This is a genomic window from Micromonospora desertarenae (genome assembly GCF_056150265.1).
Genome location: NZ_JAXCFQ010000010.1, coordinates 1 through 54552 on the forward strand (window position 1 = coordinate 1; position 54552 = coordinate 54552).

Sequence of the window (54552 nt, forward strand, 5' to 3'; positions counted from 1 at the left end):
AATCGACCGCTGGTGCCGCCTACTCGCCTGGTACGACATCCCCACCGACCGCACCGACCTGCACCTGCACCGCCCCCCACCCGACGGCATCCCGACCGGCGTCACCGTGCTGCACCCGGGCTCCAAGGTGGTGGCGAAGCGGTGGCCGCCCGAGCGGTTCGCCGCGCTGGCCCGCGCGCTGGCCGACCGCGGGCACCGGGTGGTGGTGACCGGCAGCGCCGGCGAGCGGAGCGTCGCCGAGCGGGTCGCGCGGCTCGCCGGGTTGCCCGCCGACGCGGTGCTGGCCGGCGAGACCGACCTCGGCGACCTCGCCGCGCTGGTCGCGTACGCCCGGCTGGTGGTCAGCGGTGACACCGGCGTGGCGCACCTCGCCACCGGCTACCGCACCGCGTCGGTGGTGCTCTTCGGCCCGGTGTCCCCGGCCCGGTGGGGGCCGCCGCCGGGCCGGCCGTGGCACCGGGTGATCTGGGCCGCGAGCAGGGATAACCCGGGCTGGGACGGGGTAGGAAGCCACCCGACGTTGGCGGCCATCGGCGTCGATGAGGTGCTGGCCGCCGTGGCCGAGGTGGAACGGGCGGTGCGGGTCTCCGGTGCGGTTGCGGCGTAGTGATCCGGGCAGGCCGGGGTACGGGCGTCGCCGGCGCGGCAAGGGCTGGCTCTTCGTCGACCCGGCCGGCGAGCCGGTCCGTGACCCCGACCAGCTGGCCCGGCTGCGTGAGCTGGTCATCCCGCCGGCCTGGCAGGACGTCTGGATCTCGCCGTACCCCAACGGGCACATCCAGGCCACCGGCATCGACGCGGCCGGGCGCAAGCAGTACCTCTACCACCCGGTCTGGCGGCAGAAGCGGGACGAGGCGAAGTTCGACCACGTGCTGGAGGTGGCCCGCCGGCTGCCGGTGCTGCGCAAGCGGGTGACGGAGGACCTTCACTGCCGGGGCCTGTGCCGGGACCGGGTGCTGGCCACCGTCACCCGGCTGCTGGACATGGGCATGTTCCGGGTCGGCAGCGACCAGTACGCGGCCGGTGACGACCCCACCTTCGGGGTGGCCACCCTGCGCCCGGAGCACGCCCGGTCCCGGGGTGGCTGCGTGGTCTTCGAGTTCCCGGCCAAGGGCGGCATCGAGCAGGTCCGCCGCATCGAGGACCCGGAGCTGTGCCGGGTGCTGACCAACCTGCGCCGCCGGCGGCGGCGGGCGGACCGGCTCTTCGGCTACTGGGACGGCCGGGACTGGCGCGACGTACGCAGCGACGAGGTCAACGACTACCTGCGCGACGCCAGTGGCGGGGAGATGACCGCGAAGGACTTCCGGACCTGGCACGCCACCGTGCTGGCGGCGACCCAGCTCGCCACGGCCGGGGCGCAGCGGTCCGCGACCGCCCGCAGGCGGGCGGTGGCCGGGGTGATGCGGGAGGTCGCCGAGCTGCTCGGCAACACCCCGACGGTGGCCCGCACCTCCTACGTCGACCCGCGGGTGGTCGACCTCTACCACGACGGCGTGATGGCGCCGGTGGACCCGGACGCCCCACGCGAGGAGGCCGAGCGGGTGGTGCTGGAGCTGCTCGAGGAGGCCTGACCGGCTCCGCCGGCGGTCCTGGGGGAGGCGCGGCGGAGCCGGGGTCAGGACGTCCTTCCGGACGGACACCGGGCGGCCGCCCGCCGCCGCCACGGACGGCGGGCGCCTCGCCACGGCCCCCGTTCGCGGGCGACCGCGCCCGGCGGCAGCGCCGGTGGGTCGACCGCGTCGGGGCTCAGTCTGCCGGGTCCGAGTTGACCGCGGACGCCGAGCGGTTGACGATCCGTGCCGGCTCGGTCCGCGAGCTGCGCCAGGTCTGCGGCGACATCCCGTGGGCGGCCCGGAACACCCGGCTGAAGTGGGCCTTGTCGGGGAACCCCCAGCGCGCCGCGATGGCCTGGATCGGGTGCTGGCGCAGGGCCGGGTCGAGCAGGTCGTGTCGGCAGCGGGCCAGCCGCAGGTCGCGCACGTACCCGGCGACCGTGGACTCCTCGGCCTCGAAGAGCCGGTGCAGCGTCCGCAGCGAGATGTGGTGGGCGTCCGCGATCACCTGGGGGCTCAGCGTCGCGTCGCCGAGGTGCCGCTGGACGTACGCCTGGATCTGGGTGAGCAGCGCCCGGCGGCGCGCCTCGGCGGGGATGGCATCCTCGGCCACCAGGTGCCGGCCGAGCATGGTGGACGCCAGGTCGAGCCCGATCGTGCCGAGCCGGGCGGCGTCGCTGGCGTGGTACTGCTCCGGGTGGGTGGCCACCTGGAGCAGGTACTGGGCCAGCAGCGCGCCGATCCCGTCGGTGCCGGACATCCGGCCCCCGAGCAGCGGGGTCAGCCGCTGCGGGGTCAGCGGCAGCGCGCTGTGCGGGATGATCGCCACCGTCGAACTCGCCGGCCGCAGGCCGTCGTCGGCGCCGTGGTGGCTGACGTCGTGCGGGCGTGAGCCGTCGTAGAAGGTGAACTCGCCCGGGCGCAGGGCGCTGCGCCGGCCGGCCTGGCCGGCCGCGCTCTCGCCGTCGACGGTCAGCGCCAGCAGGTAGCACTCCGGATCGGACTGGCGGACCAGCTTGCGGGTGCGGGTGGCCTCCAGCGAGGGGTACCGGTACGTGGCCAGCTGGATCGGCCCCAGCTCGATGAACTCGGCCCGGGCCGGGAAGTCGTGGGCGTGCTCGGTGCGGATCCGCAGCGGTGCGGTGGAGCGTGCGATCAGGTCGAGCCACACGCCGAACCGGTCGGCCGGCGGCACGTGCGTGGTGTCGACAGTGCTCTGGTGCAGCATCCGCACTCCCTCCCCGTCGCGGCACCTCATTGTCCACGCCCGGTCCGTCCGCTCCCGGCCGGCCGGCGCCGCTGTTGACCATCCGTGCCGTCGGGGGTCAGCCCGGAGGCGGGGACCCGCCTCCGTGCGCCTCCCGGTAGGCCCGCGGGCTCAGCCCGTACGCGGCCCGGAAGCTCCGGCTGAAGTGCGCCTTGTCGGCGAAGCCCCAGCGCCGGGCGATGAGGTGGACCGGCTGCTGGCGCAGCAGCGGATCGGTCAGTTCGCGCCGGCACCGGTGCAGCCGGCGGCTGCGGATCAGGCCGGCCACCGTCTCGTCCTCGGCCTGGAAGAGCCGGTGCAGCGTGCGGAGCGAGACGTGGTGGGCGTCGGCGACCAGTTGCGGACCGAGCGCGGGGTCGTCGAGGTGCCGCTCGATGAAGTCGCGGACCTGGCTCAGCAGCGCCCGCTGGCGGACCTCCACCGGCAGCCGGTCCTCGACGTCGAGGTGGCGGGCCAGCAGGGCGGAGACCAGGCTCACGGTGACCTCGGCCAGGTAGGGCGCGTCGCCGGGCCGGAACTGCTCGGGATGCCCGGTGACGTGGTGCAGGTGCCGGGCCAGGAGCAGGCCGGGGCCGTCCGAGCCGGACATCCGGGCCGCGGTGAGGTGGGCCACCCGGTCCGGGTCGAGCGGCAGCAGCGTACGCGGGACGACGGCGGTGACCGCGCCGGCCGGGGCGTCCCCGCCGGCCGCTCCGGCGTGTTCCAGCGTGTGCGGCCGGCCCCAGTCGATCAGGGTGAAGTCGCCGACCGGTATCGCCGCCCCGCGCCGGTCGGCGCTGATCGACGACCGCCCACTGGTGGTCAGGGCGACCTGGAAGACCTCCGGGTCCGCCTGGCGGATGAGCCGGGGGGTCCGGCGGCCCACCAGCGACTGGTACCGGAACCGGGTGATCGCGACACCGCCCAGGCCGACCGTCCGGGCCCGGCCGCGGAAGTCGTCGGCGTGGTCGCTGGTGAGGGCGACCGGCGCGGAGGCCCGACCGGCGAGCTCCACGAACAGCGGGAAGCGGTCGGCGGGTGGCACCACGGTGGTGTCCACCATCTCCACCTGAAGCGCCGCCATGCCGATCTCCTCGCCTGGTCCCGGCACATTCTCGTGCAACCCGTCGGGCCGGGCCAGCCGGGCGGCCGGGACTCAGCCGGCGGCCCGGCCCGCGACGAGGACCTCGACGCCGTCGAGCAGCCGGTCCAGGCCGAACCGCCACTCGGCGTCGAACTCCTCGGCGTTCTCGACCACCGACTCGGTGAGCAGTTGCCGGATCTCCGGGTAGGAGCCGCCCCGGGTGAGCCGCTCCAGCCGCTGCCAGTAGCGCACCCCCAACTCCTCGGCGCTCTGCCCGGCCCGGGCCGCCGCCTCGGTGATGTCGGCGGTGAGGCTCGCCCAGTTGCGGGCGTACCCGCTGACCAGCATGACGGTGGAGACGCGCTCGTCGGCGCGCAGTCCGGTGCCGCGCAGCGCGGCCAGCCCGTGCTCCAGCCAGCGCACCCCGTTCGGGCCCATCGGCGGGCCGCCGACCGGCACGTGCCGGATCCACGGGTGGCGGTGGATGGCGGCGATGTTGCCGGCGGCCCACCGGGCCAGCGCCGGCCGCCAGCCCTCGTCCGGCCGGCGGACCTCCGGCGGTGGCCCGTACGCGGCGTCGGCCATCAGTTCGAGCAGGTCGTGCTTGGCCGGCACGTAGCGGTAGAGCGACATGGTCGCCACACCCAGTTCGCCCGCCACCCGGCTCATCGACACCGCGGCGAGGCCGTCGGCCTCGGCGACCCGGATGCCGGCGGCCAGCACCTGCTCCAGGGTGAGGCTCCGCTTCGGCCCCTTGCCGGGGCGTTCCCGCAGGCCCCAGGCGAGCTCGATGCTCTCGGGCAGGTCGACGTCGGAGTCGCTCATCCTCACCTCTCGGTCCGGGGTTGACCGTCATCCTAGCTTCTGCGTATGGTCTACGCATTAAAGCGTATGCCATACGCAGAACACGGAGGGTGAGACATGACAGCGCCTCCGGCGGTGGAGACCGTCGACCTGTGCAAGTCGTACGGCGGCGTCGCCGTACTCGACCGGCTGACCATGCGGGTCGCCCGGGGCACCGTCCACGCGCTGCTCGGCCCGAACGGCGCGGGCAAGACCACGACCGTGCGGATCCTGGCCACCCTGATCGCGCCCGACGGCGGCACCGCCCGGGTGGACGGGCACGACGTGGTCCGTGACCAGCGGCGGGTACGGCGGGTGATCAGCCTCGCCGGCCAGCACGCGGCCGTCGACGACGGCCAGACCGGCCGGGAGAACCTGGAGATGATGGCCCGGCTGACCGGGTGCAGCCGGGCCGCCGCCCGCCGCCGCGCGGGCGAACTGCTGGAGCGGTTCGACCTGGTCGACGCGGCCGGCCGCCGGGTGGCCACCTACTCCGGCGGGATGCGCCGCCGGCTCGACCTGGCCGCCAGCCTGGTCGGCGAACCCTCGGTGATCTTCCTCGACGAGCCGACCATCGGGCTGGACCTGCGCAGCCGGCAGGCGCTCTGGGAGGTGGTCGGCGAACTCGCCGGGGCCGGGGTGACCGTGCTGCTGACCACCCAGTACCTGGAGGAGGCCGACCGGCTCGCCGACCGGGTCGCGGTGCTGCACGGCGGCCGGCTCGCCGCCGAGGGCACCGCCGCCGAGCTGAAGCGCCGGTACGGGGCGCAGCGCCTGCACCTGACCCTGCGCGACGCGGCCGGCTACGCCGCGGTCGACCGGGGACTCGGCGACCGGGTGACGCACCGGGACCCGGCCCGGCGGGAACTGGAGGTGGCCACCGACGGCGGCGCGCCGGGTATCCGCGACCTGCTCGACGAGGTGGACCCGGACCGGCGGGCGGTGGCCGCGTTCACCGTCCGCAGCGCCACCCTCGACGACGTCTTCCTCACCCTCACCGGGCGACCGGTGACCGCCGACCGGGAGGTCACCCATGTCTGAGCTGACCGCGCGGCGCGCCGGCACCCCCGTGATGATCGGGCGCTGCGTACGGCTGTCCCGGCGCAACGTCGACGCGCTGCTCACGTCGCTGCTGCTGCCGGTGATCCTGATGGTGCTCTTCGTCTACCTGTTCGGCGGCGCGATCGACACCGGCACCGCGTACGTCACCTACGTGGTCCCCGGCGTGCTGCTGCTCTGCGCCGGCTTCGGCGCGGCCGGCACGGCGGTGAGCGTGACCACCGACCTCACCAACGGCGTGGTGGAGCGGTTCCGCACCATGGACGTCAGCGCCACCGCGATCCTCGCCGGCCACGTGGTGGCCAGCGTGGCGCGCAACCTGGTCTCCACCGTGCTGGTGCTCGCGGTCGCGGTCGCCATCGGCTTCCGGCCGGCCCGCGACCCGCTGAACTGGCTGGCCGCCCTCGGCGTGCTGGTGCTGTTCCTGCTCGCCGTCTCCTGGCTGTCGGCGGCGTTCGGGCTGCTGGCCCGCACGCCCGAGGCGGCCAGCGGGTTCACCTTCCTGGTGATGTTCCTGCCGTATCCGAGCAGCGCGTTCGTCCCGGTGGAGACGATGCCGGGCTGGCTGCGCGGGTTCGCCGACCACCAGCCGGTCACCCCGGTCATCGAGACGCTGCGGGCGCTGCTGCTGGACACCCCGGCCGGCGCCGCGCCGGCTCGGGCGGTGGCCTGGTACCTCGGCATCCTGCTGGTCTCGATGGCACTCGCCGCGGCGCTGTTCCGGCGGCGGGTCGGCTGAGGCACGGCACGACGGCGGCGCCGGACCCACGGTCCGGCGCCGCCGTCGTACGTCCGGTCAGTCGTTGAGGACCTGCGCGAGCCGGTCCCGGAACCGGCGCTCGGAGTCGCTGACCACGTCCCCGCCGAGGCCGAGGATGCCGCCGGTGGACGCCGCGCCCACCACCTGGTCGGCGATCTCCACCAGCCAGTGCTTGTACGCCCCGGCCTGCCCCTCGTCCACCCGCTGGGCCAGCAGCGCGGCGGCCGCCTTGGCCCGGGCCAGCACGTCGTCGATCATCGCCTGCGGGTCGGCCGGCTCGATCACCGGCAGCTCCTCGCCGGCCTCCGGGTCGCCGACCCGGGTGACGATCTCCCCGGCCACCGCCGCGACCAGCGGGCTGGCCGACTCCCGGCCGGCCGAGACGGTCTCCAGCCCGGCCGCGTTCTCGGCCCTGGTGCGCCGGGTGCCGTCCGACTCGGCGGCGCTCGCCGCGGTCAGCACCGACTGCGGCAGGCCGACCAGCAGCCCCCACTCCTCGTCGGAGAAACCGAAACCGGTGTACGCCGGCTGCTCGATCACGGCAACGCCCCTTCCGCCTGTCCTGCTCGTCGTTCACGTCCGTGGGCCCGGCGACGGGCCCGGCTCAGGCTAGTCCAGGGTCAGCAGGCCCTGTTCGGACACCACGCTGACGGACAGCGTCTTGTACCCCACCTCGTCGAAGAGAACCGTCATCCGGTCGTCGTCGTAGCTGAGCACCAGCCCGGGCCCCCACTCCGGGTGGCGTACCTGGCTGTGCACCGGGAACGGCCCGACCGCGCCGTTGTCCGGCGTGCTGGTGCCGGCGTGGCAGTTGTCGCAGTGCCCGCACACCTGGGTCATCTGCTCGCCGAAGTAGGCGAGCAGGGTCTGTCCCCGGCACGCCGTGGTCTCGGCGAAGGCCCGCATCATGTCGGTCCGGGACCGGGTCACGCTCTGCTGCCGTTCCGCCTCGGCCAGCGCGGCCGCCGCCGCGTCCACCGGGGTGGGTGAGTAGCGGGGTGCGCCGATCCGCTGCCGGCCCCGCGGCTCGGCCGCGCCGACCTGCTCCAGCAGGGCCAGGTACTGGCCGAGCTTGCGCGGTCCGAGGCCGGTCAGCTCGCGCAGCTCCTTCTTGCTGGTGGGTTTGCGCCGCAGCAGCGCGGCGAGGTCCCGCAGCTCGGTGGTGTCGGGCAGGCCGCCGGTGAAGAACCGTTGCAGCCCGACGTCCTCGGCCTGCCAGAGCAGCAGCACCCGGGCCGGTTCGCCGTCCCGGCCGGCCCGGCCGATCTCCTGGAAGTAGCTGTCCGGCGAGTCGGGCAGTGCCATGTGGACCACCCAGGCGATGTTCGGCTTGTCGATGCCCATGCCGAACGCCGAGGTGGCCACCATGATCGGCACCCGGTCGGCGAGGAACGCCTCGTGCAGCTCGGCGCGGGCGCCGGCCGGCATGCCGCCGTGGTAGTACTGCGACGGGAAGCCGGCGTCGGTGAGCCGGCCGGCCAGCTCCTCGGCGGCCCGCCGGGTGGGCACGTAGATGATCCCGGGCCGCTCGTCGTCGCGGAGCAGGGCGAGCAGCCGCCGCCACCGGTAGTCCTCGGTGGGGCAGTGGGCGACCTCCAGGAACAGGTTGGGCCGGTCCAGCCCGGAGACCACCACCTCCGGGTCGCGCAGCCGCAGCCGGGTGACGATGTCGTCGCGTACCGGCGGGGAGGCGGTGGCGGTCAGCGCGACCACCGGCGGCCGGCCGATGCCCTCGACGAGGTGGCCGAGCGCCAGGTAGTCGGGGCGGAAGTCGTGGCCCCAGGCGGAGATGCAGTGTGCCTCGTCGATCGCCACCAGGCCCGGGCCCAGCGACCGCACCTCGGCCATCCGATCCGGGTTGGCGAGCTGCTCCGGGGTGATGAAGAGGAACTCCGCCCGGCCCGCGCGGATCTCGGTGATCGCCTCCGCCTGCTGGGCGGGCGTCTCGTCCGAGCTGATCCGCACCGCGCGCAGCTCCGGCCGCTGCCGTTCGTTGAGCGCCGCGATCTGGTCCTGTTGCAGGGCCAGCAGCGGGGAGATCACCACCGTCGGGCCGGGGATCAGGCTGGCCGGGATCTGGTAGATCGCCGACTTGCCGGCGCCGGTGGGCAGCACCACCAGGGCGTCGCGTCGCTTCATCACCGCGCGCATCGCGGCCAGCTGGTTGGGCCGCAGCGTGGTCCAGCCGAACAGGTTGCGCGCCGCGCGGCGCAACGTCATCGAGTGCGTGGTCAGCTTCATCGAGGGCCGGAGGTACCCGGGCTGATCACCGGCGAAACGCCGGCCCGGTGTGGCGTGCGCGGCAGGCCGGAACCGGGGGCACGGACGCCGGACGGCCCGCCGGCGCGGCGTCGGCGGCAGGCGGTCACGCAGCCCGGAAAGCGCGCGGTCCCGGAACCCCGCCGGCGGGGTTCCGGGACCGGGTGGCGGCGGGTCAGCGCAGCCGGGGGAGCACCTCGCGCTGGTAGAGGTCGAACAGGCCGGCCGAGTTCGGGCCGGTGTTGGCCACGTAGACCTCGTCGAAGCCGGCCTTGGCGTACCGGTCGATCATCTCCAGGTGCGCCTCGGCGCTGTTGCCGCAGACGAAGGACTCCTTCATCATCTCCGGCTGGACCAGTTGGGCGGCCTGCTCGAAGTGCCGAGGCGAGGGCAGCACCTGGGACAGCTCGCCCGGCACCCCGGCGTTCGGCCACCGCTCGTACGCGATGCGCATCCCCTCCTCCTCGCTGTCCGCGTACGCCGCCTTGAAGCCGGCCTGGCACGGCTTGTCGCCCCCGCCGCCGTCGCGGAACCGCCGGACCAGCTCGGCGTCGGGCATGGTGCTGACGTAGCCGTCGCCGATCCGGGCCGCCAGGTCGACCGCCTTCGGGCCGAAGCCGGAGACGTAGACCTTCGGCGGCGCCTCCGGCAGCGTGTAGATCCGGGCGTGCTCGACGGTGTAGTGCCGGCCGTGGTGGTTGACGAAGCCGCCCCGCCACAGCTCCCGCATCACCGCGACCGCCTCCTCCAGCATCTCCAGCCGCACGTCGGCCTGCGGCCAGGCGTCGCCGAAGATGTGCTCGTTGAGCGCCTCGCCGGAGCCGACGCCGAGCACGAACCGCCCGGAGTGCAGCACCGCGCTGGTCGCCGCCGCCTGGGCGAGCACCGCCGGGTGGACGCGCACGGTCGGGCAGGTGACAGCGGTGGTCACCGGCAGCCGGCAGACCTGGCTGAGCGCGCCGATCATCGACCAGACGAAGGGGCTCTGCCCCTGCGCGTCCACCCACGGGTGGTAGTGGTCGGAGATCCACAAAGCCTCGAAGCCGGCCCGTTCGGCGCCGCGCGCCTGCTCCAGCAGCTCGGCCGGCGTGAACTCCTCACAGGACAGGAAGTATCCGATCTTCATGGTTCCCCCTCGCCGCGTCGCGGTCGCGCCACGCACTGGTCAACGAGGGAACCGGTACCCCGGCGACCGCCGGCCACACCCGGCGGCGCCGCGGCGGCGGTCAGCGCCGGAACATGGCCCGGATCGCGGCCAGCAGCAGCAGGCCGCCCACCACCACGCCGAGCAGGCGTACGCCGGGGACGTCGGCCGGGCTCGTCGCGTCGGCCAGCAGCGCGGGATCCATCCCCGCACTCTCCCCAGCCGACGGCCGGAGGGCAACTGTAAGGTTTATTGACTATTTGACCGACCGATGTGACCATGGCAGCACCGCCGCCGGTGGCGGGGCCGCCACGGGCGGTGCGACGGGGGTACGGGGGGCTGCATGATCGAGCGAACGGGCAACCTGGCGGCACTGGCCTCCGCCGTCCTGCAGCCCGGATTCGTCGGCACCACCCCGCCCGCCTGGATCTGCCGCTGGCTCGGCGAGGGCCTCGGCTCGGTGGTGCTCTTCGCCCGCAACGTGGTCGACCCGGCGCAGGTCGCCGCGCTCACCGCCACCCTGCGCGCCGAGCGGCCGGACGTCATCGTCGCGATCGACGAGGAGGCCGGCGACGTCACCCGGATCGAGTCAAGGCTGGGCAGCTCCCGTCCGGGCAACCACGCCCTCGGCGCGGTCGACGACCCGGCGCTGACCGAGGAGGTCGCCCGCGACCTGGGCGGGGAACTCGCCGGGCTCGGCATCACCCTGGACTACGCCCCGGACGCCGACGTCAACTCCAACCCGGCGAACCCGGTGATCGGCGTCCGGTCGTTCGGCGCCGAGCCGGACCTGGTCGCCCGGCACACCGCCGCCTGGGTCCGGGGGTTGCAGGCCGGCGGGGTGGCCGCCTGCGCCAAGCACTTCCCCGGGCACGGCGACACCCGCGTCGACTCCCACCACGACCTGCCCCGGATCACCGGCGACCGGGCCCGGCTGGACGCCGTGGAACTGGCCCCGTTCCGGGCCGCCGTGGCCGCCGGGGTGCAGGCGGTGATGACCGGTCACCTGCTCGTCCCCGCGCTGGACCCGGAGCTGCCGGCCACCCTCAGCGACCGGATCCTCAGCGGCCTGCTCCGCGACGAGCTGGGCTTCAGCGGCGTGGTGGTCACCGACGCGGTCGAGATGCGCGCGGTCGCCGACCGGTACGGCTTCGCCGGCGCGACGGTCCGCGCACTCGCCGCCGGCGCCGACGCGATCTGCATCGGCGGCGAACGGGCCGACGAGGGCGCCGCCCGGGAACTGCGCGACGCCATCGTCGCCGCGGTGGTCTCCGGCGAGCTGCCCGAGGAGCGCCTCGCCGAGGCGGCCAAGCGGGTCGGCCAGCTCGCCGCCTGGACGGTCGCCGCCCGCGCCGACCGGCCGCTCCGGACCGCCACCGGCGCCGAGGGCTCGGCGGTCGGGCTGGCCGCCGCCCGCCGGGCCCTGCGGGTCACCACCACCCCCGCCGGTCGCGACGCGCTGCCGCTGGCCGCCGCCGCGTACGTGGTGGAGTTCGAGCCACCGCGCAACATCGCCATCGGCGCGGAGACCCCCTGGGGCGTGGGCGCCCCGCTGGCCGACCTGCTGCCGGGCACCACCACCGTCCGCTACGCCGAGGCCACCGTGCCCGCCGACCCGACCGCCGCCGCCAGCGACCGGCCGGTCGTGCTGGTGGTGCGCGACCTGCACCGGCACGACTGGATGCGGGCCGCGGTGGACCGCGCGCTGGCCGCCCGGCCGGACGCGGTGGTGGTGGAACTGGGGGTGCCCGCGCTGGTCACCGGCGCGGTGCACGTCGCCACGCACGGGGCCACCCGGGCCGGCGCCCGCGCCGCCGCCGACCTGCTCGCCGGCCGCTGACCAGCCGCCGGACCGGGCTGGCCCCGCCGACCGGGGTCGACGTGCCGGGGTGGCGACGGCCGTACTGGGAACGAGTGTGAAACCTCAGCGTCATCAAGATGACCCTGCGGCTGTCGGGCGACCTGCCGGTCGGCGACGACCCGGCCCGGCGCGCCGCCGCGGCGGGGCCGAGCCGGTCAGGGGGCCTCGGTGACCAGGTCGGCGTACTCCGGGTGGCGGTCGATGAAGGCGGCCATGAACGGGCACCGGGGCACCACCCGGCCACCGCGTTCGCGCACCTGGTCCAGGGTGGTCCGGACCAGCGCCGCGCCCACGCCCATGTTCTGGAACCTCGGCTCCACCTCGGTGTGGGTGAAGACCAGCGCCTCGCCGCGCGGGACGTAGGCGGTGAACCCGGCCAGCGCGTCGTCGACCAGGATCTCGAAGCGGTGCTCGGCGGGATTGTCCTCGACCAGGGTGCTCACCCGGCCATTCTGCCCCCGCCGCCGGCCAGCCGGCCCAGTTCAGTGAGCAACCGGTCCACCTCGTCGGCGGTGTTGTAGTGGTAGATGCTGGCCCGTACCGCCCCGCCGCTGTCGCGCAGCCCGAGCGCCTGGAAGTACTCGTAGGCGTAGTAGTCGCCGGCGGTGAGGCAGCAGCCCGCCTCGCCCAGCGCGGCCTGGGTCTGCGCCGGGGAGAGCCCGTCGACGCGGAACGAGACCGTCGGGCAGCGGCGGGCCGGCGCGGCGAGCACCCGTACCGCCGGCAGCGCGGCCAGGCCGGCCAGCAGCCGGTCCAGCAGCGACTCCTCGTACGCCTGCGCGGCGGCGAGGCTGGCCCGCAGCCGCTCCCGCCGGGTGCCGGCGGCGGCCGGGTCCAGGCCGGCCAGGTGGTCCACCGCGGCGGCGACCCCGGCCAGCAACGGGAAGCTCGGGGTGCCGAACTCGAAGCGGTCCGGCACGGCGTCCGAGGAGGGCAGCAGCTTCGCCGGGCGCAGCCGTTCCCACCGGGCCGGGTCGGCGGCCATCGCCGCCAGGTGCGGGCCGGACCACTTGTAGGCGCTGGTGACCAGGAAGTCGGCGCCCAGCGAGGCGATGTCGGTGGGGCCGTGCGGCACCGCGTGCACCCCGTCGACGCAGACCAGGGCGCCCACCGCGTGCGCGGTCTTGGCGATCGCCGCCACGTCGGGGACGGTGCCGACGGCGTTGCTGCCGGCGGTCACCGCGACCAGCCGGGTCCGCTCGCCGACCAGGTCGGCGTACTGGCCGGCGGGCAGGTCGCCGGTGTCCCGGTCGAACTCCGCCCAGCGCACCGTGGCGCCGGCCGCCTCGGCGGCCTGCACCCACGGGCGCACGTTCGCGTCGTGGTCGAGCCGGGAGACCACCACCTCGTCGCCCGGGCGCCAGCCGGCGCCGAGCGTCCGGGCCAGGGTGTAGGTCAGCGCTGTCGCGCTCGGCCCGAGCACCACCCCGTCGGGTTCGGCGCCGAGCAGGTCGGCCACCGCGGCGCGGGCCGCCGCCACCAGTTCCAGCGACCGCCGGCCGGGGGTGAACGCGGCGCTGCGGTTGCCGGTCGCCGCCCGCATCGCCGCGCTCACCGCGTCGATCACCGGGGCGGCGGTCTGGGTGCCCCCGGCGCCGTCGAAGTGGGCGAAGCCCTCGGCCAGGGCGGGGTAGGCGGCCCGGGTCCGGGCGATGTCGAAGGGCATGCCGGGACCCTAACCGACCCGGCACCAGCGCCCGCGTGGGCCGGCGGGAGCGCTCGTCGCCGCCGCCGCCCCCGGCGGTCGTCGAGGGCGGCCGGGCGTCCGTGATCACCGCAGACCGGCCGGGGTCGCCGGCGTCTCGTACCCTTGGCGGGGTGACGAACCGAAGCGTTGACTTCCCGCTGACCCCCACCCGCCGGGCCGCCGGCCTGTTGGCCGGCCTGGCGCTCGGCGTCGCCGTGCTCGCCGGTTGCAGCTCCGAGGGCGCCTCCACCGACTGCGGGCTGGACGCCTGCACTGTCACCTTCGACCGCGGCGTCGACGCCAGCGCCACCATCCTCGGCGTCGAGGCGAAGCTGGTCGGCGCCGAGGGCGACCGGGTGACCGTCGAGGTCGCCGGCGAGCAGTTGACCCTCACCACCGGCCAGCAGGCCACCGAGGTCGCCGGCTTCTCGGTGACCCTGGAGAGCGTCACCGACCAGGAGGTCAAGATCCGGGTGGCGGGCAACTCGGGGAGCTGATCCGGCCGGGCGGCGGTGGCCCGACGTTTGGAAATCTTCGCGTTCGGTGATTGTGGCGCCATGTCACTCACCTGGAACGCGGAAGCCACCGCCGCCCGCACGGCCAACAGCCGGTGGCTCGAACTACTCGCCCGGGTCGGCTTCATCGGCTACGGGGTCGTGCACCTGCTCTTCGCCTGGTTGGCGCTGCAGATCGCGTTCGGCAACTCCGCCGACGACGGCGACCAATCTGGTGCGCTGCGCACCCTCGCCGCCCAGCCGCTGGGCAAGTTCCTGGTCGTCGCGATCGCCGTCGGCCTGCTCGCCATGGCCATCTGGCAGGCCCTGGAGGCGGCCGTCGGGCACCGCGTCGAGCGGGGCAAGGAACGGGTCTGGGAGCGGCTGGCGTCGCTCGGCCGGACCCTCGTCTACCTCTACTTCGCTTGGACCGCCTACAAGGTCTTCTCCGACGCCGGCTCCAACAGCGCCGACCAGCAGGAGGCGCTCACCGGGCGGGCCATGGAGTCCAGCGGCGGTCGCTGGCTGGTCGGCCTGGCCGGGCTGGTGCTCGCCGCGATCGGCGTCGGCCTGGTGATCTACGGCCTGGTCAAGCGCTTCGAGAAGCACCTCAAGCTCGGCGAGATGCGACCCCGCACCCGGCAGCTGGCCCGCCGGCTCGGCATCGCCGGCTACGTCGCCAAGGGCATCGCGTACGGCATCGCCGGGCTGCTGGTGATCGTGGCCGCGGTGAACTACGACCCGGAGAAGGCCCGCGGCCTGGACGCCGCGCTGCGTACGCTGCGCGAGCAGTCGTACGGCCAGGTGCTGCTCACCCTGGTCGCCCTGGGCATCGCCGCCTTCGGCATCTTCTGCTTCCTCCAGTCCCGCTACCGGAAGGTGTGAACTGGTCGACTTCGGGTCAGCCGGGCACCATTGGGCCTTTGCCCGTAGCACCACAGCCCGGTCGGAGGGAGTAGTACCTGTGCAGAGTTACCTCGGGACGATCGTCGCCGCGCTCGCCGCGGCGGCGGTCGCGCTCACCCTGGTCGAGGTGGTGCACCGGGTGATCCGCCGGCTCGGCCGGCGCTCGCTGCTGATGACCGAACTCACCGACCACGCGCACCGACCGTTCCAGGTGGCCGCCACCGTCCTCGCCGTGCAGTTCGCCGTCCGGTTCAGCACCGGGTACGCGGTCGGTGCCGAATGGCGCCAGGTGCTGCTGCACCTGCTCGTGCTCGCGGTCATCGCCAGCGCGGCCTGGCTGGTCGCCGCCCTGCTCGTGGTGGTCGAGGACACCGCGCTCGCCCGGTTCCGGGTCGACGTGCCGGACAACCGGCACGCCCGCCGGGTGCGGACCCAGGTGGTGATGCTGCGCCGGCTGACCATCGCGGTGATCGTCGTACTCACCGTCGGCGTGATGCTGATGACCTTCCCCAGCGTGCGCGGCATCGGCGCCGGCGTGCTGACCTCGGCCGGTGTCGCCGGTGTGGTGGCTGCGCTGGCCGCGCAGAGCCTGCTGGGCAACGTCTTCGCCGGCCTCCAGCTCGCCTTCAGCGACGCGGTACGCCTCGACGACGTGGTCGTCGTCGAGGGGGAGTGGGGCCGGATCGAGGAGCTGACGCTGACCTACGTGGTGGTCCAGATCTGGGACGACCGGCGGCTCATCCTGCCCACCTCGTACTTCACCAGCACCCCGTTCCAGAACTGGACCCGCACCGAGGCGGCGGTGCTGGGCACCGCCGAGTTCGACGTGGACTGGGCGATCCCGGTGCAGGCGATGCGGGAGGAGCTGCGCCGGCTGGTGGAGAGCAGCGACCTGTGGGACGGCCGGGTCTGCGTGCTCCAGGTGACCGACGCCACCGGCGGCACCATCACGGTCCGCGCGCTGGTCAGCGCCGCCGACGCGGGCAGCCTGTGGGACCTGCGCTGCCTGGTGCGCGAGCACCTGGTCGCCTGGGTGCGGGACCAGCGGCCCACCGCCCTGCCCCGGATGCGCGCCGAGGTCGGCGACGCCGGCGGCGGCCTGCCGTGGCAGTGGGTGCAGCCGCGCCGGCCGGTCCGCCGCCGGGTGGAGGGTGACCTGCCCGACGACGCCCGGGTCTTCGGTGGCAGCGACGACGGCGACGCGCGCAGCGAGGCCTTCGTCGGCCCGGAGGAGCCGGTCGACGCCCGCCGCTGACCGGCACCGCTCCCGCCCCACGAGCCCCCGGCCGCCCCGCGGTCGGGGGCTCGCCGTGCCGGCGGTCGTGACCTGACGGGGTGGGGGGCGTTGGGAGGGGTGGGCATGGATGGTGCCGCCTGCGCGGGGCGCGTCCAACCCGCCGGCTCGGGAAGTTTGACCGGGCCATTCGTGGGGACGCTGCGCGACGCCGCTGATCCCGCGCGCCGGCACCGGCCGGTACGCGGACGCGGTGGTCCGGGCCCTCCGGCGGTCGCACCCAGGATTGACGGGCGGCGACTCCGGGCATACAGCGCGGTGATGATGAAAGGAGGACAGCATGGCTGACGTGGCGAACGCCCGCACATCCCGCAACGGGAGCGAGCCGTCCACCGCCGAGCTGGTGCAGCGGGCCACGGAGCAGATCTCCCGGCTGGTCCGCGACGAGCTGGCGCTGGCCCGGGCGGAGCTGGCCCAGAAGGGCAAGCACGCCGGCATCGGCATCGGCCTCTTCGGCGGTGGCGGGGCACTGGCGCTCTACGGTCTCGGTGCCCTGGTCGCCACCGCGATCCTGCTGCTGGACCTGGCCATGCCCGCCTGGCTCGCCGCCCTGATCGTGGCGGTGGTGCTCTTCGTGGTGGCCGGCGTCCTCGCCCTGGTGGGCAAGAAGCAGGTTAGCCGTGCGGTCCCGCCGGTGCCCGCGGCCACGGTGCGCAGCGTCCGGGCGGACGTGGACACGGTCACCGCCGCGGTGAAGGACAGGGGACGCGGATGACCGGCAACGGCAGGGGCCCCGACACCGAGGCGCTCCGCGAGGAGATCCGGCGGACCCGGGTCGAGCTGGGCGAGACGATGGAGGCGCTGGCCGCGAAGGCCGACGTCAAGGCCCGCCTGCGGTCGTCGGCCGACCAGGCGAAGGAACGGATGCGCGAGCAGGCGGCACAGACCATGGCCCGGGTGCGCGGGCAGGCGGCGCAGAAGGCGCAGGTCGCCCGGACGCAGGCGCAGCAGCGGGGCCAGGCGGTGCGGCGCAACCCGGCGCCGCTGGCCGCACTGGCGGCCGGCGCGGTGGCCGCCGCGATCGTGTTGTTGATCATTCGGGGGAGGCGTCGGTGAGCAGGGGTATCAACAGGGCGGCGTACAAGCCGGTCGGCGTGTTGCTGGGCCTCGCCGCCGGTACCGTCGCCGGCGTGATCTTCCGGCAGGTCTGGAAGCTGACCGCGGGCGACGGCGAGGCGCCCAGCGCCACCGACGAGGACCGCGGCTGGGGCGAGGTGCTGGCCGCCGCGGCGTTGCAGGGCGCCATCTTCGCCGTCGTCCGGGCCGCTGTGGACCGTGGCGGCGCGGTCGGCGTACGCCGGCTCACCGGTCAGTGGCCGGACTGAGGCGTTCGCGTGGGGGCCCCGAGCCGGTCGGCGAGGGGGCCTTTCGCATGGTGGTAAGCGCCCACCCAGCGGATCTCCGGCATCCGTCAGGTCACATGTCGGAGAATTTCGTCGGGTAGGCTGTGCAGAGTTTTTGCGTACGTGGTTTGCTGTTCCACGCTGTTGCGAGATGGCGTGGGTTGAGAGAAGTCTCCTTCGTGGGGGCCGCCTCAGGCGCCGCTGCTCGAAAACGGCCAACCGGCCGCACGGCGTGCTCGGCCGCCAGTTTTAGAAGGAGATACACATGGCGCAGGGAACCGTGAAGTGGTTCAACGCTGACAAGGGCTTCGGCTTCATCACCGTCGACGGCGGGGGTGCTGACGTGTTCGTCCACTTCTCGGCCATCCAAACCAGCGGCTACCGCACGCTGGAGGAGAACCAGCGGGTGGAGTTCGAGATCGCCCAGGGCCAGAAGGGCCCGCAGGCTGAGCAGGTCCGCCCGATCTGAGCAGCGCCGGCCGGCGCCCGTCGGCCAGTGGGTGATCCGGCCCCTCGGATCGACGCGAAGCCCCGTATCCCCAGGGATGCGGGGCTTCCCGCGTCTCCGGCCGCGTCGCGTCGGCGGACCGCGCGCCGTCTGACCCGGTCACAGCGGGCCGGTTCGGGCAGGCCCGGCCGGGACGGCCCGGGTGGCGGCCGGGCCGGGTCGCGGGAGGCCGTGGGGCGGGCCGGGGTCGCGGGAGGCCGCGGCGGCGGCCGGGTCAGCGCCGGCGGCGGACCCGCAGGCCCCACCAGAGCACGACCAGTCCAACCAGGACGACCACCGGCCCGACCACGGCCCAGACCCGCTGGTCGGTCATCACGCTGTCGTCGACGTACCCCAGGCCCTGCACGGTCCAGATCGCGCCGACGACCACGGCGAGCAGGCCGAGGGTGAGCCGGAACCAGCCCCTCACCGTCGTACCCCTTCCCGGCGGCGGTCGGCGCCCGCGCTCACCACCGGTCGTGCACCTGCGGCCGGATCAGCTCGTCGTAGACCTCGCGCACGGCGGCCTGCTCGGCCGCCGACAGCGGCGGCAGGCCGGCCACGGCGGCGTTGCGTGTGGCCTGCCCGGCGTCGCGGGCGCCGGGGATGACCACGGTGACCCCGGGCTGGTCGACGACCCAGCGCAGCGCGAACTGCGCCATGGTGCGGCCGGTGCCGACCAGCGGCAGCAGCCGGCGGACGGCTTCCAGGCCCAGTTCGAAGTCGACCCCGGAGAACGTCTCGCCGACGTCGAACGCCTCGCCGTGCCGGTTGTAGCTGCGGTGGTCGTCGGCGGCGAAGGTGGTGTGCTCGTCGTAGCGGCCGGAGAGCAGCCCGCTGGCCAGCGGCACCCGGGCGATGATGCCCACCCCGGCGGCCGTGGCGGCCGGCAGCACCCGCTCCAGCGGCTTGAGCCGCAGCGCGTTGAGGATGATCTGCACGCTCGCCACGCCGGGTCGGGCGATCGCGGTGAGCGCCTGGTCGCAGGTCTCCACGCTGACCCCGTAGCCGGCGATCCGCTTCTCGGCGACCAGGGTGTCCAGCGCGTCGAAGACCGCGTCGTCGGCGAAGACGGCGCTCGGCGGGCAGTGCAGCTGCACCAGGTCGAGGGTGTCCATGCCGAGGTTGGCCCGGGACCGGTCGGTCCACTCGCGGAAGTTCGCCAGGGTGTACGCCTGCGGCGTCTGCGGCACCCGGCGGCCCATCTTGGTGGCCACCGTCAGCCCGGCGTCCGGGCGCTCGCGCAGGAACCGGCCGATCAGTTGCTCGCTGCGCCCGTCGCCGTAGACGTCGGCGGTGTCCAGGAAGGTCACGCCGGCCTCGACGGCGGCGGTGAGCACGCCCGTCGCGTCGTCCTCGCTGACCGTGCCCCAGTCGGCGCCGAGCTGCCAGGCGCCGAGGCCGATCACGCCGACGTCCCGGCCCAGCCGGTGGAAGGTGCGCTGCTCCATGTCGGAGAGCCTAGTGAGGTCCTTGCCGGCCCGCCCAACCGGCCGTACCGTAAACAAGACGGACGTACGGTTTGGGAGGCTGGCATGTGGGATCCGACGACGTACCTGCGCTACGGCGACGAGCGCTCCCGGCCGTTCCACGACCTGCTCGCCCGGGTGGCGGCGGACCGGCCGCGCGCGGTGGTCGACCTCGGCTGCGGCCCCGGCCAGCTGACCGCCACCCTGGCCGCGCGCTGGCCGGCCAGCCGGGTGGTCGGGCTGGACTCGTCGCCCGAGATGGTCGAACGCGCCGCCGCGCTGGCCGCCCCGGTCCGCTTCGCCGTCGCCGATGTACGGGACTGGCGCCCCGACCCGGACGTGGACGTGGTGGTGGCCAACGCGGTGCTCCAGTGGGTCCCCGGTCACCAGGAGCTGCTCGTCCGCTGGGCCCGGGAGCTGCCCGCCGGGGCGTGGCTGGCGGTGCAGGTGCCGGGGAACTTCGACGCCCCCTCGCACCGGGCGCTGCGCGAGGTCGCCGGCCGGCCGGCCTGGCGCACCGAGCTGGCCCCGCTGCTGCGCGAGGCCCCGGTGGACGATCCGGTCGACTACGCCCGGCTGCTGACCGGTGCCGGCTGCGCGGTGGACGCCTGGGAGACTACCTACGTGCACCTGCTGCCGGCCCGCGCCGAGGCGGACCACCCCGTACTGGCCTGGATGGAGGGAACCGCGCTGCGGCCCGTCCGGGCCGCCCTGGACGCCGCCGGCTGGGCGGACTTCCGGGCCGAGCTGGGGGTACGCCTCGCCCAGGCGTACCCGGTACGGCAGGGTCAGGTGTACTTCCCGTTCCGCCGCGTCTTCGTCGTGGCCCGTACCGGCGCCCGTGCCGAGGAGAACCTGTGACCGACCTGCCCACGTTCATCGCCGGACTGCCCAAGGTGGAGCTGCACGTGCACCACGTCGGCTCCGCCTCGCCCCGGATCGTCGCCGAGCTGGCCGCCCGCCACGAGGGGCGCAGCCCGGTGCCGGCCGACCCGGCGGCGCTGGCCGACTACTTCGCGTTCCGCGACTTCGCCCACTTCATCGAGGTCTACCTCAGCGTCGTGGACCTGATCCGGGACCAGGACGACGTCTGGCTGCTCACCCACGAGGTGGCCCGGGAACTGGCCCGCCAGCAGGTCCGCTACGCCGAGCTGACCGTCACGCCCTACTCGCACGTGCACCGCGGGATCCCGGCCCCGGCGTTCTGCGAGGCGATCGAGGACGCCCGCAAGCGGGCCGCGGCGGACTTCGGCATCGAGCTGCGCTGGTGCTTCGACATCCCCGGCGAGGCCGGCCTGCCGGCGGCCGAGGAGACCCTGCGGATCAGCCTGGCGGAGAAGCCGGACGGGTTGATCAGCTTCGGCCTGGGCGGCCCCGAGATCGGCGTGCCCCGGCCGCAGTTCAAGCCGTACTTCGACCAGGCCCGGGCGGCCGGGCTGCGGTCGGTGCCGCACGCCGGGGAGACCACCGGCCCGCAGACCGTCTGGGACGCGCTGCGCGAGCTCGGCGCGGAGCGGATCGGGCACGGCATCTCCGCCGCGCAGGACCCGGAACTGCTCGGCCACCTGGCCGAGCGGCAGATCGCGCTGGAGGTCTGCCCGACCTCCAACGTGCGCACCCGGGCCGTGGCCAGCCTCGACGAGCACCCGCTGCGGCGGCTGGTCGAGGCCGGGGTGCTGGTCACCGTCAACTCCGACGACCCGCCGATGTTCGGCACCACCCTCAACGACGAGTACGCGGTCGCGGCCCGGCTGCTGGACGTCGGCCCGGAGGGGTTGGCGGCGCTGGCCCGCAACGCGGTGACCGCCTCGTTCCTCGACCCGGCCGGCAAGCAGCGGATCGACGCCGAGATCGACGCCTACCTGGCCACCCACCGCGGCTGACCGCCCCGGCCACGCCACCGCCCGGCGGCGCCGCGCCACCGCCCGGCGGCGACCGCGCCCTGGCCGCTCGCCGCGGCCACGATCGCGCAAGAACAGGGATGGAGTGGCCTTCCCGCCGCCGGAGGCCACTCCATCCGTGTTCGAGCGTGACCTTCACCGACACGGCCGGCAGCGGCCCGGGTCAGGGCGGTGCCGGCGGGTGGGCCTGCGCGGTGGACGCCGCCGGGGTGGGGGTGGAAGAGGTGGGCGCGCGGCGGGAGCAGGTGTGGGGGGACCGTTTCTCCCGCCGCGCGCACGGCTCCACCGGCGGTGGGTGCACGGGGCAACATTCCGGTGGAACTGATGGGTTCGTACTGATCGTGACAGTCCCGGGCCGGCGCGGCGGCGCCGTTAACCGAGACCTAAGGAAGACTTGCGCCGCCCCACAGCCGCCGCCCCGCCGGCAGCACCCGGCCGGAGCCGGCGACGGTTCGTCCGGCGGCTGGAACCCGGGCGGCGACGGACGCCGCCGGCCCAGCCGGCCGCGCCTGCGGGCCGGTGCCGCCGGCTGCGCCTGCGGGCCGGTGCCGCCGGTTGTGCCTGCGGGCCGGTGCCGTCGGCTGCGCCTGCGGGCCGGTGCCGTCGGCCGCCGACCTGCCGCCAGCGGCCGGCCGGAGCCGGCGAGCGTTCATCCGACGCCACTCGACGCCGCCTCGCCCGCGTTCGGGTGCATCTGTTGTCGTTCCAGCGACAACAGATGCACCCGAACCCAGCGCGGGTGCGGTCGGTGGCCGGGACGTCAGCCGGCGGAGGGGCGCTGGCGGGGCCAGCGGCGGCCGGCGCTCTTCTGCTCGCGCGCCTCCCGGGCCATCCGGCCGACCAGCCCGAACCGGTTGACCTGGCGCGGCGCCGCCTCCGGGTCGGCGAGCAGCATCACCACGCTGGCCCCGCCCAGCCGGGCCCGGTCGATGCTCACCGAGCCGTTGGCCTGCAACGCCACCCGCTTGGCGATGTCCAGCCCGAGGCCGGTCGAGCCCTGGTCGCTGGCGCCGCGGCGCAGCGCCCGGTCGGGGTTGGCGATCCCGGGTCCGGCGTCGTCGATCCGGATGGCCACGTAGCCGTCCCGCCGGGACACCGCCACCTCGAACGCGGTGCCCTGGGGCGTGTACCGGAACACGTTGCCGATCACCGCGTCCAGCGCGGCGGCCAGCTCGGCCCGGGGCACCGGGGCGGGGATGCGCAGCTGGGCGCCGATCACGCGGTGCGGGCGGTTCTGGTCGCCGGCGAGCGCCGCCCAGAACACCATCCGGTCCCGGACCACCTCGCTGACGTCGCACATGGCCGGCCCGGTCTCGTGGGCGACCGCCTTGCGGGTGGTCTTGATCAGTACGTCGATCTCGCCTTCCAGGGTGACGATCGCCTGGCGGATCCGGCGGATGGTGCGCCGGCGGTCCAGTTCCGCCTCGCTGAACGTGCCCACGCTGGTGTCGTCGGACTCCAGCGCCTCGGCGTCCAGGCGCAGCACGGTCAGCGGGGTGCGCAGCCGGTGCGACAGGTCCGCCACCAGCTCCCGCTCGTCGGTGCGGGAGACCACCAGCCGGTCGGCCATCCGGTTGAAGGCGTGACCCGCCTCGGCCAGCTCGCGCGGCCCGCTCGGCTCGACGCGTACGCCGAGGTCGCCGTCGCCGACCGCGAGCGCCGCCTTGGCCAGGCCCTGGGCCGACTCGACGGCCCGCGCGGCGACCCGGTCGACCACCAGCACCGCCGCGCCGGTCAGCGCGGCGGCCACCCCGAGCAGCAGCAGCCAGCGCCCGGCGAGGCCACCGTCCGACTCCGGCACGAACACCTCGACCACTGCCGTCCGGTCGCCGAGCACCACCGGGTCGAGCCGGACCACGCCCCCGTCCACGTCGGCGACGAGCGAGCGGCGCTCCGACCGGGCCCGGTCCAGGTCCGCCGGGCGGGCCCGGGCGGCCGACTCGTCGAGGCCCAGCCCGTGCACCACCGGCCGGGTGGCCGGGTCGTCGCCGCTGGCCTGCACGGCGCGCAGCACCACGGCCGGGTCGGTGCTGACCGCGAGCGCCCCGGTCACCAGCGCGCCGCGCCGGGCGGCGTCCGCCACCGCCTCGTCCCGGGCCCGGTCGTCGAGGACCGTGCCGAGCGGAATCAGGAAGGCGAACGCGGCCAGGGCCGACATGCCGGCCGTGAGCAGGGCCAGCGTGATCCTCAGTCCGGTGCCACCAGCCGGAAGCCGACCCCCCGCACGGTGCGCAGGTAGCGCGGCTTCGCCGCGGACTCGCCCATTTTGCGGCGCAGCCAGTACAGGTGAACGTCGATGGTCTGATCCTCGCCGACCGATGGCTGCCGCCATACCTCCTCCAAGAGCTCCCGGCGGGACACTACCCGGCCCGGACGTGCGGCGAGATACGCCAGCAGGTCGAATTCCTTGCGGGTCAGCGCCAGGGGCTCACCGTCGAGGTGCGCGCTGCGCTCGCCGACGTCCACCCGGAGCCCGCCGACGACGTGCACGGCCGGCTGGACGGTCCGGCTGGCCCGGCCGGCCCGGCGCAGCACGGTGGTGATCCGGGCGTCCAGGTGGGCGCCGGTGAACGGCTTGACCATGTAGTCGTCGGCGCCGGCGCGCAGCAGGCGGACCACGGACTGCTCGTCGTCGCGGGCGGTGGCGATGATGATCGGCACGTCGGTGATGCCGCGCAGCATCCGCAGCGCGTCCGAGCCGTCCAGGTCGGGCAGGCCGAGGTCGAGGACGACGAGGTCGGGTGTCTCGGCGGCCACCCGGCGCAGCGCGTCCAGCGCCGTGCCGACGGCGTGCACGGCGTGCCCCCGGTCGGCGAGGGACCGCAGCATCGCGCCGCGTACGACGTGATCATCTTCGACCAGGAGCACGGTGGCCACAGCAAGACGGTACTGCCCGTGGCAAGTTGATCGCGTTGCGGCGCTCCTGCCAACCCGGCAAGCTGGTACAACGATGTCCTTCACCCTCTTTTCCGACACCCGCCTGGCCCTCGCCCGGGACAGCCTCGCCGGTCTCTCGGTCGGCGACGCGCTCGGCTCGCAGTTCTTCGTCCCCGGCCGGCGCCCGGCCGACCTGGCCGCCGGGAAGCTCCCCCCGCCGCCCTGGGAGTGGACCGACGACACCGAGATGGCCTGCTCGGTGGTGGCCGCCCTGGCCGACGCCGGCCGGATCGACCGGGACGCGCTCGCCGCCGCGTTCGCCGAGCGCTGCGAGCCCTACCGGGGGTACGGGCCGGGCGCGGTGACCATCCTGCGGCTGATCCGCACCGGCACGCCGTGGCCGGTGGCCGCCGCGTCCGCGTTCGACGGGCAGGGCTCGTGCGGCAACGGCGCGGCGATGCGGGTCGGCCCGCTGGGCGCGTGGTTCGCCGACTCGACGGCCCGGGCGGCGGCGCAGGCCCGCGCCTCGGCCGAGGTGACCCACGCCCACCCGGAGGGGATCGCCGGGGCGGTCGCGGTGGCGGTGGCCGCCGCGCTGGCCACCCGCGCCCGGCTGGACGGGTACCGCCCGGCGCCGGACCGGCTGCTGGCCGCGGTGGCCGCGCTGCTCGACCCGGGCAGCGAGGTGCACCGGGGCGTACGCCGCGCGGTGGACCTGCTCGGCCGGCCGCTGCCGGCGGTGGTCGACGCGCTCGGCAACGGCTCCCGGGTGACCGCCCAGGACACCGTCGCCTTCACCCTCTGGGTGGCCGCGGTGCACCTGGACGACTACCCGGCGGCGATCCGCGCCTGCGTCGAGGCGGGCGGCGACGTCGACACCACGGCGGCGATCGCCGGCGCGGTGGTGGCCGCGCACACCGGGGTGGGCACCCCGGGTGGCGTGCCGACGCAGTGGCTGGCCGCCCGCGAGCCGCTGCCGGACTGGCTCGGCTGACCGCGCGGGCGTGGTGCTGGTCCCGCTGCTGATGATCGGCATGCCGCACCGCCTTTAGCGCGGATCCGTGCGGGGCGCCGGTCGGCCTGGCTCAGATGGGCGCGGAACCGCGCAGGGCGCCGACCGGTGGGCGCGATCCCGCATCCGCGTCGCTTCGCACCGGCTCGGCCGGCCGGGATGCCGGGCCGTCCGCACCGGCGGGTTTCGGGCCGCCCTCGGCCGGTGCCGGGCTCCCGTCGGCGGGTGTCGGTTTGCGGTCGGCCGGGACCCCCGTGGTCGGGTCGGCGCCCAGCGGCGCCGCCGCCCGGGTGTCGGCCGTCGTCCGGCTGCGGGCCGCCGGCTGGCGGCCGGCCGCCGCGGCCTGGCTTTCGGCCGCCTCGATCCGGGGGCCGGCCGCCGCGACCGGAGTGTCGGTCGCCGCGGCTGGTTCCTCGTCGAGCACGGACCGGTCGATCGGGGCGGTCGGCTCCCGGCGGCGCCACCGGCTCGCCAGCCAACCGATCGCCGCTCCGCCGCCCAGCCCGGCGAGCAGCCCGGCGGCGAGTAGGGCGTCGGCGTTCCCGCCGCCGTCCGTCCCCGCCGCCGGCGCGCCCCCGGCGGAACCGGGCGCCGTGACCCCGGCCTCCGCCCCGCCGGGCGGCGGAGCGGCGTGCCCGCCGTGCCCGGCGACCGCCCCGGCGGCCGCGGGGGACAGGGTCAGCACCGGCGCCCGGTGTGCCCCGGCCGGGTCGGCCCAGCGGACCACCGTGCCGTCGGCGTACGTCTGGATCACCTGGAAGGTGAGCCGGTCCACCTGCGGCAGCGGCCCCATGGAGAGGGTGAGCCGGGCCGGCGCGGTGCCCGATCCGGGCATCCGGGTCCAGGTCACGGCGCTGGTGACGGTGTCCAGCCGGACGCCGTGCAGGCCGGTCACCGGCTGGTCCAGCCGGCGGGAGGTGATCCGCGGTGCCCAGCCGTCGACCGACATCGGGTACACCTCGGCGATCGGCGCGTCGGCCGGCAGCCGGACCTCGACCCGGTCGGTCCGGGTGCCGGGCCGTTCCTCGGGCACCACGAACTCCAGCTTCACCGCGTCGCCCTGGCGGGCCTGCGTCGGGTTGGTGGTCACGTCCGCCGCGTCCGCCGTGGCGGGCCAGGTCAGCACGGCGGCCGCGGCCAGGGCGGCCACCGCCCCGGCCCGACGGCCCAGGCCGCGTGTCATCGCCATCTTCGGGTCCCCATCCGTCTCCGCGCGGCCGGCACCGGTTTCCGGCCACACCCGGTAGTTCGGATCGCGCGCCGGAATGGTTCAACGTGCCCGGTGCCCGGTGCCCGGTGCCCGGTGCCCGGTGCCCGGTGCCCGGTGCCCGGTGCCCGGTGCTCGCGGTGTCCGCTGGCGCCGGGCGGATCGACGATTGGCCGCTGGGCGGTGGGCGTCGCCGGCCGGGCCGGCGAGCACGACCGATAGCATCGGCAGGAGCCGCTCGTCGGCGTCCATCCGTTCCGTCTGCTGGAGGAGTCACCGTGTCCGCACCCCGTACCCCCGCCGTGGCCGACCCCGTCGTCGTCGCCGCCGGGACCACGGCGGCCGACGCGGTGGCCGCGGCCGGGCTGCCCGCCGCCGGTCCGAAGGCGATCGTCGTGGTCCGCGACCCGCAGGGCGTGCTGCACGACCTGGACTGGATGCCGGCCGTCGACACCGAGGTCGAGCCGGTCAGCCTGGACTCCCCGGACGGGCTGAACGTGCTGCGCCACTCCACCGCGCACGTGCTCGCCCAGGCCGTGCAGGACGTCTTCCCGGAGGCCAAGCTCGGCATCGGCCCGCCGATCGAGAACGGCTTCTACTACGACTTCGCCGTCGACAAGCCGTTCCAGCCGGACGACCTGGCCCGGCTCGAGAAGCGGATGCAGGAGATCATCAAGTCCGGCCAGCGGTTCCGCCGGCGGCGCTTCCGCAGCCTGGACGAGGCGAAGGCCGAGCTGGCCGCCGAGCCGTTCAAGCTGGAGCTGATCGACGTCAAGGGCGAGGGCCTGGACTCCTCCGAGGTGATGGAGGTCGGCGGCGGCGAGCTGACCATCTACGACAACCTGGCCGCCGGCGAGGACAAGGTCTGCTGGTCCGACCTGTGCCGTGGCCCGCACCTGCCGAACACCCGGCTGATCGGCGCGTTCAAGCTGATGCGCTCGGCCGCCGCGTACTGGCGGGGGTCGGAGAAGAACCCGCAGCTGCAGCGGGTGTACGGCACCGCCTGGCCGACCCGGGACGAGCTGAAGGCGTACCTGAAGCTGCTGGAGGAGGCCGCCCGGCGCGACCACCGCAAGCTCGGCGCGGACCTGGACCTGTTCAGCTTCCCCGACGAGATCGGCTCCGGGCTGGCGGTCTTCCACCCCAAGGGCGGCGTGCTCAAGCGGGAGATGGAGGACTACGTCCGGGCCCGCCACATCGAGGAGGGCTTCCAGTACGTCGGGACCCCGCACATCTCGAAGGAGGGCCTCTTCCACACCTCGGGCCACCTGCCCTACTACAAGGACACGATGTTCCCTCCGATGCAGATGGAGGGCAGCGACTACTACCTCAAGGCGATGAACTGCCCGATGCACAACCTGATCTACAGGTCGCGCGGGCGGTCCTACCGCGAGCTGCCGATGCGGCTGTTCGAGTTCGGGTCGGTCTACCGGTACGAGAAGTCGGGCGTCATCCACGGCCTGACCCGGGTGCGCGGCTTCACCCAGGACGACTCGCACTCCTACTGCACCCGGGAGCAGGCGCCCGCCGAGGTCAAGCACCTGCTGGCGTTCGTGCTCGGCCTGCTCCGCGACTTCGGCATCACCGACTTCTACCTGGAGCTGTCGACCCGGGACGAGTCCCGGCCGGACAAGTTCGTCGGCTCGGAGGAGGACTGGGCGACGGCGACCGCGGTGCTGGAGCAGTGCGCGCAGGAGACCGGGCTCGAACTCGTCCCCGACCCGGGCGGCGCGGCCTTCTACGGCCCGAAGATCTCCGTGCAGGCCAAGGACGCGATCGGCCGCACCTGGCAGATGTCGACCATCCAGTACGACTTCAACCAGCCGAAGGGCTTCGGGCTGGAGTACCAGGCGGCCGACGGCACCCGGCAGCAGCCGGTGATGATCCACTGCGCCAAGTTCGGCTCGATCGAGCGGTTCATCGGGGTGCTCACCGAGCACTACGCCGGCGCCTTCCCGGCCTGGCTGTCCCCGGTGCAGGTGGTCGGCATCCCGATCCGTGACGAGCACGCCGACTACCTGCACGGGTTCGTGGCGGCGCTGCGCGCCGAGGGGATCCGGGCCGAGGTGGACACCGGCGACGACCGGATGCAGAAGAAGATCCGTACCGCCCAGCAGCAGAAGATCCCGTTCATGGTGATCGCCGGCGACGACGACGTGGCGGCCGGCACCGTCTCGTTCCGCTACCGGGACGGCTCGCAGCGCAACGGGGTGCCGATGGCCGAGGCGGTGGCCCACGTGCTGGACGTGGTCACCACGCGGAGCAACATCGGGCCGTCGGCCCAGCAGTGACGCCGCGGGTGCCCCCGCCGCGCCGATGACGCGGCGGGGGCACCGGCGTCAGATGCCGCAGGTCGGCGCGGACCAGGTCCGGGTCGACTTGTGCGCGACGTGGGTGTGGTCGTTGTGCCCCGGGTAGCCGGGGCCGAGGATCTCGTTGAAGCCGTGGTTGCGGGCCTGCTGGGCGAGCCGGCACAGGGAGTGCGGGCCGGCGCCCAGGTCGACGGCGTCGCCGTAGAGGTGCCGGCTGGTCGACGACCCGCCGACCGCGGTGTTGCAGGCGTAGCTGCGGAACGCGCTGGTCACGATGATCTGCTGGTCGCCGAGCGCGTGCCGCATGGCCTGGAGCTTCCACATCGACACCCGGGCGTTGAACCGGGCCGTGCTGGCCGACACCGCGCCGCCGGACCAGTCGCTGTTGCAGTCGTTGAACTCCGCGTAGCTGAAGTTCACCGGCGTGCAGTCGTCGTCCTGCAACGCGTAGATCTTGTTGAACGTCTGCGGGCCGGCGATGCCGTCCGCGGAGAGGCCGTACGCCTGCTGGAAGCGGGTCACCGCCGACTTGGTGGCCGGGCCGTACGCGCCGTCGAGGGTGAGCACCGCGCCGTAGCCGGGGTAGCCGGCGACGCGGATCTGGAGTTGCCGGACGTCCTCGCCGGACATCCCCTGGGACAGCGTCCGTCCCCAGGTGTAGCAGCCGTCGGCGTGCGCCGCCCCGGGGGTGAGGGTGACGCCGACCACCGTGGTGGCGGCGGCCAGCGCGAGCGCCGCGAAGAACCTGCCGAGCCGTCGGAACATGGAGCCCTCCATCGGTAAATGGAAGTACATAGATGTATGGGATTTTCAGACCTGGCCATGCACTCGTCAATAATTTGCAGCCACAGAGTTTCCCGCCGCTAAGTGGTGGCCGCCACCACCGGTGACCCCGAACGGGAAGGCCGGCGGCCGTCGCAGCCGGCCGGGCCGGGTCCGTAGGATCGGCGTGTGACTGGGGCGGAACGGCACACGGACAGCGGCATGGCCGACGGCCTGGAGCGGCTCTGGACGCCGCACCGGATGACCTACATCTCCGGGGAGGACCGGCCCGAGGGCGGCTACGAGAAGCCCACCGGCTGCCCGTTCTGCCTGGCGCCGGGGCGGCCGCCGGAGGAGAGCCTGGTGGTGGCCCGGGGCGAGCACGTCTTCGTGGTGCTGAACCTCTACCCGTACAACCCCGGTCACCTGCTGGTCTGCCCCTACCGGCACGTCGCCGACTACACCGACCTGGACGCGGCCGAGACCGTCGAGCTGGCGACCTGCACGCAGACCGCGATGCGGGTGATCCGCAAGGTCAGCAACGCGCACGGGTTCAACCTCGGCATGAACCAGGGCGGCGTCGCAGGTGCCGGGATCGCCGCGCACCTGCACCAGCACGTGGTGCCGCGGTGGGGCGGGGACGCCAACTTCATGCCGGTGATCGGCCGCACCAAGGTGCTGCCCCAACTGCTCGGCGACACCCGGGAACTGCTGGCTCGCGCCTGGCCGTCCTGAATCGGCCGGCTGCCACCCGTGCGGGCCCGGCGGGTGGCACGATCTGGCGATGGCAGTCAGCACGCGGACGTTGGGTCGCAGCGGCATCGAGGTCAGTGCCCTCGGGATGGGGTGCTGGGCGATCGGTGGCCCGTGGGCCGAGGGCAGCCAGCCGCTGGGCTGGGGCGCGGTCGACGACGAGGAGTCGGTACGGGCCGTGCGGCGCGCGCTGGACCTCGGGGTCACCCTCTTCGACACCGCCGACGCGTACGGGGCGGGGCACAGCGAGCGGATCCTCGGCCGGGCGCTCGCCGGCCGGCGGGACGAGGCGGTGATCGCCACCAAGTGGGGCTACACCTTCGACGAGGCGACCCGGCAGGCGACCGGCGAGGACGCCTCCCCGGCGTACCTGCGACGGGCGGTGCACGACTCGCTGCGCCGGCTGGGCACCGACTGGATCGACCTCTACCAGCTGCACCTGGCCGACCTGCCGGTGCCCCGGGCCGAGGCGCTGGTCGCCACCCTGGAGGACCTGGTCGCCGAGGGCCTGGTCCGGGCGTACGGCTGGAGCACCGACCGCCCCGACCGGGCCGCCGCGTTCGGCCACGGCGCCCCGCGCGCCACCGCCGTGCAGCACGCCCTCTCGGTGCTCCGCGACGCCCCCGAGCTGCTCGCCGTCTGCGACAAGTACGACCTGGCCAGCGTCGTCCGGGGGCCGCTCGGGATGGGCCTGCTCACCGGCAAGTACACCGCCGGCTCCACGCTGCCCCGCGACGACGTGCGCGGCGTCGCGCCGGGCTGGCTGGAGTGGTTCCGCGGCGGCCGGCCGGCGCCGGAGTGGCTGCGCCGGGTCGTCGCGGTGCGGGCGGCGCTGACCGGCGACGGGCGCACCCTGGCCCAGGGCGCGCTGGGCTGGATCTGGACGCGCAGCGGCCGGAGCGTGCCGATCCCCGGCTGCCGTACCGTCGCCCAGGTCGAGGAGAACGCCGCCGCCCTGCGCTGGGGGCCGCTGCCGCCGGACCAGTTCGCCGAGGTGGAGCGCCAGCTGGCGGCCGTCCGGGCGGCGGCGCTGCGATCCGCCGACCGCCCCTACTGGCCCAGCCCCACCCTCCCCGCCACCCACCCGTAACCCCACCTCGCCCGGCGCCCGAGCGCCGGGCCGGCGGTGTGCGGCGCCAGCCCACTCGCACGGAAAGAGGGCCTTCGACCCGGCGCGAGGCCGCACTTCCAGGGAAAGTGCGGCCTCCGGCGGGCGCAGCCCGGGACGGGGCCGGGCCCTCCTCTCGGGGAGTGCGCTCGATCCGGCGCGAGGCCCCTGGTCCGGGGAAAGCGCGAGGGCCCTCGTCCGGGAAAGGGGGCCCTCAGCCCAGCGCGAGGCCGCACTTTCGGGGAAAGTGCGGCCTCTAGGCGGGCGCGGCCCGGGAGAGGGCCGGCAGGAGCGGGGTGGCGGGGGTCAGGCGCGGGTGGCGTGTTCCTTGCGGATCTGGTCGGCCAGGTGGGTGGGCATCGGCTCGTAGCGGGCGAACCGGCGGCGGAAGGTGCCGGTGCCCGAGGTCATCGAGCGCAGCTCGACGGCGTACCGGAGCAGCTCGGTGGCGGGCACCTCGGCGCGCACCAGGGTGCGCCCCTCGCCGTCCGGGTCCGGTTCGGTGCCCAGCACCCGGCCGCGCCGGCCGGACAGGTCGCCCATCACCGAGCCGACCGCCGAGTCGGGCACCCGGATGACCACCTCGTCGACCGGCTCCAGCAGCACCGGCTGGGCCTTCTCGGCCGCGTCCTTCAGTGCCAGCGCGCCGGCGGTCTGGAAGGCCGCGTCGGAGGAGTCGACGCTGTGCGCCTTGCCGTCGAAGAGCGTCACCCGCAGGTCGACCACCGGGTGACCGGCCACCAGGCCGCGCTCCATCTGGGCCCGTACCCCCTTCTCGACGGAGGGGATGTAGTTGTGCGGCACCGCCCCGCCGACCACCCGGTCGACGAACTCGAAGCCGGCGCCGCGCGGCAGCGGCTCCACCTCGATGTCGCAGACGGCGTACTGGCCGTGCCCGCCGGACTGCTTGACGTGCCGGCCGTGCCCCTTGGCCGGGGCGGTCAACGTCTCCCGCAGCGACACCCGGACCGGCTCGGTGTCCAGCTCGACCCCACCGGCGCGCAGCCGCTCCAACACCACGTCGGCGTGCGCCTCGCCCATGCACCAGAGCACCAACTGGTGGGTCTCGGCGTTGCGGTCCAGCCGCATCGTCGGGTCCCCGGCGACCAGCCGGGCCAGGTTGCGGGCCAGCGCGTCCTCGTCGGCCCGGCTCTTCGCGACGATCGCCACCGGCAGCAGCGGTTCGGGCATCTCCCAGGGGGCGATCAGCAGCGGCTCGTCCTTGGCCGAGATGGTGTCGCCGGTCTCCGCGCTGCCCGACTTGGTGATCGCGCAGATGTCGCCGGCCACGCAACTGGCCACCTCGCGCAGGCTCGCGCCCAGCGGGGTGTAGATGTGCCCGACCCGCTCGTCGGCGTCGTGGTCGGGGTGGCCGCGCTCGGCCAGGCCGTGACCGGAGACGTGCACCGTCTGCTCCGGGCGCAGCGTGCCGGAGAAGACCCGGACCAGGGAGACCCGGCCGACGTGCCGGTCGATGGTGGTCTTGACCACCTCGGCCACCAGCGGGCCGTCCGGGTCGCAGGTCAGCGGCGGGCGGGGGGAGCCGTCCACCCCGCTCACCGCCGGCAGCTCGTGCTCCAGCGGCGACGGGAAGCCGGCGGTGAGCACCTCCAGCAGCGCGTCCAGCCCGACCCCGGTCTCCGCGCAGACCGGCACCACCGGGTAGAAGTGGCCGCGGGCGACGGCCTTCTCCAGGTCCTCGATGAGGATCTCCGTGCCGATCTCCTCGCCGCCGAGGTAGCGGTCCATCAGGGACTCGTCCTCGCTCTCGGCGATGATCCCCTCGATCAGCTCGTTGCGGGACTCGGCGATGGCCGGCAGGTGCTCCGGGTCCGGGTCGCGGACCACCGGCGGGTGGCCGGCGGTGTAGTCGAAGACCCGCCGGGTGATCAGGCCCAGCAGGCCGACGGTGGAGACGCCGTCGTCGCCGAGCATCGGCAGGTAGAGCGGGAGCACGTTGTCTCCGAACACCCGCTGGCAGAGCGCCACCGCCTCGTCGAAGTCGGCGCGCGGGTGGTCGAGCCGGGAGACGGCCACCGCCCGGGGCATGTCGACCGCGGCGCACTCCTCCCACAGCGCGGCGGTGGCGGCGTCCATCCCGTCCACCGCGGAGACCACGAAGAGCGCGGCGTCGGCGGCCCGCAGGCCGGCGCGCAGCTCACCGACGAAGTCGGCGTAGCCAGGGGTGTCCAGCAGGTTGACCTTGGTGCCGTCGTGCAGCAGCGGCGCGCAGGCCAGGCTCACCGAGCGCTGCTGGCGTACCGCCGCCGGGTCGTGGTCGCAGACCGTGGTGCCGTCGGTGACCGTGCCGGCCCGGGCGATCGTGCCGCTCGCCGCGAGCAGCGCCTCGACCAGTGTCGTCTTGCCCGCTCCGGAGTGCCCGACGAGCACCACGTTGCGGACCCTGCCGGGTTCGGTCACCACCGGCGCGCCGCCGGTGATCCCCTTCTCCTGATTCTTCTGCGCCATGGGGCGCACCTCCCTCAGCCGGTGGTGGTGGCGACCGCCGCGCGCGACGGGGAAGCGGCCCGGGGCGGGTCCCGCGGCGATATCCTCCGCTGTCTGCTGGATTCCGGGTACGTGACGGGCGGGCGGGTGAGTTGGCTCACCTCCCGGCTCGATCTCACACCCGATGCCCGGCCGGCACAAGGGCGGCTCGCCTGACCGGCCGTAGAGCCGGCGCTGGTCGGACCGTTATCGTGGGACCGCCATGGCGAAGATCTTCCAAGTGTCGGCCCGCGCGGGGATGGCCCGTGTCGTCGAGCCGGTCGCACGCGGCCTGCTCCGAGCGGGCGTAACTCCCAACGCGGTCACCGTGGCGGGCACCCTCGGGGTGCTCGTCGGCGCACTCGGCTTCGGTGCCCGCGGTCATCTGGTCGCCGGGGCCCTGATCGTCACCGTCTTCGCGCTCACCGACCTGCTCGACGGGACGATGGCCCGGATGAGCGGGGGGTCCACCAAGTTCGGCGCGTTCCTCGACTCGAGCATGGACCGGGTCGCCGACAGCGCGGTCTTCGGCGCCGTGGCGTACTGGCTGGCCACCGAGCATCAGTACTCCGGGGTCGCCGCCGCGCTGCTCTGCCTGGCCGCCGGCGCGCTGGTCTCGTACGTCAAGGCGCGCGCCGAGGGCGTCGGGATGACCTGCAACGTGGGCATCGCCGAGCGCACCGAGCGGCTGCTCATCGTCGGCGTCGGCGGGCTGCTCACCGGCCTCGGCCTCGACCCGGCGCTGGAGATCGCGCTCTGGCTGCTCGCCGCCGTGTCGATCTTCACGGTCGGCCAGCGGATGCTGCACGTGTACCGGCAGGCCCAGCGCATCCACACCCCGGACGGAAATCGGTGAATCTCACCGAGCTCGGCTACGTCGCCGGCTGGCGGGTGATCCGCGCGCTGCCGCGGCCCGTCGTGGCCGCGGCGTTCCGGGCGGGCGCGGACCGCGCCCACCGCCGGGGCGGCGGCGCCCGACTGCGGGCCAACCTGCGCCGGGTGGTCGGCCCCGACCTGCCCGAGCCCGAGCTGGACGAGCTGGTCCGGGCCGGGCTGCGGTCGTACGCCCGGTACTGGATGGAGGCGTTCCGGCTGCCCTCGCTGAGCCGCCGGGAGATCCTGGCCGGGTTCCGGCTCGACGGCGAGGAGCTGCTCGCCGCCGACGTGGCGGCCGGCCGCGGCGCGGTGGTGGCGCTGCCGCACGCGGGCAACTGGGACGCCGCCGGCGCCTGGGTCGCGGCCACCGGCTGGCCGATCACCACGGTCGCCGAACGGCTCAAGCCGGAGGGCGTCTACCAGCGGTTCCTCGCTTTCCGCCGGGGCCTGGGCATGGAGATCCTGCCCACCCACGGCGGCGACCGGCCGGCGTTCGACGTGCTGGTGGACCGGCTGCGCGCCGGGGCGGTGGTGCCGCTGCTGGCCGACCGGGACCTCTCCGCCCGGGGCGTGGAGGTCGACTTCTTCGGCGCCCGGACCCGGATGCCGGCCGGGCCGGCGCTGCTCGCGCTGCGCACCGGGGCGCCGCTCTACGTCGCCTCGATGTGGTACGAGCCGGACGCCGCCTGCGCGTCGCTGGTGGGTCCGCTGCCGGTGCCCGGCGCCGAGGAGGGCCCGCTCGACGAGCGCGTCCGGTCGCTGACCCAGCGGATCGCCGACAGTCTGGCGGCGGGTATCGCCCGGCATCCGGAAGACTGGCACATGTTGCAACGGATGTGGCTGGACCAGCGTGGCCCAGTCGACGGCGTGGCGCTGCCCTCGCCGGCCACCGGACAGCTCTGAGGAAGAGGTAGCGGTGAGCGCGAGGAGTGAGCCGGGTTTGCGAGCCCCGCAGTCGCGAACTGAGGTGACACCGTGAGCGCGAGGAGTGAGCCGGGTTTGCGAGCCCCGCAGTCGCGAACTGAGGTGACACCGTGAGCGCGAGGAGTACGGCGGAGCGGATCCGGGCAGTCGCGAACAAAGGGCGTTGACGTGCGGATCGGCATCGTGTGTCCGTACTCGTTCGACGTGCCCGGTGGGGTGCAGAACCACGTCATGGACCTGGCCGAGGCGCTGATCGGGCTGGGCCACCAGGTGAGCGTGCTCGCCCCGGCCGACGAGGACTCCCCGCTGCCGCCGTACGTGGTACCGGCCGGGCGGGCGGTGCCGCTGCCGTACAACGGCTCGGTGGCCCGGATCGCCTTCGGGCCGGTCTCCACGGCCCGGGTGCGGCGCTGGATCACCCGCGGCGACTTCGACGTGCTGCACGTGCACGAGCCGCTCACGCTCAGCCTCTCGCTGCTGGCCGTGCTCTCCGCCCGAGGGCCGGTGGTGGCCACCTTCCACACCGCGATGACCCGGTCCCGGGCGCTGGCCGCCGCGCAGGGCGTGCTCCAGATCGTGCTGGAGCGGATCACCGCCCGGATCGCGGTCAGTGCGCTGGCCCGCAAGGTGCAGGTCGAGCACATGGACGGCGGGGCGGTGGAGATCCCGAACGGGGTGGCCGTCGCGAAGTTCACCGACGCCGAGCCGCTGCCCGGCTGGCCGGGGGAGTGCGCGCCGGGCGAGGGTGGCTCGATCGGCTTCCTGGGCCGGTTCACCGAGGCGCGCAAGGGGTTCCCGGTGCTCCGGGACGCCTTCGTCGAGCTGGCCGCCCAGCGCCCCGGGTTGCGGCTGCTGGTGGCCGGGCCCGGCGACCCGGACGACCTGTACGACCGGTTCCCGGCCGGGCTGCGCGACCGGGTGACCTTCCTCGGGCTGGTCTCCGAGGCGGACAAGGCACGCATGCTGCGCAGCGTGCACCTCTACGTGGCGCCGAACACCGGCGGCGAGTCGTTCGGCATGATCCTCACCGAGGCGCTGGCGGCCGGGACCACCGTGGTGGCCAGCGACCTCGACGCGTTCCGCCGGGTCCTCGACGGCGGCCGGGCGGGGCGGCTCTTCCCGACCGGGGACGCGGTGGCGCTGCGCGCCGCGCTCACCGAGCTGCTCGACGACCCGCGGCAGCGGGCCGAGCTGACCGCCTGCGGCGACCAGGTGGTGGCGAATTTCGACTGGCCCGTGGTTGCCCGCCGGGTTCTGGAGGTATACGCAGCGGCGATCGAGGCCACCGACGGGCGGGTGATCGACACGGAGTGGGTGGGGCTGGGCTGACCCGGGTGGTGCGTGGTGCTCGGGTGACCGGAGCGTCGGCCGGCGACGGGCCGGAGGAGACCGAAACGGAGCAGCACTACGATGCCGGGCATGTGGTGGGTGGTGGGCACGACCCTGGTCGTCGCGCTGGTCGCGGCGTACCTGATCTGGACCGCCGGCCGGGTCGAGCGGCTGCAGGGGCGCGCGGAGCTGGCGGCCCGCGCGCTCGACGCCCATCTGCTGCGCCGGGCCGCCGCCGCCGCGGTGCTGGCCGAACGGCGGTACGGCGTCGAGCTGTACGCGGCCGCGCGGATCGCCCTGGACGCCCACCCCGACGAGCGGGAGGCCGCCGAGAACGACCTCACCCGGCAGTTGCGGGCGGTGCAGCTCGACCCCGCCGATCCGGACTGCGAGGCGGTGATCGCGGCCAGCCGGCGGCTGGCCCTGGCCCGGCAGGTGCACACCGACCTGGTCCGCGACGCCCGGGCCGCCCGGCGGCGACCACTGGTGCGGCTGTTGCGGATGGGGCGCCGGCATCCGTGGCCGCGCTACTTCGACATCGACGACCCCACGCTCACCCTCCCGGCGGACGTCCCGGCCGGCTGAGCCGCGGCCTCTTCGGCCGGCGGGAGGGCGGGTGACGGCGGCCACATCGCAGGCCACCGAGGGTCTGATTGGCTGTCGGAGCGGCGTTGCGCCGGACGTAGCATTTCGCTGCCACCCCCCGAGCACGCCTGAGGAGCGATGTCCCGTGCCCGACTCCACTTCCCAGCACACCAGCGCCCCCGTCGTCGGCACCGCCCGCGTCAAGCGCGGCATGGCCGAGATGCTCAAGGGTGGCGTGATCATGGACGTGGTCAACGCCGAGCAGGCCCGGATCGCCGAGGACGCCGGCGCCGTCGCGGTGATGGCGCTCGAGCGGGTGCCCGCCGACATCCGGGCCCAGGGCGGGGTGTCCCGGATGAGCGACCCGGACATGATCGACGGCATCATCAACGCCGTCTCGATCCCGGTGATGGCCAAGGCCCGCATCGGTCACTTCGTGGAGGCCCGGATCCTCCAGTCGCTCGGCGTCGACTACATCGACGAGTCCGAGGTGCTGACCCCGGCCGACTACGAGAACCACATCGACAAGTGGGCGTTCACCGTCCCGTTCGTCTGCGGCGCGACCAACCTGGGCGAGGCGCTGCGCCGGATCACCGAGGGCGCGGCCATGATCCGCTCCAAGGGCGAGGCCGGCACCGGTGACGTCTCCAACGCCACCACCCACATGCGGAAGATCCGCAAGGAGATCCGCCGGCTCCAGTCGCTGCCGGAGGACGAGCTGTACGTCGCGGCCAAGGAACTCCAGGCCCCGTACGAGCTGGTCAAGGAGGTGGCCCAGACCGGCAAGCTGCCGGTGGTGCTGTTCACCGCCGGTGGGATCGCCACCCCGGCCGACGCCGCCATGATGATGCAGCTCGGCGCCGAGGGCGTCTTCGTCGGCTCGGGCATCTTCAAGTCCGGCAACCCGGCCCAGCGGGCCGCCGCGATCGTGAAGGCCACCACCTTCCACGACGACCCCGACGTGCTGGCCAAGGTCTCCCGTGGTCTCGGCGAGGCGATGGTCGGCATCAACGTCGACGAGATCCCGCAGCCGCACCGGCTGGCCGAGCGGGGCTGGTGACCATGAGCGGGCCCACCATCGGTGTGCTCGCCCTCCAGGGCGACGTGCGCGAGCACGTCGCGGCGCTGACCGGGGCGGGCGCGGACGCCCGCCCGGTCCGCCGGCCCGAGGAACTGGACGCGGTGCACGGGCTGGTCATCCCCGGCGGGGAGTCCACCACGATCAGCAAGCTGGCCGACATCTTCGAGATGCGCGAGCCGATCGACAAGCGGATCGCCGGCGGCCTGCCGGTCTACGGCTCCTGCGCCGGCATGATCATGCTGGCCCGGGAGGTGCTCGACGGCCGCCCGGACCAGCGCGGCTTCGACGGCATCGCGATGACCGTGCGGCGCAACGCGTTCGGCCGGCAGGTGGACTCGTTCGAGGCGCCGGTGGCGGTCAGCGGCGTCGAGGGCGGGCCGTTCCACGCGGTGTTCATCCGGGCGCCCTGGGTGGAGCGGGTCGGCGAGGGCGTCGAGGTGCTCGGCACGGTCACCGAGGGCCCGGCCGCCGGCCGGATCGTGGCGGTGCGGCAGGGCAACCTGCTGGCCACCTCGTTCCACCCCGAACTCACCGGCGACCTGCGGCTGCACCGCTACTTCGTGGGACTGGTCCGGGCCGCCTCCTGAGCGGTCCGCGACTCGTCCGGGCCGCCTCCTGAGCGGTCCGCGAGTCGTCCGCGCCGGTCAGCCGGCGACGGAGCGCAGGCGTCCGGGCCGCCGGCCGAGGAGCCGGTCCAGGTTGGCGGCGGAGGCGGCGTCGGCCGGGAGCTGGACGACGATCCGCTGGTGGGCGGCGTCGGCGAGCTCCAGGGTCTCGTAGGCCAGCCGCAGCGGGCCGACCTCCGGGTGCCGCAGCTCCCGGACGCCGGTCCGTGGGGCGGCCACCGGACGCCGCTCCCACCGCTCGGTGAACGGCGCGCCGACGGTACGGGCCAGCCGGTCGGCGAACGCGTCGGTGGCCGGGTCGCCGCGGCGCAACCGGTGCAGCTCGGCGATCTGCTGGTCGGCCAGCTCCGCCCACTGCGGGAAGTGGTCGCGGGCGCGTTCGTCGGCGAGCGTGAACCACAGCAGGTTCGGCCGGCTGCCGTCGAGCAGGCCCAGCGGGCGGGCCAGCCGGTCGAAGGGGTCGTTCCAGGCCAGCACGTCGCTGAGCTGGTTCACCACGTACGCCGGGGCGTCGCGGAGCCCGTCGAGCACGGCCCGGACCGTCGGGCGGACGGCGCGGGCGGCCGACGGTCGCTCGCCCGGGCACAGTTGCCGGCTGTGGCTGACCATGGCGAGCTGTTGCAGGTGGTCCCGGTCGGCGTCGTCGAGCAGCAGGGCGTCGGCGAGCGCCGCGAGGATCTCCGGCGAGGGTCGGGTGTCCCGCCCCTGCTCCAGCCGGGTCAGGTACTCCACGCTCACCTGGGCCAGCGTCGCCAGCTCCGCCCGGCGCAGACCGGGCGTGCGGCGGCGCGGACCCGGGGCGAGACCCACGTCGGCCGGCCGCCGGGCCTCCCGCCGGCTGCGCAGGAACGCGCCCAACTCTCCGTCCATCACCCGCCCAGTCTGGCACCGGGGCATCGCCGTTGGGTGGCCCCGGCAGGGCCACCCTCGCGCCGGCCTCCCCACCGGCGCTGGCCGCCCCGACGATCGTCGCCATGAGCACTGCACAGACAGCAGGACCGATCCGGATCGGTCTGATCGTGGGAAGCACCCGACCCGGCCGGCGCGGCGGCGCGGTCGCCCAGTGGGCCGCGCAGGTGGCGTCCCGTCACCCGGCGGTACGCTCCGGCGCCGTCGAGGTCGAGGTGATCGACCTGGCGGAGCAGGCGTTGCCGCTGCTCGACGAGCCCGTGCCGGCGATGTTCGGCGACTACCGGCAGCCGCACACCCGTCGGTGGAGCGGGGTGGTGGCCGCCTGCGACGCGTTCGTCTTCGTCACCGCGGAGTACAACCACTCGATCCCCGCCGCGCTGAAGAACGCCGTCGACTACCTGTACGCCGAGTGGAACGACAAGGTGGTCGGGCTGCTCAGCTATGGCGTGCAGGGCGGCAACCGGGCGGCCGACCACCTGCGGCTGATCCTGGCCGAGGTGCGCGCGGCGGTGGTACCCACCCAGGTCTCGATCTCGATCTTCACCGACTTCGACTTCTCCGGATCCGATCCCGGCGATCCCACGGCGCCCGGCGTGCTGGCGCCCGGCGAGGGGCGCCAGGAGTCGTTCTCGACCATGCTGACCGAGATCGTGACCTGGTCCGCCGCCCTGCGAGCCGGGGCCCGCCCCCCGGCCGTCGAGGGCAGCCCCGAGCTGGTGGGGTGAGCGTGGAGACGATCATGATCCGCTACCGGGTCCGTCCCGAGCACCTGTCGGAGCACCTGCTCCTGCTCCGGGCGGTCCACGACGAGGTGGCCCGGGTACGGCCGGCAGGGCTGCGCTACGTGACGTTCCAGCTGGACGACGAACGCAGCTTCGTCGACGTGGCCATGGGCCCGGAGCTGCCGGGGCCGCTGCCGTCGCTGGCGTCGTTCCGGCGCTACCGGGCGGGCCTGGAGGACCGGTGCGAGGAGCGGGCCACGTTCGACTTCACGGTGGTGGGGTCGTACGGCTTCGGGGAATGACCGGCCGGCCCGTCCGTGTTGTGCCTGTTCGGGCGGCATCGGACGGGCCGGCGCCGTGCGGCGCGTGACAGCGACCCGCCGGCCGCCGGTAGGATTGCCGAGATTCGGCAGGGCCATCAGCCCGCCGCGGCTCCCAGCAGAGAGATCACCGGCACCTCGGCGTGCGCCGGCGGGGAGCGGGGCGTGTGCGGTGCGGTCGATGCAGACGGCGGGTAGCAACGGAGGTAACAGATGTCCGGCCACTCAAAGTGGGCGACGACCAAGCACAAGAAGGCGGTCATCGACGCCAAGCGCGGCAAGATGTTCGCCAAGCTGATCAAGAACGTCGAGGTGGCCGCGCGGACCGGTGGCGGCGACCCGGCCGGTAACCCGACGCTCTACGACGCCATCCAGAAGGCGAAGAAGAACTCGGTCCCCAACGACAACATCGACCGCGCGGTCAAGCGCGGCTCCGGCCTGGAGGCCGGCGGCGCCGACTACCAGACGATCATGTACGAGGGCTACGGCCCGAACGGCGTCGCGCTGCTCATCGAGTGCCTGACCGACAACCGCAACCGCGCCGCGACCGAGGTGCGGACCGCGCTGACCCGCAACGGCGGCTCCTTCGCCGACGCCGGCTCGGTGTCGTACATGTTCTCCCGCAAGGGCGTGGTGATCGTGCCCAAGGCCGGCACCAGCGAGGACGACGTGATGATGGCCGTGCTGGACGCGGGCGCCGAGGAGGTCAACGACCTGGGCGAGGCGTTCGAGGTGGTCTCCGAGCCGGGTGACCTGATCGCGGTGCGTACCGCCCTGCAGGACGCCGGCATCGAGTACGAGTCGGCCGAGTCGTCGCTGATCCCGAGCGTCAACGTCCCGCTGGACGAGGAGGGCGCCCGGAAGATCTTCAAGCTGATCGACGTGCTGGAGGACTGCGACGACGTGCAGAACGTCTACGCGAACTTCGACGTCAGCGACGAGATCATGGCCGCGGTCGGCTGAACCGACTGCCCCTGACGATGGTTCGACGGCGAGGCGCGAACGGGATCCCGTGAGACTCCGTTCGCGCCTCGGTCGTTTCTGAGCTGCGTCAGTCGTGCTGGGTACGTTCGGCGACGGCCGGCAGGGCGCGTACGAACGAGGCGAGGCTCTTGTACGGTTCGCCGTCGAGGACTCGCGCGGCCAGCCCGAACGGGAACCCGGTCACGCCGAGCGCCGAGACCGCTGGGACGCCTGCCGACTTCTCGTGCTCGACCCACTCGCCACCGTGGGCCCGGATGACCACCTCCCCGGTGTAGGCGCCGATCAACCGCCACCACAGGTCGAGGTGCTCCTCGGCCAGCGGTCCGTCAGCGAGCAGGTCGCCGCAGACCTCGTCGAGTGTCGACAGGCTCTCCGGTGACCAGTCCAGTCGGTGGCCGAACTGCCGGAGAACCAGATCCGCGCACTCCTCGGCGAGGGCGTGCAGGTACGTGGGGTCGGGCGCACTCATGGTTGGCGATCCTCGCACAGGCGGCGCCCGGACCGGTGACGGCTGGTCAGGCTGCCCGGACGGGCCGAACGCCGGTGGTGTGGGGTGGCCGGGGTCAGCGACGGAAGCCCCGTCGTACCGGCTGACCGGTCAGCGGCCGTCAGGCCGGGGCGGTGACCCGGAACGCGGTCAGGCGGGCGGGCCGACCAGGCTCGGGAACGGGAAGTCGAGGTCGAACTCCTCGTTGTCGCGCGCGTCGCGGTAGACCCACTGCCGGGGGCTCACCTGCTCCGCCGTCGACCCCCGGGTCCAGCCGCGCAGCCCGGCGTAGCCGACCGCCACGCCACCGAAGTTGTCACCGAACCACAGCTCCACCCGGTGCCGGCCGGGCCCGATCTCGCGCTGCTGGATGTCCTGTACGACCATGCCGCCCGGGCCGACGCCGTGGTACGTCTCCTGGAAGTGCTGGTACGGCGCGTGGTCGCCGGCCAGGCGTTCGAACTCGACCTGTTCGAAGACGAACGCGGCGAACTCCCGGATGCTCCCGGGCGACTTCAGCGGGTACTCGGTGACCAGGGTGAACGTCGCGCGCTGCGGGTCGTACACGTAGGAGAAGACGAGGGCCTCCATGATGTGGTTGAGCGCCCCGCGCGGGTCGCGCATCGGTTCCACGGTTTCTCCTTACGGGTACGGGCCTTCGTACATGATGTGCGTCTTCTCGGCGAACAGCGGATCGTTCTTGTCGACGATGTTGCCGTCGGCGTCGAGGAAGAGGTTATCGGCGGGGCTGTCGCCGGACTGGGCGGACTGCCAGCGGAGATAGCCGTTGGCCTGGCGGCTCCACTGGCTCGCACTGGGGTTGTCGCCGGTGGGCCGCATGAAGCGCAGCCGTTCGACGCCGTTCTCGTCCTTCCAGATGAAGCCCTCGTTGTTGCGGGTCGGGGTCTCGGTCCAGTTGCGCGGGCGTTGCGCGCGCAGCGACCGGATGGAGATGCCGCGCAGCGACCGGACCGGGAACGGGGTGGCTTTGGGGTGCCGCAGCCGGTTGTTGGGAAGGCCGAGGTTCCTCAGGTCCTGGCCGGGGCGGAGCAGGTCGCCGACCGGCCCGAAGATGCCCCGGGCGAAGCCGCCACGCCCCTGCCGCCGGAGCCGGCGCAGCTTTCCCTTACCCATTGAGCACCGCGTCGATGGCGAGATTGAGCAGCTGGTCGATGACCAACGACGTGATCATCTTGAAGATCGGGATCTGGGCCAGCGACGCGCCGAAGGTGGGTGCGGCGGTGGCGATCGCCTGCGCGATCTGGATCGCCAGGAGGACCAGCTGCACGATCACGTTGATTTTCAGGACGAGGACCACGCCCGCCGTGAGGAACAGCCCCACCGCGACGCCCTGCGCGGCGCTGACCCCGTCGGTGAGGTTCGCTATCGGCGCCTCCTGGCCGCTCCACCGCTGCTGGAACGCCGCGACCGCCTGACCGGTGTTGGCGGCCCAGACCGACTCGCCGGCCTGCTGCGCCTCGGCGCCGACCGTCTGCACTGTCGCGGCCAGGCTGATCCAGTGCTGGCCCAGCTCGAAGAGCTTCTCCTCGTCGGCCTCCGGCCAGCTGTAGCCGAGCATCCCCAGCAGCGAGACGAGTTCCCCGGGAAGCTGCAACCCCATCGCGTCACCCGCCCAACGCCTGGCCGATCTTGCGCAGGCCGGCCTCGACCTGCTGATCGGCCTCCTCGAACGCGTCGGCCATGGTGTGCAGGCCGGCGGCGAACTGCCCGAGCACCTCGCCGTTGCCCTCGAAGCAGCTCATGGCCAGGTCGTGGATGCCGAGGTACAGCTCGCCGATCAGGGTGCCGAGGTCGTCGCCGCCCCACGGCTCGCCGAGCCCCTGCACCGTGCTCTCGAACTGCTCCAGGACCTCGGCCATCCGGTCGACCGACCGGTCGAGCGACTCCGCGCTGGCGCGCAGCGCCTCGGGATCCACCTGGAAGCCGGACATCGACATGCTCGCCTCCGTACTCGTGGGCGGGCTTGCGGTGCCGATGCTAGCCGTCGGGTCCACTGTGGGGTGTCCCGTGCAGGACTTCTGTCCGACTCGCGACCGCGACCTTGCCCGCCGTCCGGCTCCGTGATCCGGCGGGCAGGCCGCCGAGCGGCGCGCCGTCCCGCCGGCCGCAACCGCCCCGCCCGGTGCCCGGGAGGTCGTCCGGGCGGCGCCGGACCCTGGCTAGGCTGGGCGGATGCAGCTGAGCGGTGGCGCGGGGGACAGCGCAGGTCAGGCGGTCGACGGGCGGCGGTTCGCGCCCGGCGACGTGGTGGTCCGGCGGGAGATCCTGCTCGGCGAGGTGTGGTTCGGCTGCCCGACCATCTGCGTGGAGGACACGCCCGACCTGCTCGCGCTCTACCTGCCGCCGGGCGCCGAGTTCGGCTTTCCCCGGCGCGGCGTCTTCCCGGCCGGTCGGCACCCGTGGGAGGCCGCCGGCCACCGGGCCTGGAGCGGGCACGGCAAGCTGATGCTGCACCGCCCCGGCGAGGCGCACTCGCTGGACGTCTTCTGGACCGGCCCGGACCGCGCCTTCGCCGGGTGGTACTTCAACCTCCAGGACCCGTTCCGGCGGACCCCGATCGGGGTGGACACCCTGGACCACGAGCTGGACCTGTGGTGGCCGGCGGACGCCGAGCGCTACGTCTGGAAGGACGTGGAGATGTTCGCCCAGCGCCTGGCGGAGGGGCGCTACCCCGGGATGGGTGACGCCATCCGGGCCGAGGGCGACCGGATCGCCGCCCTGCTGGACGCGGGGGAGCGCTGGTGGGACGAGAACTGGGCCTCCTGGAAGCCCGACCCGACCTGGCCGGTGCCGAGGCTGCCCGCCGGCTGGGACACCGTCCCCGGCTGACCCCCTCCGGAGGGCGGGGCGGCCCGGGTAGATCGACTCCGGATCGCCGATGTGGCGGTGTCCGGGTGATCGGGACACCGCCACATCGGCGACGTGGTGCCGGATCCGGCGCGCGCCGGTGGCCGGCTCAGGCGACGGTCTCGCGGGAGCGCCAGGCGGCCCGGACCGAGGTGCGGCCGTTGGTGCGCAGCAGCGAGCCCTCGTACACCCGCGCCCCGGCCAGCAGGAACGCGGCGGCCGCGACCAGCAGCAGGGCCAGCGACACCAGCGGCTCCCAGCCGGCCGCGTCGCCGGTGAACAGCCGCAGCGGCATCGCCGTGGGCGAGGAGAACGGCAGGTAGGACAGCACCTGCATGGCTGTCGCGTTGTCGTTCAGGAAGATCACCGCGAAGAACGGCAGCATCACCGCGAGCTGCACCGGCATGGACACGCCGGCGATGTCCTCCTGCCGGTTGACCAGGGCGCCGGCGGCCGCCCACATGGCCGCGATCAGCACGAAGCCGAGCAGGAAGAACGGTACGAACCAGCCGATCGCCGGCCCGAGCAGGGTGAGCAGCCCGCCGCTGTCGGCGAACCGCATGCCGACCACGGTGACCAGGGCGATCAGCGCGATCTGCCCGAGCGCGAGCACCGTGCCGGCGACCAGCTTGCCGGCCAACAGCGCGCGGACCGGCACCGCGGCCACCAGGATCTCCACCACCCGGGTCTGCTTCTCCTCCACCACGCTCTGCGCGATCTGCACGCCGAAGGTCTGCGAGGTGACGAAGAAGACGAACGCGAAGGCGAACGGCACCAGGAACGCCACCACCGGGTCCACCGCGTCCGGGTCGAGCAGCCGGACGTCGGGCTGGCTGCTCAACGCCGTCACCACGTCGTCGGGCGCCTCGTCCATGGCCAGCACCGCCGGCCCGGCGACCACCGCGGCGTCCACGTCGCCGTCGCGGACGGCCTGCTCGGCGGCCCGGTCGTCGGCGACCGTACGCACCTCCAGCCCGGCCTCGCGCAGCGGCCCGGCCGCCGCCTCGGTCACCGCCACGGTCGACGGGCCGCCGGAGAGCAGCGGCGGCAGGATCGTCGCCGCCGCGGCGATGAGCAGGAAGAACAGCGTGCTGATCAGGAACGTGCGGTCGCGCAGCTTGACCCGGATCTCGCGGGCGGCGACCAGGCGGGTGGCCTGCGTGGTGTTCACTGGGCGACCTCTCGGAAGATCTCGGTGAGGGAGGGGCTGACCGGGCGGAACGCCCGCACCGGGCCGCGGGCCAGCGCCGCGTGCAGCACCGGCTGCTCGTCCGCGCCGGGGGCGAGGTCGAACACGGCGCGGGCACCGTCGAGGTCGACCAGGGTCACCCCGGGCTCGTCCCGCAGCCAGCCGGCGTCGGTCGCCACCACCAGCTCGAACCGGGGTGAGGTGTACGTCCGGCGCAACTGCTCCCGGCTACCGGCGGCGCGGATCATCCCGTCCGCGATGATCACCAGGTCGTCGCAGAGCCGCTCGACGACGTCGAGCTGGTGGCTGGAGAAGAGCACCGGCACCCCGGCGGCGGCCCGCTCCCGCAGCACCGCCACGACCGTGTCCACGGCCAGCGGGTCGAGGCCGGAGAACGGCTCGTCGAGCACCAGCACCTCGGGATCGTGCACCAGCGCGGCGGCGATCTGGGCGCGCTGCTGGTTGCCCAGCGACAGGGTCTCCAGCAGGTCGTCGCCGCGTTCGGCGAGCCCGACCCGCTCCAGCAGGGCGTCGGTGTTGCGCCGGGCCGCCGCCGTGGTCATCCCGTGCAGCCGGCCCAGGTAGGCCACCTGCTCCCGGACGCTCATCTTCGGGTAGAGGCCACGTTCCTCCGGCATGTAGCCGAAGCGCCGGCGGACCTCCCGGGTCAGCGGCACGCCCTGCCAGCTGACCTGGCCGGCGTCCGGGGCGAGCACGCCGAGGATGATCCGCATGGAGGTGGTCTTGCCGGCGCCGTTGCCGCCGACGAAGCCGGTCATCCGGCCGGCGGCCACGTCGAACGACACGTTCCTGAGCACCTGACGGTCGCCGAAGCTGCGGTCGACGCCGTCGAGACGGAGCACATTCATCACGATGGTCACGCTAGGTCGCCGGCGGCCGGCTGCCGTCCGTCCACCGGTGGAGCGTCCGGGTCCGCCGCAAGACGGAGCTGATCATCCGCCGGGCCGCACCACCCCGTGCTCGTACGCGAAGACCACCGCCTGCACCCGGTCGCGCAGCCCGAGCTTGGCCAGCACCCGGCTCACGTGGGTCTTCACCGTCGCCTCGCCCAGGTGCAGCTCGGCGGCGATCTCGCCGTTGCTGGCGCCCCGGGCGACCAGCACCAGCACCTCCCGCTCGCGGGGGGTCAGCTCGTCGAGCGCCGCCTGCCCGGAGACCGCCGCCCCGGCCGCGTCGCCGGGCCGGGCGAAGGTGGCGATCACCCGCCGGGTCAGCTCCGGGGCGAGTAGCCCGTCGCCGCGGGCCAGCACCCGGATCGCCTCGACCAGCGCCTCCGGCGTGCCGTTCTTCAGCAGGAAGCCGCTGGCCCCGGCGCGCAGCGCGGCGAACAGGTAGTCGTCCCGGTCGAAGGTGGTGAGGATCAGCACCGCCGACCCGCCCGGCCCCTCCTGCTCCGCGGTGATCCGCCGGGTGGCCGCCAGCCCGTCGACACCGGGCATCTCCACGTCCATCAGTACCACGTCCGGGCGCAGCGCCCGGGTCATGGCCACCGCGCGCTCGCCGTCCGCGGCCTCGCCGACCACCTCGATGTCGTCCTCCACCTCGAGGATGACCCGGAAGCCGGTACGCACCAGGTGCTGGTCGTCGGCGAGCAGCACCCGGATCGGCCGGTCCGCCCCGGTCATCTCGGCGCTCACGCCCGCACTCCGCTTCGCTCGCTCATGACGGACGCTCCGCCGGCACGGGCAGCGGGAACCGCGCCCGGACCCGCCAGCCGCCACCGGCCCGCGGGCCCACCTCCAGCGCGCCGCCGTGCGTGGCGACCCGTTCACGCATGCCGACCAGGCCCAGCCCGTCGGCGTTCGCCGGGCGGGTGGCCCGTCCGTCGTCGGTCACGTCGACCTCCACCTCGTGTGCCAGGTAGCGGATCCGTACGTCCAGCACGGTCGCACCGGTGGCGTGCTTGATCGCGTTCGTCACGGCCTCCTGGGCCACCCGGTACGCGGCCTGGGACACCGAATCGGGCAGCGGCACCGGGTCCCCGAACACCCCCAGCGCGGCCCGCAGCCCGGCCTCGCGGGCCCGGTCCACCACGGCCGCCACCTGGTCGATCCCGGCCGGGCCGGCCGGCTCGGGGCCGTCCGGGCGGGCATCGCGGGCGCGCAGCACGCCGAGCATCCGGCGCAGCTCGTCCACCGCGGTGCGGGCGGTCTCCTCGATCGCGCCCAGCGCCGTGCGGGCCTTGACCGGGTCCTTGTCGAGGACCCGCCGGGCGGCGGACGCCTGCACCCCCATCACCGACACGTGGTGGGCCACCACGTCGTGCAGTTCCCGGGCGATGCGCACCCGCTCACCGACCACCGCGTGCTCGCGGACCTCGGCCTGCGACCGGCGCAGCTGCTCGGCCCGCTCGGCCAGTTCGTACTGGCGGCGGGCGGCCAGCCAGGCGGTCTCCCCGAAGAAGTACGCGAACCCGAAGTACAGCCCGTTGACCAGCACCCCGCTGACGATCGCGGCGAGCACCGGGGGCACCGGCCCGACCGCGCGGGCGAAGGCGTCCGGCGGGATGCTGCCGATGGTGGTCGCGTAGTACACGCCGAGCCAGACGAACATGATGACGATCACGCCCACCCGCAGCCGCTTGGACAGCCGCCGGTCCCGCCCCCAGGCGCCCAGGGTGTAGATCGCGGCGAACAGCGCCCACGACGACAGTTGGGTCTCCGGGGCGGAGCGCGCCTGGGCGGCGATGAACGCGGCCGAGATCACCAGCGTGACGGTGGCGGGGAAGCGGCGCCGCCAGATCAGCGGCAGGGTCACCGCGACGGTCCAGAAGACCTGTTCCGGCCCGGACGGCGGCGGCCCGAGCAGGAACGCCCCGGTGCTGCGGGCCAGGGTGAGGCTGAACAGCGCCAGCACCGTGGCGGCCAGCCCGACGTAGACGTCGAACCGCTGCTGCTCCGGGGTGGGCCCGGGCCGCCGCCAGTCGTCGTCCGTCTCGGTGTTCACCCTGGTGAGGATCTCATCCGGCGGGTCGACGCCGGTCAGGTACCCGGCCCGGACGGCCCGGCCCGGTCCGGCGGGGGGCGCCCGCGGCGGGCCCGGCGGCGGTGACCCGGTCGAGCAGCCGGTCCAGCCGCCCGCGCTCGGCGGCCGCCCCGACCGGCCGGGTCCAGCGGCCGGTGCTGGCCTTCGGCCCGGCGGCCTGGACCGGCTTCCTCGCCGCGGTCACCGCCGGGGCGCTGCGCCCGCGCGACGACCGCCAGCCCTCCTGATCGGGGACCTCGGTCCTCGCGTGACCGGCGGCCGGCTCGCGGGGGCGGTGCGCGGTCGGTGGTGGTTCAGGCGCCTGCCGGGACCCGTTCCAGCCGACGGGTTGTCTCGGCGTCACGCAGGGCCCGGGTGGTGACCCGGGAGGCGAGCGGGAGCGCGGCGAGCACGAGGCCGAGGGCCGCGGCGACGAAGGTGGCGCGGATACCCAGGCTGCGGCCGAGCAGGCCGCCGGCGAGGGCGCCGAGGGGGACGACACCCAGGACGACCAGGCGGTAGGCGGCGGTGACGCGGCCGAGGAGTTCGTCGGGGACCGCTGCCTGGCGCAGGGTGCTGACCACGATCTGGTTCAGCGAGGTGGCGACGGCGGCGCAGAACATGCTGGCGAGGGCGAGGGGCGGGTGGTGACCTAGGCCGAGGATGGCGTAGCTGGCGGCCGGGGCGAGGGCGGCGAGCCAGGTGACGGGGCCGCCGCCGATGCGGGGCACGACGTGTTCGGCGAGCAGCGAGCCGGCGATCGCACCGGCGGCGGGAACGGCGACGAACAGGCCGTAGTGGGCCATGGGCAGGTGGTACGGGCCGGTGATCAGCAGCACGAGCAGTCCACCGGTGGCCGCGCCGAAGAAGTTGATCGCCGCCGAGATGAACGCGACCCGGCGCAGCAGGTCGTGGCGCCAGAAGTGGGCCCATCCCGAGCGGATGTCCTGGGTGATGGTGGTCGGGGTCGAGCGGCGCCGCTCGTGCTCCTCGCCGGTGGGGCGCAGCGCGGGCAGGAGCAGGGCTGCCAGGCCGGCGAGGGCGAAAGCGGCCGCGCCGGTGTAGAAGGCCGCTGATGCCGCCAGCGCGAACAACGCCGCGCCGGCGGGCGGACCGATGAAGGTGTTGATGACGGACTGGGTGGCGAACAACCGGCCGTTGGCGCGCTCGAGCTGCTCGCGCGGCAGCAGACGGGGCGGGATGGTCAGGGAGGCGTTGTCGACCAGCGTCTCGGCGCAACCGGCGAGGAACACCGCGGCGTAGAGCAGTGCGACGTGGCGCCATCCGTTCGCCAGGGCAACGGCGAGCAGCGCGAACCCGGCCGCGCGCAGCCAGTTGCCGGCGGTGAGGATCCGACGTCTGTCCACCCGGTCGGCCAGCGCGCCGGCGGGGAGGGTTGCCACCAGCCAGGGCAGGAACTGCGCCACCGTCATGCCCGCCACCAGGAGCGGGTCACGGGTCAGCGTGGCGACGAGCAGCGGCGCCGCGGCCTGCAGCAGCCCGTCGGCGAGGTTCGAGGACGCTTGGGACGCCCACAGTGCGGCGAACGGTCTGCGTGGGGCGGCGGCAGGCACGAGCGGTCTCCCGACGAGGTTCTCATGGGTGATTGGCTGATTGAGCGTGAGTATGGCAGCGGACCTTCTCACGTGCAACAATGCTTTTACCCATGAGAGGAGCGGATGGTGAGGTTCGGCCACATCGCGGGCGACCCCATGCTCGACCTGGTGAACACCGTTGACTGGCGCCTCGGCGGGCACGAACGCACGGAGCGGCTCAACACCTTCACCGACGTCGTCGACTGGTGCGTCGAGTCGGACCTGGTCAGCGCGGACGAGGCCGTGGCCCTGCGCCACCTCGCCGACCAGGACGACGCGCGGGCCGAGCGGGAACGGCAACAGGTCATCGAGGCGCGCGAGAGGGTCTACACGGCTCTCTTCGAGGACGACCCCGCCGCCGCCGCCGACCTCGCGGGCATGTACCGGGCGGCGATCGCCGCGGCCGACCTGGTCCGCACGGGCGGCCGCTGGCAATGGCAGGACCGGGAAACCGACCTCCGCCTGCCGCGCGACCGCATCGTCCGCGGGCTGGTGGCGCTCACCCAGCGCGCCGACCTCGACCGCCTCCACCAGTGCGAAGACGCCAAGTGCGGCTGGGTCTACCTGGACACGTCGCCGCGCCGGAACCGCCGCTGGTGCAACACGAAGGACTGCGGCGACCGCAACCGGGCCCGCGCCTACTACGCCCGGCAGAAGGCGAAGAGCCGCCAGCCCTGATCCCTGCGACCGGGGGCGTTGATCGAGTCTCGGCGCCGTGCGGTACGGCCGGCCGGCGACCCGGACGCGCCAGGGCCGGCACCCGGTGGGTGCCGGCCGGCGACGCTCGTGGTGGCCGGGTCAACCGGCGCTCGCTACCAGGGCACCGGGCCCTCCGCGCCGAAGAAGCCGCCGGTCGGCCCGTCGGCGCCGAGCGTGGCCAGGCGCACCACGACCGCGGCGCCCTGCGCGGGGGTGAGGAAGCCGGTGTGGTTGTTGCTGTCCGTGGCGCAGAAACCCGGCGCGACGGCGTTGACCAGGATGCCGTCCTTGCGCAGCTCGTTGGCGTACTGCACGGTCAGCGCGCTCACCGCGGTCTTGGACGGCGAGTACGCCGCCGACGGCAGCAGCCCGGCCAGCGGACCGTCCGGGTCGCTGGTCATGGTCAGCGAGGCGGCGTGACTGCTGACGTTGACGATGCGCGGCGCGGGCGACCGCCGCAGCAGCGGGAGCAGGGCGTTGGTCACCGCGATCACCCCGAACACGTTGGTCTCGAACACCGCCCGGACCATGTCCAGGTCGACGGTGCTGGGCACCTGGTCGCGGGCGTCCGCCGGCGAGACCTGCCCGGAGCCGGTGATCCCGGCGTTGTTGACCAGCACGTCGAGGCGGCCGAAACGCTCCTGCGTCCACCTCGCCGCGGCCCGGATGGTGTCCGCGTCGGTGACATCGAGGGCTACCGCGTGCGCCTCGCCGCCGGCGGCCCGGACCGCCGCCGCGGCCTCCTCGCCGCGGCCGGGGTCCCGCGCGCCGATCAGCACCGTCATGCCCGAGGCGGCGAGCTGCTCGGCGGTCGCCCGGCCGATCCCCTTGTTCGCCCCGGTGACCAGCGCGATCGTCCGGTCTGTCCTGTGCTCGTTCACTGGCAGGCTCCTGCTCGTGTGGTCGCCGTGCCGCGCGGGCCGTCCGTGCGGCGTCCTGACGGACATGGAGATGCCGGCGCCCCGGCCCCCGTGACAGCGCGGCGGTGTGGCCCGTGCCACCGATCACGGATGTCACAGGGCGGCGGGGACCGGCGTCTGGTGGGTGGCACAGTCGACGGCGAGGGAGGCAGCCGGCCATGAGCGAGCGACCACTGGACCCCGCCGGACCGCTGCCTTCGGGCGACCGGATGGGCTCCGCGACCGAGGCGTTCGTCGCCCACCGCAACCTGCTGTTCACCGTCGCCTACGAGATGCTCGGCTCGGCCGCCGACGCCGAGGACGTCCTGCAGGAGACCTGGCTGCGCTGGGTGGGCGTCGACCTCGACCCGGTGCGGGACCAGCGCGCGTACCTGGTCCGGATCACCACCCGGCAGGCGCTGAGCCGGCTGCGGACGCTGCGCCGCCGCAAGGAGTCCTACGTCGGCCCGTGGTTGCCCGAGCCGCTGCTGACCGCGCCGGACGTGGCCGAGGACGTCGAGTTGGCCGAGAGTGTCTCGATGGCGATGCTGCTGGTGCTGGAGACGCTCTCGCCGACCGAGCGGGCGGTGTTCGTGCTGCGGGAGGTCTTCGACCTGGACTACGACGAGATCGCCGAGGCGGTCGACAAGAGCCCCGCCGCGGTCCGCCAGATCGCCCACCGGGCGCGGGGCCACGTCGCGGCGCGCCGGCCACGCGGGGTGGCCTCCGCCGCCCAGACCCGGGACGCGCTGGCGGCGTTCCAGCGGGCGGTCGAGACCGGCGACCTGCGGCAGTTGCTCGACCTGCTCGCGCCGGACGTGGTCGTGCTCGGTGACGGTGGGGGAGTGGTGAAGGCGGTGCCGAAGCCCGTCGTGGGCGCCGACCGGGTGGCCCGCCTGCTGACCGCCGGGCTGGGCAGGATCGACGCGGCGTCGCTGCGACCGGCCCAGGTCAACGGCTACCCGGCGCTGATCCTCCGGGTCGACGGCGTGATCGACACGGTCATGGCGCTGCGCATCGACGACGGCCTCATCAGCGGGCTCTACGCCGTCCGCAATCCGGAGAAGTTGTCCCGGGTCGAGCGGGAGATCGCGGTCAGCCGCTGACCCCGCCGGAGCGACGGCCGCGGCCCGGCACCCCACTGGGTGCCGGGCCGCGATGTTCGTGTGGTCAGTGCTGGGCGCGGTACGCCTTGATGGCGCTGTCGATGGTGTCCCAGAGCGCGATCAGTGCTGTGCTGGCGATGACCAGGGTGGCCACGGTGTTCAGGTTGTCGCCCTCGCCGAGCCACTCGAAGCGGTTCACGAGGTCGGGGTTGAGCAGCCGGTCGGTCGCCATCAGCCAGATCACCGGCACCGCGAAGGCCAGGTTGAGCGCGGCGTTGACCGTGACCAGCGGCCAGGTCCACCGGCCGGTGCGGTACTTGGCGATCTCCAGCCCCACGGTGGCGACCAGCACGGCGATCAGGAACGGCAGCCAGAAGCTCCACAGCGCCGGGTCGAGGATCGGCAGGTTCTTCTCACCGTCGGTGGGGACGAACGACCGGAAGTGCTGCACCGG

At 74.3% G+C, this 54552-nt stretch carries 60 protein-coding genes (1 of these 60 only partly in view); 31 read left to right on the forward strand and 29 right to left on the reverse strand.

The features are described from left to right. Together SM577_RS20495 and SM577_RS20500 are read left to right on the forward strand one after the other, a co-directional pair. Window positions 1-607, forward strand: a 607-nt coding sequence (locus SM577_RS20495; RefSeq protein ID WP_474587742.1) for a glycosyltransferase family 9 protein, incomplete at its 5' end; no start/stop codon positions are given. Continuing rightward, the gene (locus SM577_RS20500) at window positions 591-1574 is read left to right on the forward strand and encodes a DNA topoisomerase IB (protein WP_474587743.1); all 984 of its coding nucleotides are present in this window, start codon (window positions 591-593) and stop codon (window positions 1572-1574) included. The genes SM577_RS20495 and SM577_RS20500, both read left to right, overlap by 17 nt. A 175-nt stretch (window positions 1575-1749) precedes the next feature. On the opposite strand, the gene SM577_RS20505 is transcribed toward SM577_RS20500, so the two are convergent. The 3 genes from SM577_RS20505 to SM577_RS20515 form a co-directional block, all read right to left on the reverse strand. Then, window positions 1750-2784 carry an AraC-like ligand-binding domain-containing protein gene (locus SM577_RS20505; protein ID WP_302921032.1) on the reverse strand — a complete coding sequence of 345 codons (1035 nt, stop codon included), beginning with the start codon at window positions 2782-2784 and terminating at the stop codon, window positions 1750-1752. 97 nt (window positions 2785-2881) lie between these two features. Beyond that, the gene (locus tag SM577_RS20510) at window positions 2882-3886 is read right to left on the reverse strand and encodes an AraC-like ligand-binding domain-containing protein (RefSeq protein WP_474582314.1); all 1005 of its coding nucleotides are present in this window, start codon (window positions 3884-3886) and stop codon (window positions 2882-2884) included. A 72-nt stretch (window positions 3887-3958) separates the two neighbouring features. Continuing rightward, window positions 3959-4711 carry a TetR/AcrR family transcriptional regulator gene (locus SM577_RS20515; protein ID WP_302921034.1) on the reverse strand — a complete coding sequence of 251 codons (753 nt, stop codon included), beginning with the start codon at window positions 4709-4711 and terminating at the stop codon, window positions 3959-3961. 96 nt (window positions 4712-4807) lie between these two features. Here SM577_RS20515 and SM577_RS20520 point away from each other — a divergent pair, with 96 nt between their 5' ends. Next, window positions 4808-5770: an ATP-binding cassette domain-containing protein gene (locus SM577_RS20520; protein WP_474587744.1), complete on the forward strand. Its 963-nt coding sequence runs from the start codon at window positions 4808-4810 to the stop codon at window positions 5768-5770. Beyond that, on the forward strand, window positions 5763-6527 hold the full coding sequence (locus SM577_RS20525) for an ABC transporter permease (RefSeq protein ID WP_474587745.1): 765 nt from the start codon (window positions 5763-5765) through the stop codon (window positions 6525-6527). The genes SM577_RS20520 and SM577_RS20525 overlap by 8 nt, the downstream gene beginning before the upstream one ends. Before the next feature lie 57 nt (window positions 6528-6584). Here SM577_RS20525 and SM577_RS20530 read toward each other — a convergent pair whose 3' ends face one another. The 4 genes from SM577_RS20530 to SM577_RS20545 form a co-directional block, all read right to left on the reverse strand. After that, window positions 6585-7088 carry a hypothetical protein gene (locus tag SM577_RS20530; protein WP_474582310.1) on the reverse strand — a complete coding sequence of 168 codons (504 nt, stop codon included), beginning with the start codon at window positions 7086-7088 and terminating at the stop codon, window positions 6585-6587. Window positions 7089-7157: 69 nt separating this feature from the next. After that, window positions 7158-8789 (reverse strand): RecQ family ATP-dependent DNA helicase, encoded by a 1632-nt coding sequence (locus tag SM577_RS20535; protein ID WP_302921039.1) that lies wholly within the window; start codon window positions 8787-8789, stop codon window positions 7158-7160. A 193-nt stretch (window positions 8790-8982) separates the two neighbouring features. Beyond that, window positions 8983-9933 (reverse strand): TIGR03557 family F420-dependent LLM class oxidoreductase, encoded by a 951-nt coding sequence (locus SM577_RS20540; protein WP_302921040.1) that lies wholly within the window; start codon window positions 9931-9933, stop codon window positions 8983-8985. 100 nt (window positions 9934-10033) lie between these two features. After that, the gene (locus tag SM577_RS20545; RefSeq protein WP_255562330.1) at window positions 10034-10156 is read right to left on the reverse strand and encodes a hypothetical protein; all 123 of its coding nucleotides are present in this window, start codon (window positions 10154-10156) and stop codon (window positions 10034-10036) included. 138 nt (window positions 10157-10294) lie between these two features. Between SM577_RS20545 and SM577_RS20550 the strand changes: the two genes are divergently transcribed. Next, on the forward strand, window positions 10295-11791 hold the full coding sequence (locus SM577_RS20550; RefSeq protein WP_474587746.1) for a glycoside hydrolase family 3 protein: 1497 nt from the start codon (window positions 10295-10297) through the stop codon (window positions 11789-11791). 176 nt (window positions 11792-11967) lie between these two features. Here the strand turns inward: SM577_RS20550 and SM577_RS20555 are convergent, their stop codons facing one another. Beyond that, a complete protein-coding gene (locus SM577_RS20555; protein ID WP_474587747.1) occupies window positions 11968-12255 on the reverse strand; it encodes a GNAT family N-acetyltransferase in 288 nt (95 codons plus the stop codon). Next, entirely contained in the window at window positions 12252-13478 is a 1227-nt protein-coding gene (locus SM577_RS20560; protein WP_474587748.1) for a cysteine desulfurase-like protein, read from the reverse strand. Before SM577_RS20560 ends, SM577_RS20555 begins: the two co-directional genes overlap by 4 nt. 152 nt (window positions 13479-13630) lie before the next feature. On the opposite strand from SM577_RS20560, the gene SM577_RS20565 reads away from it, so the two are divergent. The 7 genes from SM577_RS20565 (at window position 13631) to SM577_RS20595 (ending at window position 18005) form a co-directional block, all read left to right on the forward strand. Then, window positions 13631-13996 carry a hypothetical protein gene (locus SM577_RS20565; protein WP_302921045.1) on the forward strand — a complete coding sequence of 122 codons (366 nt, stop codon included), beginning with the start codon at window positions 13631-13633 and terminating at the stop codon, window positions 13994-13996. A gap of 60 nt (window positions 13997-14056) precedes the next feature. Then, entirely contained in the window at window positions 14057-14878 is an 822-nt protein-coding gene (locus tag SM577_RS20570) for a DUF1206 domain-containing protein (RefSeq protein WP_302921046.1), read from the forward strand. A 79-nt stretch (window positions 14879-14957) separates the two neighbouring features. Continuing rightward, window positions 14958-16154, forward strand: a complete 1197-nt coding sequence (locus SM577_RS20575; protein ID WP_474587749.1) for a mechanosensitive ion channel family protein — start codon at window positions 14958-14960, stop codon at window positions 16152-16154. Between the two features lie 319 nt (window positions 16155-16473). After that, window positions 16474-16908 (forward strand): phage holin family protein, encoded by a 435-nt coding sequence (locus SM577_RS20580; RefSeq protein ID WP_474582305.1) that lies wholly within the window; start codon window positions 16474-16476, stop codon window positions 16906-16908. Further along, entirely contained in the window at window positions 16905-17249 is a 345-nt protein-coding gene (locus SM577_RS20585; RefSeq protein WP_302921049.1) for a DUF3618 domain-containing protein, read from the forward strand. The genes SM577_RS20580 and SM577_RS20585 overlap by 4 nt, the downstream gene beginning before the upstream one ends. Window positions 17250-17257: 8 nt before the next feature. After that, the gene (locus tag SM577_RS20590; protein ID WP_474582318.1) at window positions 17258-17518 is read left to right on the forward strand and encodes a DUF4235 domain-containing protein; all 261 of its coding nucleotides are present in this window, start codon (window positions 17258-17260) and stop codon (window positions 17516-17518) included. Between the two features lie 283 nt (window positions 17519-17801). Next, a complete protein-coding gene (locus tag SM577_RS20595) occupies window positions 17802-18005 on the forward strand; it encodes a cold-shock protein (RefSeq protein ID WP_007075740.1) in 204 nt (67 codons plus the stop codon). A 253-nt stretch (window positions 18006-18258) separates the two neighbouring features. Here the strand turns inward: SM577_RS20595 and SM577_RS20600 are convergent, their stop codons facing one another. Beyond that, window positions 18259-18453, reverse strand: a complete 195-nt coding sequence (locus tag SM577_RS20600) for a hypothetical protein (protein WP_474582304.1) — start codon at window positions 18451-18453, stop codon at window positions 18259-18261. 37 nt (window positions 18454-18490) lie between these two features. Continuing rightward, a complete protein-coding gene (locus tag SM577_RS20605; RefSeq protein WP_302921052.1) occupies window positions 18491-19474 on the reverse strand; it encodes an aldo/keto reductase in 984 nt (327 codons plus the stop codon). Window positions 19475-19558: 84 nt separating this feature from the next. Between SM577_RS20605 and SM577_RS20610 the strand changes: the two genes are divergently transcribed. Next, complete coding sequence (locus SM577_RS20610) at window positions 19559-20353, forward strand: trans-aconitate 2-methyltransferase (RefSeq protein ID WP_474587750.1); 795 nt, start codon at window positions 19559-19561, stop codon at window positions 20351-20353. Then, window positions 20350-21375: an adenosine deaminase gene (locus tag SM577_RS20615; protein ID WP_474582302.1), complete on the forward strand. Its 1026-nt coding sequence runs from the start codon at window positions 20350-20352 to the stop codon at window positions 21373-21375. The genes SM577_RS20610 and SM577_RS20615 overlap by 4 nt, the downstream gene beginning before the upstream one ends. 778 nt (window positions 21376-22153) lie before the next feature. Here SM577_RS20615 and SM577_RS20620 read toward each other — a convergent pair. Together SM577_RS20620 and SM577_RS20625 are read right to left on the reverse strand one after the other, a co-directional pair. Further along, the gene (locus SM577_RS20620; protein ID WP_474582301.1) at window positions 22154-23551 is read right to left on the reverse strand and encodes a HAMP domain-containing sensor histidine kinase; all 1398 of its coding nucleotides are present in this window, start codon (window positions 23549-23551) and stop codon (window positions 22154-22156) included. A gap of 29 nt (window positions 23552-23580) precedes the next feature. Further along, window positions 23581-24270, reverse strand: a complete 690-nt coding sequence (locus SM577_RS20625; RefSeq protein WP_302921056.1) for a response regulator transcription factor — start codon at window positions 24268-24270, stop codon at window positions 23581-23583. A 73-nt stretch (window positions 24271-24343) separates the two neighbouring features. Between SM577_RS20625 and SM577_RS20630 the strand changes: the two genes are divergently transcribed. Continuing rightward, a complete protein-coding gene (locus tag SM577_RS20630) occupies window positions 24344-25264 on the forward strand; it encodes an ADP-ribosylglycohydrolase family protein (protein WP_302921057.1) in 921 nt (306 codons plus the stop codon). A 91-nt stretch (window positions 25265-25355) separates the two neighbouring features. Here SM577_RS20630 and SM577_RS20635 read toward each other — a convergent pair whose 3' ends face one another. Next, window positions 25356-26471: a YcnI family protein gene (locus tag SM577_RS20635; protein WP_474582299.1), complete on the reverse strand. Its 1116-nt coding sequence runs from the start codon at window positions 26469-26471 to the stop codon at window positions 25356-25358. Between the two features lie 296 nt (window positions 26472-26767). Here SM577_RS20635 and thrS point away from each other — a divergent pair, with 296 nt between their 5' ends. Continuing rightward, on the forward strand, window positions 26768-28780 hold the full coding sequence (thrS, locus tag SM577_RS20640) for a threonine--tRNA ligase (RefSeq protein ID WP_474587751.1): 2013 nt from the start codon (window positions 26768-26770) through the stop codon (window positions 28778-28780). Between the two features lie 48 nt (window positions 28781-28828). Here thrS and SM577_RS20645 read toward each other — a convergent pair whose 3' ends face one another. After that, complete coding sequence (locus SM577_RS20645; RefSeq protein ID WP_302921060.1) at window positions 28829-29566, reverse strand: D-Ala-D-Ala carboxypeptidase family metallohydrolase; 738 nt, start codon at window positions 29564-29566, stop codon at window positions 28829-28831. Window positions 29567-29785: 219 nt separating this feature from the next. Between SM577_RS20645 and SM577_RS20650 the strand changes: the two genes are divergently transcribed. Beyond that, entirely contained in the window at window positions 29786-30298 is a 513-nt protein-coding gene (locus SM577_RS20650) for an HIT family protein (protein WP_302921454.1), read from the forward strand. A gap of 49 nt (window positions 30299-30347) precedes the next feature. Beyond that, entirely contained in the window at window positions 30348-31406 is a 1059-nt protein-coding gene (locus SM577_RS20655; RefSeq protein ID WP_474587752.1) for an aldo/keto reductase, read from the forward strand. Window positions 31407-31730: 324 nt separating this feature from the next. Here the strand turns inward: SM577_RS20655 and SM577_RS20660 are convergent, their stop codons facing one another. After that, a complete protein-coding gene (locus tag SM577_RS20660) occupies window positions 31731-33893 on the reverse strand; it encodes an elongation factor G-like protein EF-G2 (RefSeq protein ID WP_474587753.1) in 2163 nt (720 codons plus the stop codon). 241 nt (window positions 33894-34134) lie between these two features. Here SM577_RS20660 and pgsA point away from each other — a divergent pair, with 241 nt between their 5' ends. The 6 genes from pgsA (at window position 34135) to pdxT (ending at window position 39293) form a co-directional block, all read left to right on the forward strand. After that, window positions 34135-34767, forward strand: a complete 633-nt coding sequence (pgsA, locus tag SM577_RS20665; RefSeq protein WP_474587754.1) for a phosphatidylinositol phosphate synthase — start codon at window positions 34135-34137, stop codon at window positions 34765-34767. Next, window positions 34764-35690 carry a phosphatidylinositol mannoside acyltransferase gene (locus tag SM577_RS20670; protein ID WP_474582294.1) on the forward strand — a complete coding sequence of 309 codons (927 nt, stop codon included), beginning with the start codon at window positions 34764-34766 and terminating at the stop codon, window positions 35688-35690. Before pgsA ends, SM577_RS20670 begins: the two co-directional genes overlap by 4 nt. Before the next feature lie 189 nt (window positions 35691-35879). Beyond that, a complete protein-coding gene (locus tag SM577_RS20675; RefSeq protein WP_302921065.1) occupies window positions 35880-37040 on the forward strand; it encodes a glycosyltransferase family 4 protein in 1161 nt (386 codons plus the stop codon). Between the two features lie 81 nt (window positions 37041-37121). Further along, a complete protein-coding gene (locus SM577_RS20680; protein WP_088994896.1) occupies window positions 37122-37625 on the forward strand; it encodes a hypothetical protein in 504 nt (167 codons plus the stop codon). Between the two features lie 145 nt (window positions 37626-37770). Continuing rightward, window positions 37771-38685 carry a pyridoxal 5'-phosphate synthase lyase subunit PdxS gene (gene pdxS, locus SM577_RS20685; protein WP_109903512.1) on the forward strand — a complete coding sequence of 305 codons (915 nt, stop codon included), beginning with the start codon at window positions 37771-37773 and terminating at the stop codon, window positions 38683-38685. Window positions 38686-38687: 2 nt separating this feature from the next. Beyond that, window positions 38688-39293, forward strand: a complete 606-nt coding sequence (gene pdxT, locus SM577_RS20690; protein WP_302921067.1) for a pyridoxal 5'-phosphate synthase glutaminase subunit PdxT — start codon at window positions 38688-38690, stop codon at window positions 39291-39293. Between the two features lie 57 nt (window positions 39294-39350). Here the strand turns inward: pdxT and SM577_RS20695 are convergent, their stop codons facing one another. Then, window positions 39351-40202 (reverse strand): helix-turn-helix transcriptional regulator, encoded by an 852-nt coding sequence (locus SM577_RS20695; RefSeq protein ID WP_302921068.1) that lies wholly within the window; start codon window positions 40200-40202, stop codon window positions 39351-39353. Window positions 40203-40306: 104 nt separating this feature from the next. Here SM577_RS20695 and SM577_RS20700 point away from each other — a divergent pair, with 104 nt between their 5' ends. The 3 genes from SM577_RS20700 to SM577_RS20710 all read left to right on the forward strand — a co-directional run bounded on the left by SM577_RS20700 (window position 40307) and on the right by SM577_RS20710 (window position 42249). Next, complete coding sequence (locus SM577_RS20700) at window positions 40307-40969, forward strand: NADPH-dependent FMN reductase (RefSeq protein WP_474587755.1); 663 nt, start codon at window positions 40307-40309, stop codon at window positions 40967-40969. Next, complete coding sequence (locus SM577_RS20705; protein ID WP_474582292.1) at window positions 40966-41268, forward strand: hypothetical protein; 303 nt, start codon at window positions 40966-40968, stop codon at window positions 41266-41268. Before SM577_RS20700 ends, SM577_RS20705 begins: the two co-directional genes overlap by 4 nt. Window positions 41269-41499: 231 nt before the next feature. Continuing rightward, window positions 41500-42249 (forward strand): YebC/PmpR family DNA-binding transcriptional regulator, encoded by a 750-nt coding sequence (locus SM577_RS20710; RefSeq protein ID WP_302921071.1) that lies wholly within the window; start codon window positions 41500-41502, stop codon window positions 42247-42249. 88 nt (window positions 42250-42337) lie between these two features. Here SM577_RS20710 and SM577_RS20715 read toward each other — a convergent pair whose 3' ends face one another. The 5 genes from SM577_RS20715 to SM577_RS20735 all read right to left on the reverse strand — a co-directional run bounded on the left by SM577_RS20715 (window position 42338) and on the right by SM577_RS20735 (window position 44715). Next, a complete protein-coding gene (locus tag SM577_RS20715) occupies window positions 42338-42739 on the reverse strand; it encodes a hypothetical protein (protein WP_474582291.1) in 402 nt (133 codons plus the stop codon). A gap of 168 nt (window positions 42740-42907) precedes the next feature. Next, window positions 42908-43390: a hypothetical protein gene (locus SM577_RS20720; RefSeq protein ID WP_474587756.1), complete on the reverse strand. Its 483-nt coding sequence runs from the start codon at window positions 43388-43390 to the stop codon at window positions 42908-42910. Between the two features lie 9 nt (window positions 43391-43399). After that, on the reverse strand, window positions 43400-43891 hold the full coding sequence (locus tag SM577_RS20725; protein ID WP_474582289.1) for a hypothetical protein: 492 nt from the start codon (window positions 43889-43891) through the stop codon (window positions 43400-43402). Then, window positions 43884-44378: a WXG100-like domain-containing protein gene (locus SM577_RS20730; protein WP_474587757.1), complete on the reverse strand. Its 495-nt coding sequence runs from the start codon at window positions 44376-44378 to the stop codon at window positions 43884-43886. Before SM577_RS20730 ends, SM577_RS20725 begins: the two co-directional genes overlap by 8 nt. Before the next feature lie 4 nt (window positions 44379-44382). Next, complete coding sequence (locus SM577_RS20735) at window positions 44383-44715, reverse strand: WXG100 family type VII secretion target (protein WP_109903524.1); 333 nt, start codon at window positions 44713-44715, stop codon at window positions 44383-44385. Between the two features lie 235 nt (window positions 44716-44950). On the opposite strand from SM577_RS20735, the gene SM577_RS20740 reads away from it, so the two are divergent. Further along, window positions 44951-45607, forward strand: a complete 657-nt coding sequence (locus tag SM577_RS20740; protein ID WP_474587758.1) for a ribonuclease FAU-1 family protein — start codon at window positions 44951-44953, stop codon at window positions 45605-45607. A 127-nt stretch (window positions 45608-45734) separates the two neighbouring features. Here SM577_RS20740 and SM577_RS20745 read toward each other — a convergent pair whose 3' ends face one another. The 4 genes from SM577_RS20745 to SM577_RS20760 form a co-directional block, all read right to left on the reverse strand. Then, complete coding sequence (locus tag SM577_RS20745) at window positions 45735-46796, reverse strand: ABC transporter permease (protein WP_474587759.1); 1062 nt, start codon at window positions 46794-46796, stop codon at window positions 45735-45737. Then, window positions 46793-47686 (reverse strand): ABC transporter ATP-binding protein, encoded by an 894-nt coding sequence (locus tag SM577_RS20750; protein ID WP_302921078.1) that lies wholly within the window; start codon window positions 47684-47686, stop codon window positions 46793-46795. The genes SM577_RS20745 and SM577_RS20750 overlap by 4 nt, the downstream gene beginning before the upstream one ends. 81 nt (window positions 47687-47767) lie before the next feature. Further along, window positions 47768-48460 carry a response regulator gene (locus SM577_RS20755; protein WP_302921455.1) on the reverse strand — a complete coding sequence of 231 codons (693 nt, stop codon included), beginning with the start codon at window positions 48458-48460 and terminating at the stop codon, window positions 47768-47770. 34 nt (window positions 48461-48494) lie between these two features. Next, window positions 48495-49781 (reverse strand): sensor histidine kinase, encoded by a 1287-nt coding sequence (locus SM577_RS20760; protein WP_302921079.1) that lies wholly within the window; start codon window positions 49779-49781, stop codon window positions 48495-48497. 101 nt (window positions 49782-49882) lie between these two features. Between SM577_RS20760 and SM577_RS20765 the strand changes: the two genes are divergently transcribed. Next, window positions 49883-50047, forward strand: coding sequence for a DUF397 domain-containing protein (locus SM577_RS20765; protein ID WP_474587760.1), 165 nt, complete (start codon window positions 49883-49885; stop codon window positions 50045-50047). A 66-nt stretch (window positions 50048-50113) separates the two neighbouring features. Here SM577_RS20765 and SM577_RS20770 read toward each other — a convergent pair whose 3' ends face one another. Beyond that, the gene (locus tag SM577_RS20770; RefSeq protein ID WP_474587761.1) at window positions 50114-51373 is read right to left on the reverse strand and encodes an MFS transporter; all 1260 of its coding nucleotides are present in this window, start codon (window positions 51371-51373) and stop codon (window positions 50114-50116) included. 105 nt (window positions 51374-51478) lie between these two features. Between SM577_RS20770 and SM577_RS20775 the strand changes: the two genes are divergently transcribed. Then, window positions 51479-52072, forward strand: coding sequence for a CGNR zinc finger domain-containing protein (locus SM577_RS20775; RefSeq protein WP_474587762.1), 594 nt, complete (start codon window positions 51479-51481; stop codon window positions 52070-52072). A 134-nt stretch (window positions 52073-52206) separates the two neighbouring features. Here the strand turns inward: SM577_RS20775 and SM577_RS20780 are convergent, their stop codons facing one another. Continuing rightward, entirely contained in the window at window positions 52207-52974 is a 768-nt protein-coding gene (locus SM577_RS20780; protein WP_474587763.1) for an SDR family NAD(P)-dependent oxidoreductase, read from the reverse strand. Between the two features lie 197 nt (window positions 52975-53171). Between SM577_RS20780 and SM577_RS20785 the strand changes: the two genes are divergently transcribed. Beyond that, window positions 53172-54098 carry an RNA polymerase sigma-70 factor gene (locus SM577_RS20785; protein WP_474587764.1) on the forward strand — a complete coding sequence of 309 codons (927 nt, stop codon included), beginning with the start codon at window positions 53172-53174 and terminating at the stop codon, window positions 54096-54098. A gap of 64 nt (window positions 54099-54162) precedes the next feature. On the opposite strand, the gene SM577_RS20790 is transcribed toward SM577_RS20785, so the two are convergent. Then, on the reverse strand, window positions 54163-54552 hold the 3' portion of the coding sequence (locus SM577_RS20790) for an HAAS signaling domain-containing protein (RefSeq protein ID WP_474587765.1). Its footprint extends 561 nt past the window's final position; only the last 390 of its 951 coding nucleotides appear in the window; its start codon lies off the right edge, out of view; it ends in the stop codon at window positions 54163-54165.

Coding starts and splice junctions, on each gene's coding strand:
- SM577_RS20580 (WP_474582305.1), top strand. CDS start 16,474: ATGGCTGACGTGGCGAACGCCCGCACATCCCGCAACGGGAGCGAGCCG.
- SM577_RS20725 (WP_474582289.1), bottom strand. CDS start 43,891: ATGGGTAAGGGAAAGCTGCGCCGGCTCCGGCGGCAGGGGCGTGGCGGC.
- SM577_RS20510 (WP_474582314.1), bottom strand. CDS start 3,886: ATGGCGGCGCTTCAGGTGGAGATGGTGGACACCACCGTGGTGCCACCC.
- SM577_RS20570 (WP_302921046.1), top strand. CDS start 14,057: ATGTCACTCACCTGGAACGCGGAAGCCACCGCCGCCCGCACGGCCAAC.
- SM577_RS20695 (WP_302921068.1), bottom strand. CDS start 40,202: ATGGACGGAGAGTTGGGCGCGTTCCTGCGCAGCCGGCGGGAGGCCCGG.
- SM577_RS20520 (WP_474587744.1), top strand. CDS start 4,808: ATGACAGCGCCTCCGGCGGTGGAGACCGTCGACCTGTGCAAGTCGTAC.
- SM577_RS20620 (WP_474582301.1), bottom strand. CDS start 23,551: ATGTCGGCCCTGGCCGCGTTCGCCTTCCTGATTCCGCTCGGCACGGTC.
- SM577_RS20585 (WP_302921049.1), top strand. CDS start 16,905: ATGACCGGCAACGGCAGGGGCCCCGACACCGAGGCGCTCCGCGAGGAG.
- SM577_RS20755 (WP_302921455.1), bottom strand. CDS start 48,460: ATGACCGGGGCGGACCGGCCGATCCGGGTGCTGCTCGCCGACGACCAG.
- SM577_RS20635 (WP_474582299.1), bottom strand. CDS start 26,471: ATGGCGATGACACGCGGCCTGGGCCGTCGGGCCGGGGCGGTGGCCGCC.
- SM577_RS20700 (WP_474587755.1), top strand. CDS start 40,307: ATGAGCACTGCACAGACAGCAGGACCGATCCGGATCGGTCTGATCGTG.
- SM577_RS20525 (WP_474587745.1), top strand. CDS start 5,763: ATGTCTGAGCTGACCGCGCGGCGCGCCGGCACCCCCGTGATGATCGGG.
- SM577_RS20660 (WP_474587753.1), bottom strand. CDS start 33,893: ATGGCGCAGAAGAATCAGGAGAAGGGGATCACCGGCGGCGCGCCGGTG.
- SM577_RS20735 (WP_109903524.1), bottom strand. CDS start 44,715: ATGTCGATGTCCGGCTTCCAGGTGGATCCCGAGGCGCTGCGCGCCAGC.
- SM577_RS20630 (WP_302921057.1), top strand. CDS start 24,344: ATGTCCTTCACCCTCTTTTCCGACACCCGCCTGGCCCTCGCCCGGGAC.
- SM577_RS20715 (WP_474582291.1), bottom strand. CDS start 42,739: ATGAGTGCGCCCGACCCCACGTACCTGCACGCCCTCGCCGAGGAGTGC.
- SM577_RS20515 (WP_302921034.1), bottom strand. CDS start 4,711: ATGAGCGACTCCGACGTCGACCTGCCCGAGAGCATCGAGCTCGCCTGG.
- SM577_RS20645 (WP_302921060.1), bottom strand. CDS start 29,566: ATGTTCCGACGGCTCGGCAGGTTCTTCGCGGCGCTCGCGCTGGCCGCC.
- SM577_RS20785 (WP_474587764.1), top strand. CDS start 53,172: ATGAGCGAGCGACCACTGGACCCCGCCGGACCGCTGCCTTCGGGCGAC.
- SM577_RS20535 (WP_302921039.1), bottom strand. CDS start 8,789: ATGAAGCTGACCACGCACTCGATGACGTTGCGCCGCGCGGCGCGCAAC.
- SM577_RS20605 (WP_302921052.1), bottom strand. CDS start 19,474: ATGGAGCAGCGCACCTTCCACCGGCTGGGCCGGGACGTCGGCGTGATC.
- SM577_RS20775 (WP_474587762.1), top strand. CDS start 51,479: ATGGTGAGGTTCGGCCACATCGCGGGCGACCCCATGCTCGACCTGGTG.
- SM577_RS20650 (WP_302921454.1), top strand. CDS start 29,786: ATGGCCGACGGCCTGGAGCGGCTCTGGACGCCGCACCGGATGACCTAC.
- SM577_RS20655 (WP_474587752.1), top strand. CDS start 30,348: ATGGCAGTCAGCACGCGGACGTTGGGTCGCAGCGGCATCGAGGTCAGT.
- SM577_RS20505 (WP_302921032.1), bottom strand. CDS start 2,784: ATGCTGCACCAGAGCACTGTCGACACCACGCACGTGCCGCCGGCCGAC.
- pgsA (WP_474587754.1), top strand. CDS start 34,135: ATGGCGAAGATCTTCCAAGTGTCGGCCCGCGCGGGGATGGCCCGTGTC.
- SM577_RS20540 (WP_302921040.1), bottom strand. CDS start 9,933: ATGAAGATCGGATACTTCCTGTCCTGTGAGGAGTTCACGCCGGCCGAG.
- SM577_RS20595 (WP_007075740.1), top strand. CDS start 17,802: ATGGCGCAGGGAACCGTGAAGTGGTTCAACGCTGACAAGGGCTTCGGC.
- SM577_RS20680 (WP_088994896.1), top strand. CDS start 37,122: ATGCCGGGCATGTGGTGGGTGGTGGGCACGACCCTGGTCGTCGCGCTG.
- SM577_RS20545 (WP_255562330.1), bottom strand. CDS start 10,156: ATGGATCCCGCGCTGCTGGCCGACGCGACGAGCCCGGCCGACGTCCCC.
- SM577_RS20550 (WP_474587746.1), top strand. CDS start 10,295: ATGATCGAGCGAACGGGCAACCTGGCGGCACTGGCCTCCGCCGTCCTG.
- SM577_RS20560 (WP_474587748.1), bottom strand. CDS start 13,478: ATGCCCTTCGACATCGCCCGGACCCGGGCCGCCTACCCCGCCCTGGCC.
- SM577_RS20710 (WP_302921071.1), top strand. CDS start 41,500: ATGTCCGGCCACTCAAAGTGGGCGACGACCAAGCACAAGAAGGCGGTC.
- SM577_RS20730 (WP_474587757.1), bottom strand. CDS start 44,378: ATGGGGTTGCAGCTTCCCGGGGAACTCGTCTCGCTGCTGGGGATGCTC.
- SM577_RS20740 (WP_474587758.1), top strand. CDS start 44,951: ATGCAGCTGAGCGGTGGCGCGGGGGACAGCGCAGGTCAGGCGGTCGAC.
- pdxT (WP_302921067.1), top strand. CDS start 38,688: ATGAGCGGGCCCACCATCGGTGTGCTCGCCCTCCAGGGCGACGTGCGC.
- SM577_RS20610 (WP_474587750.1), top strand. CDS start 19,559: ATGTGGGATCCGACGACGTACCTGCGCTACGGCGACGAGCGCTCCCGG.